The sequence below is a fragment of the Paraburkholderia hayleyella genome, from assembly GCF_009455685.1.
Taxonomy (GTDB): domain Bacteria; phylum Pseudomonadota; class Gammaproteobacteria; order Burkholderiales; family Burkholderiaceae; genus Paraburkholderia; species Paraburkholderia hayleyella.
This window is the reverse complement of sequence record NZ_QPES01000002.1, coordinates 634386-692056: the sequence shown is the minus strand read 5'-3', so window position 1 is coordinate 692056 and position 57671 is coordinate 634386. Positions and strand designations below refer to the sequence as shown.

The window sequence follows — 57671 nt, the reverse complement described above, 5'->3', positions numbered from 1 at the left end:
TGGAGTGAGCACGCTCCCACGCCTTGAAAAACCCGCCTGAGCCTTTGCGCCAAGCGGGTTTTTTCATGCTGAACTGACTGATCCGACTCACCCGCATCATCAAAACGGAACACGAACGGAACACGACCATGGACGATTCTCTTAATTTCGATACGCTCGCGGTTCGCTCGGGCACGCTGCGCAGTGAATTCAACGAACACTCCGAAGCTATTTTTCTGACCTCGAGTTTTTGCTTTGCCAGCGCCGCCGAAGCCGCTGAGCGTTTTAAAAACCCGGAAGATTTTTATACGTATTCACGCTTTACCAACCCGACGGTGGCCATGTTCCAGGACCGGCTGGCGGCGCTGGAGGGCGGTGAAGCCTGCATGGCGACAGCCTCGGGCATGAGCGCGATTTTGTCCGTGGTGATGTCGGCCTTGCAGGCGGGCGACCATCTGGTGAGCTCGCGCAGCCTGTTCGGCTCGACGCTGGGCATGTTCTCGCAGATCTTCACGCGTTTCGGCATCACGACGACCTTTGTCGATCCGACCGATCTGGCCGCATGGAAAACCGCCGTGCGGCCCGAAACCAAAATGTTCTTTCTCGAAACCCCATCCAACCCGCTGACTGAAATCGCCGATATCGAAGCTATCGGCAAGATTGCAAAAAGCGCGGATGTGCTGTTTGTCGTCGACAACTGTTTTTGCAGCCCGGCGCTACAGCAACCGCTCAAGCTTGGCGCGGATGTCGTGATGCACTCGGCGACCAAGTTTCTCGATGGCCAGGGCCGGGTGCTGGGCGGCGCGCTGGTGGGCTCGCGCCAGTTCATCATGGAAAAGGTGTTTCCGTTCGTGCGCAGCGCCGGGCCGACGCTGTCCGCATTTAACGCATGGGTGCTGCTCAAGGGCATGGAGACGCTGTCGCTGCGCGTCGAGCGCCAGTCAGCGAACGCACTCGAAATTGCCCGCTGGCTCGAAACCCATCCGGCAATCAAGCGGGTGTTTTATCCGGGGCTGGAATCGCACCCGCAGTATGCGATTGCGCAGCGCCAGCAAAAAGCGGGTGGCGCGATTGTCTCGTTCGAGTTGCAAGGCGCAAGCCCAGAGGCGCAGCGCGCTGCCGCCTGGCGCGTGATCGACGGCACGAAAATCTGTTCGATTACCGGCAATCTTGGTGATACGCGCACCACGATCACGCATCCGGCGACCACCACGCATGGCCGGATCGCGCCCGAAATCCGTGAGGCGGCGGGGATTACCGAAGGGCTGGTGCGTCTGGCGGTGGGTCTGGAAACTCCCGCTGATATTCGCGCTGACCTGCAGCGGGGGCTGGGCCTTGGTTAACCTGGGTGCCTGGGTGCCCGGGTGCCCGGCGCGCCTGCATTGCAGGAGTGGGCAGGGGCGATGTCAGGGCGCTTCGCGTCCGGCGCGCCACTGGCCCGGCGCGAGGCCAAAGCGCCGCGAGAAAGCGTGCGTAAAGGCGCTTTGATCGCTAAAACCGACACTCAAGGCGATCTCGCTCAAGGGCCGGGGCTGTCCCGGCTCGTTGAGCAACATCAACGCGGTATCGAGCCGCAGGCGTTGCAAATAACGATGCGGGGTTTCGCCGAAGGCTTCGATGAACATCTGATGAAAGCGGCGCAAGCCGATGCCGCAGTGCGTGGCGAGGTCAGCGATGCGCAGCGGTTCGGATAAATGCGCACGCAGCCAGCGGTCGATGCGAGGGAAGTCGAGACCCGCTTGCCATGTTGCGATGACGCAGGCCGTGCTGCCGTCGCCGATGAGGGCCGCGCCGAGGCGCGCGGCCGCCTCCCAGTTAAAGCGTTGCGGGCTCTGCGCCAGCGCGGTGGTGGCGGGTGTGCTGCCACCGCTGCGCGCGGCGATGTCGCGCACGAGTGCGCCGAGCGGCGCTTCGATGGCGATGACGCGAGAGCGCTCGAACAGCCGCTGCGGTATGGCGAGCGAGGTGGCGGGCAGATCCAGCACCAGTTGCCGGTTGTGACCGAGCCCCGCGTATTCGTGCCGCGCTCCCGCTGGGATAAGCCATGCCGAACGGCTGTCGAGCGGCTGAGCGACGCCTTCAACCGCCATATTCATCGCGCCGTCCAGCCCCAGCACGATCTGGTGGAAGTCGTGGACATCCGAGGCTTCGATGGCGCCATAACAGCGCAACGAAACCTGGGGAGCTGTGATGGCAGTGTGAATCATGGTGGAAGAATGGATGAGCCGCTCAGGACTGGCAGGGCTCAAGCGCGCAGGCGTTATGCCTCAAGCAGTTCGACTTCGAACACGAGCGTGGCATTCGGTGGAATCACCCCCCCTGCGCCGCGTACGCCGTAACCGAGTTGCGGCGGAATGGTCAGACGCCGCACGCCGCCGGTTTTCATGCCTTTTACCCCTTCGTCCCAGCCTTTGATGACCATGCCGCCGCCCAGTACGAAAGCAAAGGGGGCATTGCGATCCTTGCTCGAATCGAATTTCTGGCCATCGGTCAGCCAGCCGGTGTAGTGCACGCTGACGGTTTGGCCCGTGCTTGCCTCGGCCCCGCTGCCTTCGGTGAGATCTTCGTATTTCAGGCCGGATTCGGTCGTGACGATGGGCATGTGTCGCTCCTTGGGACAAGTGAGTTGAAAGCGGTATTGTAGGCGGGTTGGCGTCTGGCCGGGGCAGGAGAGGACGGGTGGGGAAAGATAGCCCGATAGCCCGGCCCTGGGTGTGTCCGTTCATTCATTCATTTATTCATGTTTTGATTTAGTGGCCTCGTGCAAAGGAAGGTTCGCGTGACTCTGTTTTCTGCTGCAGGCGATGCCGCAGCCTGTCTCACCGCGCATCGCTGTGCCGAAGCCGCATTATTCATGCGCGAGCACATGCTTTCCGTGGTGTCGCATGATCTTCGCGGGCCGCTCAATGCGATTCACAGCTGGGCTTATGTGCTGGAGCGCAAGATCGCCTCTGCTGATCCGGGCGTGCAGCGGGCACTCGATGGAATTCGTCATGGGGTTGAGCAGCAGCTCAAGTTGCTCGAAACCCGTGTTGATGGGCCTCGCGCGCAGATCGGCGCGCGGCTGTTGAGGCGTCAGCCGGTCGCGCTCCAGGCGCTGTTTGATGAGATCGTGACCGAGGTCCACGAGGCGCTGGCGCGCGAGCGCCAGGTGGTGCTGGAAGTGGCCGCGTTGCCGCCCGGGACGCTGGCGCAGGTCGATGGCGACCCTGGGCAGATAGCGAACGCGCTCTGGCTGATGCTGGTGTTTGCTGTCGAATCCAGCGTGAGCGCCACGCGAGTGTCATTGAGCGCCAGCGTTGATGCGCCGGCGCAGGCATGGTGCGTGACGGTGGAGTTTCAGGCGCTACCCGCTGCGCTTACCGATCCGGCCTTGCCCCATCTGCTCGAAGCCTATGCGCGCCAGCAAGCGCAAGAGCCACTGGATGCGGGTCAGGCGGCCTGGGTGCTGACGCTTTGCCGGCGCGTGGCGCAAGCGCACGACGGACGGTTCGAACAGCAAGCCGCCGTCGCGCCTGGTCAGGCCGCCACGTTGCGGTTATGGTTGCCGCTTGCCAGCGCGTGAGATCGACACGGAATCCGTAATAAATTTGCCATGGCGCAGCCCCTCCCAGCGCGTTCGCTGCGATCCTGCTTTCAGGGAGCTTGCTTCGCCCTCTATACTGGACGTTTTGTTTCGGGAGTGATTCGTCTTGGCCCAGGTCTTTGCCCTTATCGGTGCGCTACTGCTCGTTGCGCTTAATGGTTTTTTTGTCGCGGCCGAGTTCGGCCTCGTCAAGTTGCGGCAGACCCGCGTCAAGGCACTCGCGCGCAAACATGGCATTCGCGGCCGCGTGCTGGGCAAGGTGCACGGACATCTCGATGCTTACCTGTCAGCCTGCCAACTGGGCATTACGCTCGCTTCGCTGGGGCTGGGCTGGATCGGCGAGCCGGCTTTCGCCAATCTGCTGACACCACTTTTTTCGTTGTTCGGCATTGAGTCACCGCAATTGATCCACGGTATTTCGCTGTTCTTCGCGTTTTCGTGCATTTCGTTTTTGCATATCGTGGTGGGCGAGCTTGCCCCCAAATCGCTGGCTATCCGCGAAGCCGAAAAAATCTCGCTTTGGGTCGCGTTGCCGCTCTATGGGTTTTACTGGGCGATGTATCCCGCCATCTGGGTGCTGAATTCCAGCGCGAACGCCGTGCTGCGCATGGCCGGTCTGGGTGGCGGACATGCGGGCGACACGCATTATTCGACCGACGAATTAAAACTGATCCTGCGCGGCCGCCGCAGCGGCGTCGTGAGCGAAAAGGGCAGTAGCGGCAGTAACGGTAGTAGCGGCGGCAACGCCTACAGCCAGGACGAATGGAACACGATTGCGCATTCACTCGATTTTTCGAAGATGACCGTATCGGATCTGATGCGGCCCGCCCACGAGATGATCGGCTTGCGCAGCGATGTGCCGCTGCGCGAGAACATGCAGGTGATCGCGCGTCATCGTTTTAGCCGCTATCCCTTGTTCGAAGATGCTTCGGGCGAACGCGTGGCCGGGATGATTCACCTGAAAGACCTGCTGCTGGCGCGTGACGCGGGCGGCACACCTGACGATCTGAAAAAGCATGTGCGTCCCGTGCAATATGTGAAGCCGAGCATGCCCGCGCTTGAGTTGTTCCGGCGCTTTCGCAAGGGCGCGCCGCATTTCGCGCTGGTGGGACACAAGAATGCCAAGCCGATGGGTTTTCTCACGCTGGATAACCTGCTCGGGGCGCTGGTGGGACAGATTCACGATGAGTTCCGCCAGGGCGATGCCGACTGGAACCGGATGGACGACGGCACGCTGATGGGTAAGGGCAGCTTGCCGGTGGTGTCGCTGGAGCGGGCGCTGGGCATCGACATCGACGAAGGCCAGGCCGAATCGGTGGGGGGGCTGGTGATCCAGGCGTTGAGCGATTTGCCGGTGGAAGGCCAGCGGGTCGAGTTCGATCGCTTCGATATCGTGGTCAAGAAAATGCGCGGACCCCGGATTGTGCTGGTGCGGGTGTATCCGAAAGCGTTCGAGGACGAGGGCCGGTGAGGGGGAGAGGGGTGATCCGCTAGCCCGTGCTTAAGGGTGATGGTGCTTTGACATGGGGGAGATGGCCCCCATGTCATTTTCCGCATCAAGCCATGAGCGATAGCCCGGAGAGGCGGTTATGCCCCTCGTTGCTTGCCTGGTTCCGGCCGCTTCCCGTCCTCCTGCCACTGTTACTGGCGCTTAACCCTGTGTCAGCGCGATGCCCGATCGTGCGCCGGACTGTATAGCGATCGACTGTGTCCCGTCTCTATTGATGTTGTCAGACCCGATCATCAAGCTTCTGCCATTGTCGTCGGTGCCGACTTTCATTTCAGTGTGGTACATCCCGTTTCGATAAAAAACCGGATCGCCCGGCTTCGCCTGGTCGATCGACGTTTCGTGCCACCCATTGTTTTTCAGTGTGTTGAACAACCCTCTTGTGTCGTCGAACATGCCACGGACATTGGCCATCAGCGAGCCCGATTTTTTCATGACCGCCGAAACAAAATCGGCGCATGCCGATGCCGGGCCGAAACGGCCTGTCATTCCCAACTGACCACTTTGGATCAGATTGTCGGCTCGCATGCCCAGGAATTTTTTCGCCAATGAAGCGGCGCTGCTTCCGCCCTTGGAGATGAGCGAGCCGATGGCAGAAGAATCTTTTTCCGCACCGGACGTCGAGCCCTTCCCGGAATCCCGTTTTACTTCGGATGTCCGGCCAGCATTCGATGCCGAATTATTCTGTTGCGTATCCGGTGTTCGGTCATAATTTGATGTCGAATTCATATTGACTTGCATATCAACTCCTCGATCAAAGTTAATACCACAGTGGACCGTGGTGCGAACCATCGTACTTTTTTCGTGGCGTATAACGCCATACATAAAGATTGCGGTAGGCCTGAATGGAAACATGTGTTGAATAACCATGGCGATGCTGCCAATAACTATTGCAATGAGGCGCTGGCCGCTGTCGATCACGTTCTGTTCGACCCCGCGGCCATCGAGCGCGACGTGCAGACCGGATGTGGCGGCACGCACCAGATGAACTGATCAATACGGGTGATTTCCCAGTGGCTCGGGGTTATGACCTGCGTGGCGGGCTATTGCAATTCGACTACAGCGTATGTTCTGTGGTGAATAGTTAGCGAATGGGGCGGCAGTTTGAAATGGCTGATCGTTTGCATCTGAATTTAAATGAGTTGCTGGAGTATTCAATACAAAGCGTTTTATATAAAGCACAGCAAAATCACTTCCGTCCGCGTGTGGCCACCGCCAGGCGCGCCATCAATACCGGATCATCGAACAACGCGGCCACCGGCGTTGCCAGCCGTCTGCGCCAGTTCGGGTGTTCATCGATGGTACCGGGCAGGTTCGGCTGCTCGATGAGCCCCAATAAATCCTCCAGCGGATACATCGCCAGTTGCGATGGCGTAGCGGCGACAAAGGCCAGCGCCGCCTCCACGGGCGCTGCTCCGGGCGGCGGGGGGGTATCAGGTGCGGGCCTCCCGCTGCCGGCGCCTCCCGTTGCAATCACGCCAGCCTCGCGCAAGGCTGTCCATAACGCGCAACGCTCCATTGCCCGCTCAGCTTGTGCGCCTGCCACCGCATCCTGACCATCCTCGCGCGCAGGCAGTTGCCCGCTCTCGGCGCGCCATGCGATATCGCGGCCGCTCCACCAGCCTGCGATAGTGGGCAAATCGTGCGTCGTCGTGGTCGCCATGGCTTCGCGTGTCCAGCTTTGCGGGGGTAAAAAATCCCGTCCGTTGTCGCTGCGCTCAAGCCACAGCGTGCGAATCCCCGCGATGCCCAATGCGCTCAGCCGCTCCCGAAACCCTGCGGGCACGGTGCCCAGATCCTCGCCAATGACGATCGCGCGATGCCGCCATGATTCGAGCGCGATTAGCCGCAGCATGTCGTCGAGCGGATAGCGCAGGTAAGCGCCTTCTTTCGCGCTGGCCCCTTCAGGAATGAGCCATAAGCGGCGCAAACCGAGGATGTGGTCGATGCGCACGCCACCCGCATGGGCGAAGCTGGCGCGCAGCAGGTCGATAAACCCGGCGAAGCCTTGACGGCACATCGCGCGTGGCGAGAAGGTGGTGAGCCCCCAACTCTGACCGAGCTGGTTCATTGGGTCAGGTGGCGCGCCAATCGAGATGCCTGCGAGCATCGCTTCGCCGCAGGCCCAGGCGTGGCTGCCTGCGCCATCGCAGCCGACGGCGAGATCGGCGATCAGGCCTGGCGTCATGCCGGCTTCGCGTGCCTGGCGTTGTGCGGCGTCGAGCCCGCTAGCGGCGAGCCATTGCAGGAACCGATGGAATTCGACAGCAGGTTGATGCGCTGTGGCAAAAGCGGCGACAGCCGTGTTGCGGGGATCGCGTAGCGTGGCATCCCAGTCGCGCCAGTGACCGCTGGCGCCTTGCGCGAGATGAAACGCATGCAGGGCTTCGAAGCGTGCGTGATCGTCGAGCGCCTGGCTGCCACGTTGGCAAAACGTGGCAAAAGACGTCCGTTGCGCGGCTGTGGCGTGCTGCTCAAAACGTTCGAACAGCCTGTGCAGCACCTTGAGCCGAAGGGCTGCGGCATGTGGCCAGTCGATGAGCGCGAGCGTTTCGTACTGGGCCCAGGCTTCGCGGGCATGCAGCGTATCGAGCGCGCTGAGCACAGCATCGCGGCCGAACAGCGCGCTGGGGTCGATATGCGTGGCATTGAGCCAGAGCCGCGACGAAGGCGAATACGGGCTGAAGTGTTGCGGCAGCGCGCTGAACATGGCGTGCGTGGGGCTGACGGCGAGCGCCTGGGCGCCGTGCTGGGCGCTGCGCACGGCGAGCGCGGCGAGTGCCGAATAGTCGCCGATGCCGCCATCGCCGCTGCGGCGCAAGCTGTACAACTGCGCACTGAGGCCCCAGAGGAGGGGCCCGGCAGCCTCATGCGCATGAGGACGATTGCCTGGGCTCGCAGGGCGCTCGTCACCCGTGGCATGTGCCGCCTGCCACGCATCGGCCACGGTATAGGCGCGTGATGGCGCGATAGCGAGCGTGACGCGCTGCTCCTGCAACACCAGGGTGTGATAGCCCGGCTCGCTGATCGGCGCAAGCAGCGCCGTTGCCCCCTTGGGCGCGGTGAAGCGGCCGTCGATCAGCGCGCCGCTTTCCAGCTCGATTCGGTAGCGGCTGCCGGCGCGTAACGCACTGGACGGCAGCGCAATGGCGCGCTCGCATTCGGCGCTGAGCAAGGCGGGGAGGCGGCGGCCATGATGTTCTGCGGCGAGCGCGGCGCTGCTCTGGCGCATCTGCGTCAGGGTGCGGCAGGGCAGGCCGAGCCGTTCAAGCAGGCTCGAGATCGTGTCATCGCTGACGCGATGGCTGACACCCTGCGCGTCTTGCCATTCGCGTTGCAGCCCTGCGTGTTGCGCGAGGGCATCGAGGGCTGCGCGGGCTTGATCGGTGCGTGATGTGCCGCTCATTCGGACCATTCCGGCAAGCTGACCTGACGCGCATCGTGGTGGCTGGCGTAGTGGTTGACGTCGCCGCTTAGCCAGGCGATGCAGGCGTAGCCGGGCAAGATGTGGTCTGTGGCGGGGTCGCGGGCGCGGGCGGGGGTTTCGAAGATCACTTTGCCTGCTGGCCGCTGTGGCAAGGGCACTGCTTGCTGGCCGAGATTGAGCGCGAGCGACAGGATCGCGCCATCGCTGAGCTGCCAGCGCGCGATCAGGGCGCTATCTGAAGGTGCGCCTGATGCGGCGTCATCGAGCACTTCCGCGCCCAAGGCACGGACACCCGCCAGGCGCGGTGCGATGAGTTTGGCGCGCACGGCCAGCGCCGACTGATAAAAGTGATACCACTCAATGCGCGTGCGGGCCTCACCGGCGGGCAGTGCGGTGGCATCGCGCGGCGGCGATGAGGCGCTGAAGGTGCGGGGGTCGTTGGGATCGGGCAGTCGCGTTTGCGCATCGATGCGGGTCTCCGGTGAGAAGCGCGGAAATTCCTCGCGGCGTCCCGTGCGTACGGCTTCGGCCAGCGCCTCGGGGTAATCGGTGAAAAACAGGAAAGGCTGTTTTGAACCGTGTTCTTCGTCCATGAAGAGCAAAGGGATGGACGGCGCGAGCAGCAGGAGCGCGGTTGCGGCGCGCAAGGCGGCGGGCGGGCAGAGTGTGGTTGCGGCGCGCAAGGCGGCGGGCGGGCAGAGTGTGGTTAGGCGCTCGCCAAAGGCGCGGTTGCCGATCTGGTCGTGGTTTTGCAAATAGACCACGGAGGCGGTGGGCGGTATTTCCCCGGCGCTTGTGCGGTCTGTGCCGTGCCCGTTTTTGGCTTCGCTTTGCGCGAAGCCCGTGCTGAGCGCGCGGGCGAGCTGCTGCACCGGCTCGTGGGCGAAGGCACGATAGTTGCCGCCGCGCTCGCCGGTCAGCAGCACATGCAGCGCGTGATGGATGTCGTTATTCCAGTGCGCGTCGAAATGACCTTCCAGCAGGTCAGGCATGCGGCGTTCGTCTTCGGCGATCAGATGGATGTGCCGTCCCTGTTCGACGCTGGCACGAAGGTGATCGGTTAGCTCGCGTAGCCAGTCATCGTTGCCGATAGCCTGGACGGCATCGAAACGCAGCCCATCGAAACGGTATTCGTTGAGCCAGTACAGCGCGTTGTCGCAGAAGAAGTCGCGCACTTCCATGCGCCCGAAATCGATCGCGGCGCCCCAGGGGGTAGGCGCGTCCGCGCGGAAAAACGGCTGGGCATAGTGCGGCAGATAGTTGCCGTCGGGGCCGAAGTGGTTATAGACCACATCGAGAATCATCGTCAGGCCGAGGCCATGCGCGGTGTCGATCAGCGCCTTGAGTTCGTCCGGGCGGCCATAAGCGGAATCGGGCGCGTAGGGCAGCACGCCGTCGTAGCCCCAGTTGCGCTGGCCGGAAAAATCATTCAGCGGCATGAGTTCGAGCGCGGTGACGCCGAGCTGGACGAGCGCCGGCAGCCGTTGCTGCACGCCCGCGTAGCCACCGAGCGCACCCACGTGGACCTCATACAGCACGGTTTCTTCCCACGGGCGGCCATGCCAGCAAGCGTGCTGCCAGGTGTAGGCGCGCGGATCAATCACTTCGCTGGGGCCGTGCGTATCGTGCGGCTGAAAGCGCGAAGCCGGATCGGGCACCGCGAGTGCGCCATCGAGCCGGTAGCGATAAAGCGTTCCCGCGCCGCAGGCGGATTCGGTTTCGAACCAGCCGCCGCCGCTCGGGGTCATGTCGATGAGCGTGGTTGCGGGGGGCGGCTTGTCACTTGCATGAAGACCATGGCGCGGTGCGTTTTCGATTTCAAGCTGAACGGCCGTACATGATGGTGCCCAGAAGCGAAAACGGGTGCGCGGGGTCGGCCCTGTTGCGCCGAGCAGTTGCGCGCCGAACGGCAGGCAGTGAGCGTAATGCTGCGCGTAGCGATCAAGCGGACAGTCGGACATGGCGTCATCCTCCGGTGGGCGGCGTGTTAGTGCTCGTGGCATCGTCTTCGCCCAGCAACTGGCGGGCGAGCGCGGCGAGGCCCTGCACGGGCAGGCCGAGCCAGGCGGGGCGCAAGATCGCCTCGTCGCAGATTTCGCGGGCCGCGCGGCTGACGAGGAAGATATCGAGCAGCGCGGCTTCGGCATGCGGCGCGACGCTGGCATGCTGCGCGTGCGCGACGGCGGCGCGGTAGCGCGTCAGAAAGCACGCGGCGGCCGCCTGATTAAAGCGCTCGAACAGTGCGCGCTTGCGTTGCGCCGCGGCATTCGAGGTATGTTCCAGCGTCGAATGTGCCGCGGCGCTGGCGTAGGACAGCGAACGCAACAGCCCGGCGACGTCGCGCAGCGGACTGGTCTTTTGCCGTCGGACGTCAAACGGAGCATCGGCATCACCTTCGAAATCGATCAGGAAGGCATCGCCCTGGGCTACCAGCACTTGCCCCAGATGAAAGTCCCCATGGATGCGTTGGCACCAGGCCGCAGGGTGGGCGGGCACGTGTTGCGCCAGTGTCGCGGCCAGCGCATGGCGCTGCGCGAGCAAGCCGCGAGCGAGTTCGCGGGTGTCCTCAGCGAGCGTGTCCAGTTGTTGGGCTAGCACATCGAGGGCGCGGCTGAGCGTGGTTTGTGCCGTGTCGATCCAGCCTTGCACATCGCCGTCGCTGGCGCGCGTGGGGGTGAAGGCGTCCGCCGCGTCAGCCATGGCCGCCTGCCTGGCATGGCCTGTGCCGCCTTCCTGACTTCGCTCTTGACCTCGTTCTTGACCTTGCTCTTGACCCTGCTTTTTACCTTTGCCCCTCGCGCCTTCGCTTAACGCCACATGCAGCTCGCCCAGACGCTGGCCAATGACGCCCGTGAACGTGCCATAGCTGTCGATGGCTTCGGCTTCACGGAGCGGGTCCGGGACGGTATCGTCGCCCCCGGTGGAGAGCGCCAGTTCATCGACCGCGCGGCGCAAATACTCGAACGCCCAGGTCCACGCATCGCCCTGGTTGTCGATAAAACCTTGCAACAGGGCCAGCGTATGCGGTACGCCTTGCGGATCGACACGCACGACCTCGCCATACAATGGCGCGCTATGGGTATAACCCGCCTGCGTCAGGTAGCGGTTCATTTCGGCTTCCGGGTGCGTGCCGCCCTGCACGCGCCGCACCAGCTTGAGCACGGCCTTGTCCGCGATGACCAGCACGCTGTTGCGTTGCTCGGCGGCGAGCCAGCGGATCGCGGGCGGCGCGGCGGGGTCGGCCAGCTTGAGCGCGGCAAACCCAGGCTCGGAAAGAAAACGGATCTCGCTTTTTTGCACGGTCGTCATGACCGTGTGTTCGTGCAAATGGCGCAGCACGCCATGCGCGAACTGCGGTAGCGAGAACGCATCGGTCAGATGCCCAATGGTCCGGTTGCGCCGCACGCGCGCTAGCGTCAGTTGCAGAAAGAGCGGGGTGCTCGTGTCGCTGCCCCAGGTGATAGCCAGCGGTACGACGTAACGTTCGATGCGACCCGCGAAGGTCGCTTCGATTTCGGTGAAGGCGAAGTCCGCGTCCGGCAGGGTGGTTAACGCAGCCAGCCGCACCTGTTCGAGTTTTTGCCCGCGCGTCATGAACCAGGGCCTGCGTATCAGCCAGGAGGGCAACACCTCCGATTCGAGCAGCCGCACGTTGTCCGGCGTCGGGCTGGTCTGGCCAGCGCGGATCACGATGGTGGCGAACTCAGGCAGCGGCTCCGAAGGCGCGCGGCTCCAGGCCGGGCGTTCGTCACTTTGGCAGAGCGCGAACCACATGAAACCGTAAGGCGCGAACGTCATCAGGTACGCGTGCTGGCCGATCACGGGAAACACCGAATCGGCGGTGATCTCGATGGGCACGGCGCCCGCGAATTCGGCCAGGTCCAGCTCGACCGCTTGCGGCGCGCGCGACAGGTTGGCGATGCACAGAATGGGCGGCGCGCCTGGCATCTCGCGCAAATACGCGAGGATCTTGCGGTTACCTGGCCGCAAAAAGCGGCTGCGGCCCCGGCCGAACGCCTGATGCGCGCGGCGTGTGGCGAGCATGCGGCGGGTCCAGTTGAGCAGCGAGTGCGGATCGCGGCTTTGCGCTTCGACATTGACCGCATCGAAGCCATACAGCGCGCCCATGACCGGCGGCAGCACCAGTTGCTCGGGGTCCGCGCGCGAGAAGCCGCCGTTGCGATCCGCCGACCATTGCATCGGTGTGCGCACGCCATCGCGGTCGCCCAGATGAATGTTGTCGCCCATGCCGAGCTCATCGCCGTAATAAATCACCGGCGTGCCAGGCATCGACAGCAGCAGCGAATTGATCAGCTCGATGCGCCTGCGGTCACGTTCCATCAGCGGCGCGAGACGTCGCCGGATGCCGAGATTGAGCCGCGCGCGGCGGTCGCTGGCGTAGGTGTTCCAGAGATAGTCGCGCTCGGAATCGGTGACCATTTCGAGCGTCAGCTCGTCGTGATTGCGCAGAAAAATCGCCCATTGACACGATTCCGGCAGATCCGGCGTTTGCCGCATGATGTCGGTGATCGGAAAACGGTCTTCGCTGGCCAGCGCCATGTAAATCCGCGGCATCAGCGGAAAATGAAACGCCATGTGGCATTCGTCTTCGTCGCCGAAATATTCCTGGACGTCTTCTGGCCACTGGTTGGCTTCCGCCAGCAGCATGCAATTGGGGTAATCGGCGTCGATGGCCGTGCGGATCTGTTTGAGCACCGCGTGGGTTTCGGGCAAGTTCTCGTTGTTCGTGCCTTCGCGCTCGACCAGATACGGCACGGCATCCAGCCGCAGCCCGTCAATCCCCATATCCAGCCAGAAACGCATCACTTGCAGCACTTCGCGCAGTACCGCTGGGTTGTCGAAGTTCAGATCCGGCTGATGTGCGTAAAAACGGTGCCAGTAATAGGCGCCTGCCACGGGGTCATGGGTCCAGTTGGACGGCTCGGTGTCGATGAAGATGATGCGTGTGCCCGCGTATTTCGTATCGGTATCGGACCAGACGTAATAGTTGCGATGGCTCGATCCTGGCCGTGCGCGCCGGGCGCGCTGGAACCACGGATGCTGGTCGGAGGTGTGGTTGATGACCAGCTCGGTGATGATGCGAATGCCGCGTGCATGAGCGGCCTGAATCAGACGCCGGACATCCGCGAGCTGGCCGTAGTCGGGATGGACGCTACGGTAATCGGCGATGTCGTAGCCATCGTCGCGCCGGGGCGAGGGATAAAACGGCAGGAGCCAGATTGCGTTGACGCCGAGCTCCACGATGTAATCGAGCTTGGCCAAAAGCCCGGGAAAGTCGCCGATGCCATCGTTATTCGCATCGAAAAACGACTTCACATGAACCTGATAGATGATCGCGTCCTTGTACCAGAGCGGGTCGCCTTTGAGCAGCGTGGGTTTGCTGCGGGGAATGCTGCGCGCCTGGCGGCGCGCGCTGTCCTGAGTGGTGGAGGTGGGGTTCAGGTGAGGCGCATGAGGAGAGTCCATCGGCGGTTTCCTGGTTCGTCGGCGCTGCGAGGCGCAACGCCGGGGGGCGTGGGCGGCCGCTGCTTAAACAGAAGACGGGTATGACTCAATGTAGTGCAAAGCGGTGTGAATTGCCGCTTGGGCCAGCGAGGGCGGCTCGCCATGCGGCTGGTTGCGGTGCGGCTTGTTTCGAGGCAAAAGCGAAATAGCCAGCAAGTGCCGTGCCAGGCGTGGATGAAAGGAGGTCACCTAAGGCGCAACCCGGGCGCAACCCGGGCGCAACCCGGGCGCAACCCCGCGTGCAGGTGCGATCGGGCACGCAGGCCATGCCGCGCGTGGCGGGCGTTTGTGCCGCCGCTCGCGCGGGCAGCCGGTAAAAGTGGCCAGATGACGAGCGGCTTTTACACAGTGGCCGTGCGGCGGGCGTGAGCGGACGGTGAGCGGACTGTTGCGGCGCGTATGGGACGCGTATGGGGCGCGTATGGGACGTATAGGGCGTATGGGGGCGGGTTATGAGCCTAGCAGCCCGGCGGCGATGTTGACGCACAGGCCCAGCACAGCAACGTTGAAATAGAACGACAGGATGGATTGCGCCAGCGCCGCCCGGCGAATCTCGCGCGAGCGCAGCATGACATCCGAGGTTTGCGATGCGACGGCGATGGTGAACGAGACGTAGAGGAAATCCCAGTAATCGGGTTCGAGCGCGGGGTCCGGGAACAGCAGCGCGGTTTGGTAAGGGATCGGGCTGAAGTAGAGCCGGGCGTAATGCAGCGTGAAGAGCGTGGGAATCAGAAACCAGGCGCCGATCAGCGTGGCGCCGGTGAGCAGCGAATGCGTGACATTCGAGGTCGCCCCTGTGCCCTTGAGCGTGGCGAGTTCGAGCACGATGGCCGCGATGCTGGCCACGGTTGCGATACAGATGATGACGAGGGCGACACCGGCGTTTTCGTCCTCGCGCACGGCGAAGTCGCGCACCTCATTGTGATGCGCGCGTGCCATATGCACCCAGACGAGCGCCAGCCAGGACCACACCGCAATATCCCAGGTGAGCAGCACCCGCAGCAACCATGACATTGACTCCGACGCCAGAAAGAGCGAAGCCACGATACCAATGGCGAGCGCCATGAGCATGCGCGGACGGTTGCGTAGCATTTGGGGATAGAAACGATAGAGGTTCATCAGCGTTTGGCAAGGAAGCGGCAGGCCCAGCGCCAGGGTGGGCCGGGTGGGCCGAGTGGGTCGGGCGCAGATTCTACCGTGCCGTGGGGGGCGTGAGCTTGGCACCCAGCGGATGAACGGCAGACGATTTGTCTAATGCAGGCGTCGCGGTTATAGTCCTGCGCAGCACGCTGGCAGCGTTGGGCGGGCGGCATAACAACAAGCTTGCTGAGAGACCGGCCGCGGCACAACGGCTGCGCCTGCATCCATTGACCATGGCATGCGGCGTTCCTGCTGCCGGTTATGTTCGGTCCATTTTCTGGAGCCATCGTGACCCAGGTTCAGAAACCCCCACGACGCCTGCGTTCCCGCCTGACGTCTCTATCGTCTTTTTCCTCGTCTTTTTCCTTGTCTTTTTCCTTTTCCCGCACGAACGCTTCTCCTTCACGCCGCACCTGGCTGCTTGGCGCGTGTGCCTCGGCAGCGCTCCTGAGTTTCACCGTTGCGGCGGGCCGCTTCGGCCTGCCGGCTGCCTGGGCGGAGCCGGCTCCAACTGACGACACCTACCCGGCGCTCCTCGCGGTGTCGCAGCACTTGAGCGCGCGGCAAGACCTGAACCCGGTGCTGGCGCGACGTATCCATGATGCCCTGAGCCAGGCCGACAGCCTGTTTGCGCGTCATGTCAGCGCGCTCGATCAATGGCTCAAAAGCCATGAAGGCATGCCTGCCGATAGCGTGATTGCCACGCTGCAAACCCACGCGCCAGAACTGGCCGTGGTGGCTCGCGCGATTCTGCGGGCCTGGTATCTCGGCCTTATCGGCGAGATGCCGCAGGCCCGGGTCGTGGCGTTTGAGCAGGCGTTGATGTTCGAGCCGGTCAAGGACGTGCTGACCATTCCCTCGTATTGCCACGATGTGCCGTTTTACTGGACAAACAAGCCCGTCCACGCTTGAAACCCTGCACCATGCCGCGCGAACGGCTCAGCTATGCGCGCAGCATGTCCGTTTTCCGCAAAAACACAAACAGACAATAAACAGCATTGCGCCAGCCAAAGGGGGCAAACATGGCAAATTCCTATTCCGCCGACGTCGTTATTGTGGGTTCTGGAGTGGCAGGCAGTCTCGTCGCGCATCAGATGGCACAGGCCGGGGCCTCGGTGATCATGCTCGAAGCAGGACCGCGCCTCGCGCGCTGGCAGATCGTCGAGAACTTCCGCAACTCGTCGGTTAAAAGCGATTTCGCTACACCTTATCCGTCGATGCCTTACGCGCCGCATCCGCAATACGCGCCGCCTAACGGTTACCTGATCCAGAAAGGTGAGTGGCCTTACAACTCGCAATATCTGCGGCTCGTGGGCGGCACAACCTGGCACTGGGCCGCGGCGGCCTGGCGGCTGCTGCCTGCGGATTTTCAGCTGAAAACCCGCTATGGCGTGGGACGCGATTGGCCTTATCCCTACGAGACGCTCGAACCGTGGTATCAGGCCGCTGAAGTGCAACTCGGCGTGTCGGGGCCCGATAAGCGCGTGGATCTGGGTTCGCCTCGCGCGCAGGCTTATCCGATGAGCGCCTTGCCCCTGTCCTACATGGATCAGCGTTTTACCGACGTGCTGCAACCGCATGGCTTTCATGTCGTGCCTGAGCCGGTGGCGCGCAACAGCCGCCCCTACGACGCGCGCCCGATCTGTTGCGGCAACAACAACTGCATGCCGATCTGTCCGATTGGCGCGATGTACAACGGCGTGATGCATGCCGAAAAAGCCGAGCAGGCGGGGGCGAAGCTGCTCGCGCAAGCGGTGGTGTACCGTATCGAAGCCGATGACAAAGGACGGATTGCCGCTGTGTATTTCAGGGACCCCAACGGCCATGACACACGGGTGACGGGTAAGCTCTTCGTGCTCGCGGCCAATGGTATCGAGACGCCCAAGCTGATGCTGATGTCGACGTCCGACGCGTTTGCGCAAGGCATCGGCAATCGTTCGGATCAGGTGGGCCGCAACCTGATGGACCACCCCGGTACAGGCGTCACGTTCCTGGCGAATGAAGACCTCTGGCCAGGACGCGGGCCGATGGAGATGACGTCGATTGTCAATTTCCGCGATGGTGCATTCCGTGCCGATTACGCCGCGAAGAAGCTGCATTTGTCGAACGGCGTGGCCACCATGGCTGTCACGGCGGCATTGCTGAAAAAAGGCGTGGCCGGAAGCGAACTGGAGCACCAGATCCGTGAGCGCGCGGCGCGCACGCTGAATATCAACAGTTTCCACGAGCATCTGGCCGAGCCGCGCAACCGCATCGTGCCATCGACAACACACAAGGACACACTGGGCATTGCGCAGCCGGAAATTTATTACTCGATCAACGACTACGTGAAAAAAAGCGCGGTGCACACGCGCGCGCACTATGCGCGGATCGCTGCGTTATTGGGCGGCACGGAGATCACGTTCGACGACAACTTCGCGCCGAACAACCACATCATGGGCACAACGATCATGGGCCGCGATCCGGCAGATTCGGTGGTCGATGCGGATTGCCGCACGCACGATCACGCCAATCTCTTTGTCGCCAGCAGCGCGGTGATGCCGACGGCGGCATCCGTGAACTGCACGCTGACCATCGCCGCGCTGTCGCTGAAGCTGGCCGACATGCTCAAGCGTGAACGCTAAGCCCTACCCTGACGGAGATTCACCATGACGAAACCCACGTTTCGCGTGCAACCCGCCAGCGCGCTTGCCCGGCAGCGGCGCGCGCAGCGCGTGCTGCTGGCCACGATCTTTTTGCTCTTTGCGCTGTATCTGGTCGGGCATGCGTTTTTCGGGCCGAGGCAGGCGGCCAGCGTGCTACCGCTGAGTGCCGCCTGGGCTGACGAGGCTCCGGCGCCCGCTTCTGCTGCGAGGGCGGCGGCTTTTGCCACGGCGGCTGCCGTTCCGGCCAACGCTAGCGAGACGACACGCGCTGGCGCTGCCAGCCAGGCCTTGAGCGCGGCGGCGAGCCCTGACCTGGTGAAACGCGGCCAATACCTGACGCGCGTCGGGGATTGCATGGCATGCCATACCGCCGACAAAAGCCGTCCCTTTGCGGGTGGCGTGCCGATCAAGACGCCGTTTGGCACGATCTATACGTCCAATATCACGCCAGACAATGAAACCGGTATTGGCCGGTGGAGCGACACGGAGTTTCTGCGCGCGATGCACGAAGGTATTGGCCGGGACGGCAAACGTTTGTATCCGGCGTTTCCATACACGGAATACACGCGTGTGCTGCCCCAGGACGTGCTGGCCATTCGCGCATATCTGAATACCCTCGCCCCCGTGCATTTCACGCCGCCGACCACCGATCTGAAATTTCCATTTAACCAGCGCTGGCTGATGGTGTTCTGGAATCTGCTCAATTTCGATGAAGGCCGGTTTGTGCCGCAACCCAGCCAAAGCGCGGCATGGAACCGGGGCGCGTATCTGGTGCAGGGCCTCGCGCATTGCGAGGAATGCCATACGCCGCGCAATCTCACCGAGGGGTTGAAATCGGGTGCGCGTTTTGCCGGTGCGGCTCAGGAAGGCTGGCACGCGTTCAATCTCACCTCGGACAAAAACAGCGGCATTGGCGGCTGGAGCGAGGACGACATCGTCAGCTATCTGGCGAGCGGTGTCGCGCCAGGCCGCGCCAATGCCGCTGGGCCGATGGCGCAGGTGGTGGCGGACAGCACGCAGTATCTGGACAGCGTGGACCTGCGTTCGATCGCGGTTTATCTGCGCACGCTGCCGCCCGTGAGCAGCGGCGAGAGCCGTCCACGCGATGGCTGGGGGCAACCGGCTAACGACGTAACCGCGTTGCGGGGCCAGGCGCCGACGGGTGCCCATGGGGCCCAGTTGTTTGTCGCCAACTGCGCGAGCTGCCATCACTGGAGCGGGCAGGGCATTGGGGCGAGTGCGCCGCTGGCGTATCCCTCGCTGCTGCATAACAGCGTGGTGGGGGCAAGCTCGGCGGACAATCTGGTCCTGGTCATCCTGAAGGGCGTGCAACGCACGACACGGCATGCCGACGTGTTCATGCCGGGGTTCGGTGAGCAGTTGACGAACGATCAGATCGCGGCCCTCACGAACTACCTGACGCAGCAGTTTGGCAATCCGCAAACGTGGGTGAGTGCCGCCCAGGTCCAGGCTTTGCGTGCGCCTTGATGCCAGGCAGCGGAGGCTCGCGGCTAACGCGTTTCCTCGCGCAACTCGTACACGCTGTCGATGACGTGGCCGTTCCAGTTGTATTCCAGATAGGCGGCGTGATGGCAAGCACGCAACAACGTTGTTCTGAAGGCGGCGAGACATTCGCCGCCAGCCTCGCGCACGGAGGGATAAACGATGCCTGCCGCGCCCGCCTCGCGCCAGGCGTGACCGAGCGGCTGGCTGGTGGCATAGCTGTCAGGCGCGAACACGGCGGGATCGGGATCGCACCCAGCCGCGCGCCGCAGGTCAACCACCTGGCCGCGTACTTCCACCGTATAGAGCCGCATCTGCTGGCGCAGTGGTGGCTCTTCTGTGGCGCTGAGAAAACGACCTGTGTGATAGCGCGTTTCCGCGACGGCAGCCGCGCGTGAGCGGGCGCAATAAAACACCCCATATGAGCCATCCGAAAACCGGCTGCCATTGGGGTTCAGATGCGTGAAGGCTGCCATGATCGGGCCGCACCCGGGGCCAAAACAGCGTTCGTCGGGGGGCACCAGATCCAGTTCACCCACTTCGGTGCGCAGGCGGTCGTTGGTCATGGCTTCCAGCGCGTAGAGCGCGTCGAAATCGTCAGCGGAGGCCACGCGATCGAACAGGTTCACGGCGGGAAAGCGCGTCGGAATGACCCGGTAAGCGGGCTGCCAGGTGAGCAGCGTGGTGTGCCAGCGGCCTTGCCAGAGCGTCTGGGTCATGCCCAACCGCCGCGCATGGCATCGAGATACTGGCGCACGGCGACGAGATCGCTGATATTGCCCGCGAGCATGCGCGAGAGCGCCGGACGGCCGCCGAACGGCGGCGCGCTGTTGGGGCGCTTGATCCAGCTATCGGCGGCGGCGGGGGGCGGCAGCAAAATCTGCAGCGCCTTGTAGATGCCCAGCAAAAGCGACAGGCGCTCAAGCGTGTCGCGCCCCAGCCGGGCAGTGTGCGGGGCGGATTTCCATTTGAAGAAGGTGGAGCGGCCAGGGCCGCCTAGCAGAATGATTTGCTCGTCGATATTCAGGCCCCAGTCGCGCGCGATATTGAAGAAGGCGCGCAAACCGGCGGCTGACATATCAGCGTGGGAGGGCTCGGCGGCCAGGCGCCGGGGCGGGTGGGCTGTTTTGGCGGCAGTATCGGACATGAGCTTAATCCAAAAACGAACTAATTTGAATATTAGTCCATTTATGGATTAACGCAAGCGATCCCGCGATTCAACGATTCCGTGTTAGCGCCGGGAGCTGACGTAGCGGGCAGCTTGCGAACGGAGCGCTACTTTTTTCTCAGGCTTTTCAAGCGTCTCAAGCGTCTCAAGCGTCTCAAGCGGCTTGGAGTTGGCCGCGTCCAGCGCTTGCTTCAGCGCTTCCTTTTCGTCTTCTCTCCAGGACTTGTGGGCCAGCGCAAATTCCGTTCTTTTTTCGGCCGTGACGCCATGGGTGTTGAGCATGAAATCCGCCAGATCATCGAAGCCGCTGGCATATGCCGTGTTGTGTTTTCTGTGGCTCTGCACTACGACATTGGCGATGCCCGCAACGAGCTGGACGCCGAAGAGGATGAGGCCGAATGGCCCCAGTGGCGCAACGGCCAGCAGACTCAGCATGAGCGCTGTGCTACTTCCGGCCGCCAGCAGGAGTTGCAGCGCTTTCTCCGCAATCATGCTGCCGCTGATCCGGCCTGAGAAGACCCAGGAGAGCTTGGATTTTGACGGCATCGACTCCCGCGCTTTTTCCCGCAATTTCCTGACTACTGCAAAATACTTGTCATCGGGTGCCTGGCCTGCTGCAACCTGCGCCATGATTTCAAGCATTTCGTTGATCAGCGCCTGATCGCTTTGTCGTCTTTTTTCAAATAAAGGAATGCCGCGAATCGTGCGCGCCACGAACTTGCCAAAGCGGCTTGTTGGATTGGTCAGATTGCACTTGCGGAGGATCCGCTCCTCCAGGCCCTTATCCAGAATGTCATTACCGATAGCGCGCAGCATTTGATTCAATGCTTGAGGATTCGCCCCATTTTTGCTTTTTTCCTTGTATTCCCTGAATGATTCGAACGTTTTAATGGATCCGTTCTGCACTCTTTTGCGCAGGTATTTGTCGCCGCTATTAGCCGTAGGGATTTCCGCGCGGATGACTTGGCGCAACCCGAGGCTCAGCCTGGATACAGTTTCAGCTCTGTTGCGTACTTTTTTGCTGCTGGTATTGATACTGCCCGCGATGATCCCGGTGGCAAACAAGGAATTGCCCACATAATTGGTGACTTTTACTGCAATGCCTAGTCCTGCCAGGGGCGGTAATGCCCGGCTAATAAAAGTTAATACGTTCGTTACAATGTCATACAGAATGCTTGCAATTTCAGCCCCTCTCTGAAACTGACGTGTTCTATTTTCTTCCCGGTTAACCATCGTGGCTTCAATAATGGAGTCCAGCTCATTCTGTAAATCATCGAGTTGTTCGAGAAACTGGTTTTCTTTCGTGATGAATTCCGGCGACATCCGGTCGGCGCGCTCAGGATAGCTATCGCGGACATCCAGGTATTTCTGGAGAGCATCGTTGAAGTTTTGCATCGACTGATTAATTGCACTGCGCTCGGCTGGGGTAATGAGCGAGGTAAAAGCAAAAACCGTCTGATATAGCGTGGAGCCCTTGATCGTGCTGAGCAGTTTGCCGTTGCCGTTCGTTCCGCCTAACTGTTTATTGAATTTTGTTACCAGATGCATTAATTCGAGTTGTGCATCGTCGCTTATCCCAAGGCTGGCATCCCGGCACAGCCGTTGCATATTGAGCTCGAGTTGCTGCAGTCCATCAAACGTTTGCCTATGAGGGCGGGATGTCTGCGCGGGTGCGCTGGATGAGCTGCTCACCGGCACACCAGGGCGCTGTGGCACGGACGGCCTGGTCGGCGCAAAGAACTCGCCGGGACGGTCATTCAAGTCCAACGGCAGCCCCAGACGGCGGCTTAAACTCGATGGCAGTATGGCCTGGGCGAGGCGCCGCAACAGGGGTAAGAGCGTGCCGCGGTGGTAAAAGAAGCCCTGTTGCGCGTATATGTGCGGCTGCGTGGCAGGGTCGCTGACGTTCTCTTTTTCGTTCGTTGGTTGTTTGTTCGCTTGTTCGCTGACGGGCGACAAATTTGCCCGTCCGCTCTCCGGCGGGTTGTCCTGACCGGCAAAGGAGATGGTTTGACACGGGTTTTGCAGCGTGATGTGGTGGCGCGTTTCGTCCGGTTGTTCGCTGGCTGGCGCTGGCAGCGAATCTGAATCCGAACCCGAGCCCGCTACGTGTTGCGCTTCGTTTTGACGGGCCGTGACGGCTCTTGGCGTCGTGTTCTCAGGATGAGGATCGAGGCTGCTGGCCGGAGATTTTTCACTAAATTGCAGTGTGGCGTGCTTCGACAGACTGGATTCGCTGTTTGTTGGGGCGAGTTGCACCACCTGGCCATTAAACATTTTTTTGCCAGTAGCCTGCGTAGACTCGTCACCGAATACGTTTTGCCCGATGAACAGGTTCAACGTCGCTGTGGCCCGTGTCGCGGCAGCAGTGCCAGTTGCATTTAAAGCCGTCATGCCTAAACCTTTTTTATGCAGTTACGGCGTATGTAACAACCTCATGCCGGTTCGTTCCATCGAAGAGAAGATTTAGGCTAATTAAATTGAGGCCGGGCGCGCTTCTTGCCTGTGCGGCGGGTACATCGGAACACACGAGACGCTGCAAGACAGGGCATTGGCCTTGGGGCAGGGGGGCGTCTGGAAAGAACGCCATCGGTTTTTCTTGCCGGCATATCTTGCTGCTATAATCGCGGGCTGGCCCCCGTAGCTCAGTGGATAGAGCATCTTCCTCCTAAGAAGAGGGTCGCACGTTCGATTCGTGCCGGGGGCACCAGGTTCTGGCAAAAATCAGGGTTGGTAGCGAAGACGCATAAAAAACAGGTAGCCACGTGCTACCTGTTGTCGTTTCCGGGGTGCTGTTTCTCTGGTTTCAGCGCCAGATTTCAGTGTCGAACCGGAACGCCGCAGAGTAAGCAACGGGCGGCAACGGGGCGCAAAAGGTCCGCGCGCTGGCGGCTTGGGGGTTTCAGAATTCCGCTGCGGCGAATTCGGCCTTGCTCACGTCGCATAGTGGGCAGCGCCAGTTTTCGGGGATATCGGCAAAGCGCGTGCCAGCGGCAATGCCTTCGTCAGGAAGCCCTGTTTCTTCGTTATAAATCCAGCCGCAAATCAGGCAGATCCAGCTTTTGTATTCAATGATTTCGCTCACGACGCGGTGTATTCCATTTAATGCGATGTAGTCAGGCCTGCGTGCTGGCCCGTTTGGGTGAGGCATTGGGGTGGGCATCTTGCGCGATACGGACAGGTTTAATAACCGGCCTCACGAACAAGGTTGCGGTAGTTTACCGGAATTTGCCATCGCCTTCCGCGTGTCTTTGCCGCACCTGCGCGGCTTCCTGTTGCTGGCCTTGTTGTTGCCCACGTGTTGCCCACGATCGCGCGGCTCTATCACGGTTTGCACGAAAACGTGCGGTGTATCCTCTGCGGTGCGGTCATTCCCGCATGATTCCAGGGTATTGAGCTGCTGCCGTGTCTGCCATGGCTTTGCTGTGCCTTGACAGCCGTTTCAGGCGGCCCGATGCCAGGCCGTATTAATCCAGAAGAACAGGAGAACAGGATGTTCAATAAAAAATGGTTGGCTGGCGTTGCATGTGTTGGGTTGTTCGTGATGTCCGGTATGGCGCGAGCCGAAAGTGTGTCGTTTGTCCAGCCGCACGATGGTGCGACCGTGAGCAATCCGGTGCATGTGGTATTTGCCGTGGAGGGCATGAAGATCGCTCCTGCCGGAACCATGACCGAAGGCACGGGGCACCATCATTTGCTGATTGACGGCCATGCCTTGCCCAAGGGCGAGGTGATCCCGGCAAATGACAAATCGCTGCATTATGGCAAGGGCCAGACAGAAACCGACGTGACCTTGCCGCCTGGCGACCACACCCTGACCATGCAGTTTGGCGATGGCGCCCATCGCTCGTATGGCCCCGCAATGAGCCAGACGATCACTGTGCATGTGAAGTAACACCGCTTGTGCTGTACCGCGCGGCCCGCCCCGGTAACCCCATCAAGGGGTGCCCTGGCGGGCCGCGCCGCGCCGCGACATGTTTTTAGCGTATGACACGCGTTTCCGGCCCGTGGGCCAGACCACCTGCCATGTGCTGAAGCTGACATCCTGCTGCGTTTGCCCCGCGCTTTCCATTCCCCATTTGGCCTGGGACATCTGGCTAGCTCAGCGTTGCCGGACGCCACCGGTACAATGCGCGTTGTGCGATTCATCGCTGTTTTCCTGTCTCCCTGTCTCCCTGTCTTCTTCTGGCTCCCATGTCGCTCTATACCATCATCGGCGCGCAACTCGCGTTCGGTCACGTCGCGTTGCTCGATCACGCGGATTTTTCCCTTGAAGCTGGCGAGCGCGTTGGGCTGATCGGCCGCAATGGCGCAGGCAAGTCGTCGTTGCTCAAGATCGTCGCTGAACTGGCGCGTCCCGACGACGGCCTCGTGACGCGCCAGCAAAACCTCACCACGGTGTATGTGCCGCAAGAGCCGGAGTTCGATGCCGACCTGTCGGTCTTCGATACCGTGGCGGCGGGCTTGACCGAGGCCCGTGCATGGCTCGATGAATACGACACCGTGGTGCACCGGCTGGCCGAGGTCGAAGAAGGCGCGGAGCACGATGCGCTGCTGGCGCGCATGAATACGCTGCAATCGTCGCTGGATACCTCCGATGCCTGGAACTGGAGCACCCGCGTGGCGACGACGCTGGCGCAAATCGGCCTGGATGGCGAGGCCCGGATTGGCGCGCTGTCCGGCGGAATGCAAAAGCGTGTCGCGCTGGCACGGGCACTGGTGGTGCAGCCCGATGTGCTGCTGCTTGACGAGCCGACCAATCACCTGGATTTCGATGGCATCCGCTGGCTCGAAGATCTGCTGGTGTCGCAGCGCGCTGGCCTGTTATTTATTACTCACGATCGCGCGTTTCTTGATCGGGTGGCCACACGGATCGTCGAACTTGACCGGGGGCGGCTGCTGTCCTATCCCGGCAATTTTTCGGCGTATCAGACGCGCAAGGCGCAGCAGCTTGAAATCGAGCGGGTCGAAAACGACAAGTTCGACAAATTCCTGGCCCAGGAAGAAGTCTGGATTCGCAAGGGGGTCGAGGCGCGCCGCACGCGTAGCGTCGGGCGTATTGCGCGGCTGGAGCAGATGCGCGGCGAGCGCGCCGAGCGGCGCAATGTGCAGGGCAACGTGAAGCTCGATGTAGGGCAAGGTGAGAAGTCCGGCAAGATCGTCGCCGAACTGACGGACGTGTCCAAGCGCTATGACGGGCGCACGGTGGTGGACACGTTCACGGCCACGGTAATGCGCGGCGACAAGATTGGTTTTGTCGGCCCGAATGGTGCGGGCAAGACGACGCTGCTCAAGCTGATTCTGGGCGAACTGGCGCCCGACGACGGCACGGTACGAGTCGGCACCAACCTGCAGGTGGCGTATTTCGACCAGATGCGGGCGCAACTGGATCTGGAAAAAAGTCTCGCCGATACGATCAGCCCAGGTAGCGAATGGGTTGAAGTCAACGGCACCAAAAAACACGTCATGAGCTATCTGGGCGATTTCCTGTTCGCGCCTGAACGCGCGCGTTCCCCGGTCAAGTCGCTCTCGGGCGGTGAGCGCAACCGCTTGCTGCTGGCGCGCCTGTTTGCCCGGCCCGCCAACGTGCTGGTGCTGGACGAGCCCACCAATGACCTCGATATCCCGACGCTCGAACTGCTTGAAGAACTGCTGACGGAGTACGACGGAACGGTGTTGCTGGTCAGTCACGACAGGGCGTTTCTGGATAACGTCGTCACCTCGGTCATTGCCGCCGAAGGCGGGGGTAAATGGCGTGAATATGTCGGTGGTTTTACTGACTGGCAGGTACAGCGCGAGCGCTCACAACAGATGACGCAGCAAGCGCCGCGCGAGGTGGCCAAAGAAACGCCGGCCAAAGACAACCAGGCTGCGCGCAATATGCCGCGCGCGGCCAAGTTATCGTTCAAGGAGCAGCGTGAGCTGGAGGCGCTGCCCGCGCAGATCGAAGCCCTCGAAACGGAGCAGAAAACGATCGCCGCCCTTCTGGAAGACGGTCTGGTTTTTGCTCGTGACGCCGATGAAGGCGCGCGGCTGAGCCTGCGTTATGGCGAGATCGACGAAGCGTTGCTGGCGGCTATGCAACGCTGGGATGAACTGGAAAGCCGTCGTAAGTGAATCCATGCAGCCCGTGTCTATCTTGAAATAAGTAGAATACGGGCCGCCCGAGTGCGTTAAGGGCCGTGCGTGGGCCGGATGCGGCTTATCTCTTTCGCGTTTGCTCATCCTGCGGGCACGGCCAGGTATCCTGTTGTTTCATCTCAATTTTTTTGAATACTCAACGCGTTGTCCACGGATCTATCCACAGCGTCTGTGGACAACGTTGATGTTGACCCCGACCAGTCCAGGCAAGCCATGTCCACGAAAAAGCCTAACGCTGGCTACAGCGAAGCGTCGATCAAGGTGCTCAAGGGCCTTGAGCCGGTCAAGCAGCGGCCCGGCATGTACACGCGTACCGAGAATCCGCTGCACATCATCCAGGAAGTCATCGACAACGCATCGGACGAAGCACTCGGCGGCTACGGACGGCAGATCACCGTCACGCTGCACGCGGACCAGTCGGTGTCGGTCGAAGATGATGGCCGTGGCATTCCGTTTGGGTTGCATCCCGAAGAAGGCGTGCCGGTCGTCGAAATCGTGTTTACGCGTCTGCACGCAGGCGGCAAGTTCGACAAGGCCGCGGGCGGCGCCTATACGTTTTCGGGCGGATTGCATGGCGTCGGCGTTTCAGTGACCAATGCGCTGTCCACGCGTCTCGATGTGACTGTCTGGCGTGACGGCAAGGTGGCGGAACTGGGCTTTGCCCATGGCGATGTGGTGCGTCCGCTGGCCATGCGGGCGGCTGCCCGGGGCGAGAAAAAATCCGGCACCCGGGTGACGGCGTGGGCCAATCCGCAATATTTCGATTCGCCGAACTTGCCGCTGGGCGAGTTGCAACGCCTGCTGCGCTCGAAGGCCGTGTTGTTGCCTGGCGTTGAAGTCACACTGCTCAACGAGAAAACCGGCGAGCGGCAAACGTGGAAATACGAAGACGGCTTGCGCGGTTATCTGCTGGAAGGCATGTCGGGCAGCGAGCTACTCATTCCGTTATTCGAAGGCGAGCGCTATGCCGATAACACGCGCTCGAGCGACGAGACCTTCGCGGATGGCGAGGGCGCTGCATGGGTGGTTGCGTGGAGCGAGGAGGGGCCGCTGATGCGCGAATCCTATGTCAACCTGATTCCCACGCCTGCTGGCGGCACGCACGAATCCGGTTTGCGCGATGGCCTGTTTCAGGCGGTGAAAAGCTTTGTGGAGATGCACAATCTGCAACCCAAGGGCGTGAAATTGCTGGCTGAAGACGTGTTCTCACGGGTCTCGTTCGTGCTCTCGGCGAAAGTGCTGGACCCGCAGTTTCAGGGGCAAATCAAGGAGCGGCTCAATAGCCGCGATGCGGTCAAGCTGGTTTCGTCGTTTGCCCGGCCCGCGCTGGAACTGTGGTTGAACCAGCATGTCGAGCAGGGCAAAAAGCTCGCTGATCTGGTAATCAAACAGGCCCAGGCGCGCACCCGGGCGGGGCAAAAAGTCGAAAAGCGCAAAAGTTCCGGCGTGGCCGTGCTGCCAGGCAAGCTGACCGATTGCGAATCGACCGATATCAAACGCAATGAACTCTTTCTGGTCGAGGGCGATTCGGCGGGCGGTTCCGCCAAGATGTGCCGCGACAAGTCATTCCAGGCGATCTTGCCGCTGCGCGGCAAGGTGCTCAACACCTGGGAAACCGAGCGTGACCGGCTGTTTGCCAATAACGAAGTCCATGACATCTCGGTGGCGATTGGTGTCGATCCCCACAATCCGGACGATGCGGTCGATCTCTCTAACCTGCGCTACGGCAAGATTTGCATTTTGTCCGATGCGGATGTGGATGGTTCACACATCCAGGTGTTGCTGCTCACGCTTTTCTTCCGCCACTTTCCACGGTTGATCGAACTCGGTCATGTACACGTTGCGCGGCCACCGCTGTTTCGGGTGGATGCGCCAGCACGGGGCAAAAAGCCCGTGCAAAAACTCTACGCGCTCGATGAAGGTGAACTGGAAGCCATACTCGACAAGCTGCGCAAGGACGGTGTGCGGGAAACGCAATGGGCGATCAGCCGCTTCAAAGGGCTTGGTGAAATGAACGCCACCCAGCTTTGGGATACGACGATGAACCCCGACACGCGCCGGCTTTCGCCGGTCGCCTTGGGCGAGCTCGATTACGACACGACCGTGGCCCGCATGACGATGCTGATGGGTAAGGGTGAGGCCGCTTCCCGCCGAAGCTGGCTCGAGGAAAAAGGCAACGACGTCGAAGCGGATATCTGAGTGCCCTCCGCCAGGGGGACTTTATGCGCGTAAACCAGCCCGCCTCGGGTACCTTGAGTACCTCGAGCAATGGGCTCACAGGATCAATACGGAATCCAGATGGATACAACAACGCCTGATTTTTTCAGCGAGCCTGAGACGCCCGAGAGTGAGGTGCTGACGCTTGGCAATTATGCTGAGCGGGCGTATCTCGATTACGCCGTGAGCGTTGTCAAGGGCCGCGCGCTGCCGGACGTGTGCGATGGCCAGAAACCGGTCCAGCGCCGCCTGCTTTTCGCAATGAACGAGATGGGCTTGAGCGATAACGCCAAACCGGTCAAATCAGCGCGCGTGGTGGGTGACGTGCTGGGTAAATATCATCCGCATGGCGATCAGTCGGCCTATGACGCGCTGGTGCGTTTGGCGCAGGATTTTTCGCTGCGCTATCCACTGATCGACGGCCAGGGCAATTTCGGCTCGCGCGATGGCGATGGCGCGGCGGCCATGCGCTACACCGAAGCGCGGCTGACACCGATTGCCAAGCTGCTGCTCGATGAGATCGGCCAGGGTACGGTCGATCTCATGCCAAATTACGATGGCTCGTTTCAGGAGCCCCGGCTGTTGCCGGGCCGGTTGCCGTTTGTGTTGCTCAATGGCGCGTCCGGGATCGCGGTCGGGCTTGCCACGGAGATTCCATCGCACAACTTGCGCGAAGTGGCTGCTGCCGCCGTGGCGCTGATCCGCAATCCGAAGCTGACGCACGCGGAATTGATGCAGTTCATGCCTGGCCCGGATTTCCCGGGTGGCGGGCAGATTATTTCAAGCGAAGCGGAAATCTCCGCGGCCTATGAAACGGGCCGTGGCAGCTTCAAGGTCCGGGCACGCTGGAAAATCGAAGAACTGGCGCGCGGTCAATGGCAACTGGTGATCACGGAGTTGCCACCGAACACTTCAGGCCAGCGAGTGCTTGAAGAAATCGAAGAGCAGACCAATCCAAAGATCAAGGCGGGCAAGAAAACCCTGACGCCCGAGCAGACGGAAGGCAAGCAGGCGATGCTCGCGCTGCTGGATGCGGTGCGCGACGAGTCTGGCAAGGATGCGCCCGTGCGCCTTGTCTTTGAACCCAAGTCGAGCCGGATCGACCAGACCGAGTTCATCAATTCGTTGCTGGTGCATACCGGGCTTGAATCGAATGCCTCGCTTAATCTGGTCGTGGTGGGGGCGGATGGCCGGCCGTGCCAGAAGGGGCTGCTTGAGATTCTGCAGGAGTGGATCGGCTTTCGCGTGATGACGGTGACGCGCCGCACGCGGCACCGGCTGGGGAAGGTCAACGACCGGATCCATATTCTGCAGGGACGGATGATCGTCTTTCTGAATATTGACGAAGTGATCCGCATCATTCGTGAATCGGATGAACCGAAGTCCGCCTTGATGAGCCGTTTTGAGCTGTCGGAGCGGCAGGCTGACGATATTCTGGAAATCCGGCTGCGCCAGTTGGCTCGCCTCGAAAAAATCCGGCTTGAAAAAGAACTGGCTGAACTCAACGAAGAAAAAGGCCGTCTCGAAGAACTGCTCGGCAGCGATAGCGCGCTAAAACGCTTGCTCATCAAGGAGATCGAAGGCGATGCCAAACAGTATGGCGATGCACGCCGCACCTTGATCCAGCCAGAAAAACGCGCGGTGTTCGAAGCCCGGGTCGTTGATGAACCGGTGACCGTCGTGGTCTCGCAAAAAGGCTGGGTGCGTGCGCTCAAGGGCCACGGGTTAGACCCGGCGGGTTTTACGTTCAAGGCGGGCGATGGGCTGTATGCGGCGTTTCAGTGCCGCACGCCCGATACGCTGATCGCGTGGGGCAGCAAGGGACGGGTTTATTCGGTGGCGGTGACGCTGCTGCCTGGCGGGCGCGGCGATGGCGTGCCGCTGACCTCGCTGATCGAGCTGGAGAGCGGCACGCATTTGCTGCATTACTACGCGGCGGCGGCGGAGCAGCCGCTCTTGCTGGCGTCGAGCAATGGCTTTGGCTTTGTGGCGAAAGTGGCCGATATGGTGAGCCGGGTCAAGGCAGGTAAGGCTTTTATGACGATTGACGCCGACGCCACGCCACTCACGCCGATGCCGATGCTGCCCGGTGCCAGCGCGGTGGCTTGTCTGTCGGGTAGCGGACGCTTGCTGGTATTTGGTCTCGATGAAATCAAAATGCTGTCGGGTGGCGGGCGAGGTGTGACGTTGATGGCGCTCGACGAGGGTGAGCCGTTGCAACAGGCGCTGACGATTAGTCAGGCGGGGGTGGTGCTGATGGGGACGGGACGCGGTGGCAAGGCGGCCGAGGAAACCTTGAGCGGCGTGACGTTAGCGCCGCACCTCGGCAAGCGGGCACGGCGTGGCCGGATACCCGAGACGAAGCTGAAGGTGACGGGTTTGCGACCGGTGCTGGGTTGAGGTAGGGCCGCCGTTGGCGGTCTCTGGTGCTGGCGGGCAGGGGCCCGCATGAGTGCGGGTGCTGGGGAAATTTCCAGGAACTGCCCTGCTGGTTGAGTAGTCGAACGCGCTCGTCAGCCAGCTCCGATGACGTTGCCATAAGTTTTAAGCCTTCCGTTTTAAGTCTTCCGCATGCCACGGGCCGCAAATCTCGCGCGCTCTCCCCGTCACCTGCTGCACCTCACCGATTACCAGGATCCTTCACATGATTTACGCCATCGAAGCCGCGCTTTTTCTGCATTTGCTTGGCGTTGCCGTCTGGGTGGGCGGCATGGTGTTCGCGCACTTTTGCCTGCGCCCCGCGCTGGCTGACCTGTCGCCGCAATTGCGTTTGCCACTTTGGGAGGCGGTATTCGGGCGCTTTTTCAGCTGGGCCGCCGCTGCTGTGCTGCTGATCCTGTTCTCGGGCGGTTTTTTACTGAGCCGGTTTGGCGGCGCGCATGCCTTGTGGCCGCTGCATACGATGGCAGGCCTTGGCGTCGTGATGATGTTGCTCTTCGGTCACATTCGCTTCGCGCTGTTTCCGCGCGTGCGCCGCGCGGTGCAGACACAAAACTGGCCTGATGGCGCACGTGCGGTTGGCGTTGTGCGCCAGATTGTGCTGGTCAATATCGTGCTGGGCGTCGTGACCATTGGCGTCGCGGTGCTGGCGCGCTAAATCAAATCATGCGGCGATAATGCCGTCTCGCGTTTCCAGCGGCTCCAGCCCGAGCCGCTGCGCCATCGAATAGCGCTGCATGACGCGCTCGAAACTCTCCAGAAAGGTTTGCTCCGCCGTGCTCATCTTGCGTTCGCGGTGCCACAGCAAATTGACATCGACATCAACGAGCCCGTCTTCCGGCGGCAGCCGCCACAGGCGCTGCTGGGCCAGATCGTCGCAGACGATGTGTTCTGGCAGGCAACCAATGCCATATCCCGCGTAGATGAGCCGCCGGACTTCATCGAGGCTCGGCGAGGCCGCCACGATGCGCCCAGTGAACCCTTTCTGGTCACGGAACACGGTCAGCGGCGAGAGGCTATCGCCAATCTGGTCGCTGGTGAATGAAACGAAGTTTTCCGTGAGCAGATCGCTCATCGTCAGTTGCGTCTGACCAAATAGCCGATGGTGCGGACCACAAAAAATCGCATAACGCTGGCGTAAGAAAATACGCGTTTCCAGTTTTTCAACGGGATTGCGGCACAGGCCAAGACCTGCGGTCGCGGTTTTTTGCAGCAGCGACGAAATAATGTCCGAGGAACGCATGACCTCGATATGCAAATCGATGCGCGCATGGGCGCGGTGAAACCCGGCGAGAAACGCATCGTAGGCGGGGGACTCGATCCGGCTCACGCTCAGCAGACGAATTGAACCGGTGATGTCCTGGGCGCGGGCATCCAGTTCGGTTTCGAGGCGCGAAATATTGCTGTAGATATCGCTGGCGATGCGATACACCTCCGTGCCTGCCTGGGTCGGATCGAACTGCGCGCCGCGCCGTTCGATCAGCTTGCGGCCGAGGGTGTCTTCGAGACGTTTGAGTGCCTGGCTGACAGCCGGCTGGGTGACATGCAGCCGTGCTGCGGCACGGCTGATGCTGCGTTCCTGAACGATGACGAGGTAGGTGCGTAACAGGTTCCAGTCGAGCCGGTTATTCAGAAAATGGGCAATTTCTGCGCGCATGATGATAGGTCCCCAAGGTATGCATATTAATTAAATTTATATTCGAAATAATAACTTGAAATTTGACTAATGCTTTATGGATGGCGATAAACCGCTTTGACGCGCATTAATGTCCTCACGTCAAAGCGCGTCAAACGTGTGGCGCGGTTGCTGTTGTTGAGCGATGCGATTTAATTTCACCGGCAGGCTGCGCCACATGGGCGCATGACGTGTCACAGGAGCCCCACAGCATGATCCAGCCCAATCCTTCCGCCCGCCGTCAGCCGGTGCGTGCCGCTGCGGCGGCATTCATCGGCACGATGATCGAGTGGTACGACTTCTACATTTACGCCACGGCTGCGGCCCTTGTGTTTGGCGAGCTGTATTTTCCTTCGCACGATCCTTTTCTTAGCACGATGGCGGCGTTCGGGACGTTTGCGGTGGGCTTTTTCGCCCGCCCCCTGGGAGGCCTGATTTTTGGCCATCTCGGTGACCGGATCGGGCGCAAGAAAGCCTTGATGACCACCTTGATGATGATGGGCGTGGCCACTGTCTGCATTGGCTTGTTGCCGGATTTCACGACAGTCGGCGTGCTGGCTCCGGTGTTGCTGGTGCTGCTGCGCGTGGTGCAAGGCATCGCGGTGGGCGGTGAGTGGGGCGGCGCGGTGCTGATGGCCGGGGAGCATGCGCCTGCAGGACGGCGCACGTTTTTTGCCTCGTTTGCGCAGCTGGGCAGTCCTGCTGGCCTGATCCTGTCGTTGCTGGCATTCCGCGCGGTGACTTCGCTCGACAAGGCGGATTTTCTGGCCTGGGGCTGGCGCTTGCCGTTTCTGGCCAGCGCGGTGTTGCTGATTGTCGGCTTGCTGATTCGTCTCGGTGTCAATGAATCGCCTGAATTCGAGCGCGTGAAAGAGTCCAACCGCACGGTCAAACTACCCATCGCGGAAGTGTTGCGTTCCGCGTGGGCGCTGGTGCTGCTGTGCATTGGCGCGAACACGATCGGAATCGCCGGGGTGTATTTCACCAACACTTTCATGATTGCCTACACGACGCAATACGTCGGGATCTCGCGCTCGCTGATTCTCGATTGCCTGTTTCTGGTCGCCATCATTCAGTTTCTGGTGCAGCCACTCGCGGCCTGGGTGGCTGAGCGCATCGGCGGCGCGCGTTTTCTCAAGCTGGCGGCGCTGGCCGCGATGATTTCGCCTTATCCGATGTTCCTGCTTGTGCAAAGCGGCAGCCGTCTGTCAATCGTGATTGGCATTGCGCTGGCGGTGGTGTGCATGGCGAGTTATTACTCGGTGATCGCGGGTTTCGTTAGCGGGATTTTTGCTACACGCGTGCGCTATTCGGCGATTTCGCTTTCCTATCAGGTTTGCGGTGCGGTTGCTGGTGGCCTGACACCGCTGATCGGCACCTGGCTGGCGCATCGTTTCATCGGGCAATGGTGGCCGCTGGCGGTGTTTTATACGTGTCTCGCCGGGATCTCGCTGCTCAGCGTCATCGCGCTCGATGCGCGTCGTGGCACGCGCGCCGATGTGACCGAAGCGGCCATTGTGCGTTGATTGTCGAGCGTTGAACGTTGAGCGTTGAATTCACGCTGATTGCAAGGAGCGAACATGACGAAACTGTTACGGATCAAAGGCACTCGCCTGTGGGCGAGCCTGATGGAAATGGCACAAGTGGGGGCGACACCGCGCGGTGGGGTCAGGCGTCTGGCGTTGACGGACGAGGATCGGCGCGGGCGCGATCTTTTTGCCCAGTGGTGCCGCGAGGCGGGCATGACGGTGAGCGTCGATGAGGTGGGCAACCTGTTTGCGCGGCGTGAGGGCACCGATCCTGACGCAGCACCTGTCCTGGTGGGCAGCCATCTCGACACGCAGCCCGAAGGGGGGCGCTTCGATGGTGTTTATGGCGTGCTGGCCGCGCTTGAACTGGTACGCACGCTGAACGATGCGGGTGTGGCGACACGCAAGCCGGTTGAGATCGTGTCATGGACCAACGAAGAAGGCGCCCGCTTTACTCCGGCGATGCTGGGCTCTGCTGTTTTCACGGGGAGCACGCCGCTCGGCGAGGCGCTCGGCAAGTGCGATGCCGATGGCGTCACGCTGGCGCAGGCCTTGGAACAAAGCGGTTATCGCGGCGCGCGCGCGGTGACGGGCAGGGTGCTGGATGCTTATTTCGAAGCCCATATCGAACAGGGGCCGATCCTCGAGGCGCATGGCACGACGATTGGCGTGGTCAGCGGAGGGCAGGCGATTCGCTGGCTCGATGTGCGGGTGAGCGGCATGGCGGCTCATGCAGGCACCACACCGATGCCCTATCGCAAGGACGCGCTGTTTGCCAGCGCGCAGATGGCCGGCGAACTTGAGCAGATCGTGGCGCGTTACGCGCCGGCTGCGCTCGTGACGATTGGCCAGATCAACATCGCCAATGCCTCGCGTAACACGATTGCGGCTAACGTGACCTTTAGCGTGGACCTGCGCCATCCCGAGGATGCCCAGCTCGATGCGCTTGAACGCGAATTGCGCACGGCGTTTGCCAGAATCGCGGCGGAGCGTGGCGTGAGCGTCGAGATCGACACGGACTGGAACAGCCCCGCGACACCGTTCGACGCGGGTTGCGTGGCGCTCGTCGCACAGGCCGCGGCACAACTGGGCTATTCCCATGAATCGATCATCAGTGGCGCGGGCCATGACGCGATTCATCTGGCGCGGTATTGCCCGACTGCGATGGTGTTTATTCCGTGCGTCGATGGCCTGTCGCATAACGAAGCCGAAGAGGCCTTGCCGGAAGACGTGACCTGCGGCGCGGAGGTTCTGCTCAATGCGGTGCTGGCGCGAGCCGGAGTGGCCGTGGCGGGGCAAGCCGCTGCCGCGTGAGGGTAACGCGGTAAGGCGGTAACACGGTAAGGCGCCGATATCACATTCCATTCATAAGGATCGTTCATGTTGACCTTCTTTCATCCGGAACAGTTGCTGCATCATCCGCGCAGTTATCTTTCGCGCGGCCAGATGCGCACGCCACAGGAAGTCCCTGAGCGCGCGGCACGGCTGGTCGCGGCAACGCGGGCGCTGGGCTTCGAGGTGCGAGAGCCGGCTGATTCCGGCATGGCCGCGCTCGCTGCGGTTCATGACATGAATTACCTGCGCTTTCTTGAAGAGGCGCACCGCAGTTGGAAGCAGATGCCCGATGACTGGGGCGACGAAGTGATGTCGAATATTTTCGTGCGCGAGCCGAACCCGCTACGCGGTGTGCTGGCGCAGGCGGCACGGTATCTGGCTGACGGCAGTTGCCCGGTGGGGGCGAACACCTGGCGCTCGGCGTACTGGTCGGCGCAAAGCGCGCTGGCTGTGGCCGCGGCGCTCAATGACGGCACGCGTGAAGCGTATGCGCTCTGCCGCCCGCCGGGCCATCACGCGCGCCGGGATGCCGCCGGGGGGTTCTGCTATCTGAACAACGCCGCGCTTGCCGCGCAGTCGCTGCGCAGCCGCTACAAACGCGTGGCGATTCTCGATACCGATATGCATCACGGCCAGGGCGTGCAGGAAATTTTCTATGGCCGCGATGACGTGATGTATCTGTCGGTTCATGGTGACCCGACGAATTTTTATCCGGTCGTGGCGGGCTATGAGGACGAGCGCGGCATAGGGGCGGGAGCGGGTTTTAACGTTAATTTCCCCATGCCTCATGGTTCGACGGAAGCGGTGTTTTTCGAGCGTGTCGAGGATGCGTTGCGGGCGCTCAGACGTTTTCAGCCGGATGCCCTGGTGCTGGCGTTGGGCTTCGATATTTACCGGGAAGATCCGCAATCGCAGGTGGCGGTGACGACCGCAGGGTTCGGCCGCCTGGGCGCTGCGATCGGGGCCTTGAACTTGCCTTCGGCGATTGTCCAGGAAGGCGGTTATCACCTGGCAAGCCTTGAGGCGAATGCGCACGCGTTCTTCAATGGCTTTATGGGTGCGCGAGGCTGATTTTGTCGCTATGAGGCCGTCTCGCTCGCTTGCTGCTCAAGTTCATGGCATGAGGATGACGGCGCCTCACACACGCCGAAACGTTCAAGCAGCGCAGGCACGTCGCTTACGGGAACCGGCCGTGAAAACAAGGTCCCTTGCGCCTCGATCTGTCCCAATGCGCTTAACCATGCAATCTGCTCTTCGGTTTCCGTGCCTTCGACGACCACCGTCAAGCCGAGCGAACGCGCCAGATTGACGATCGCCGTCACCATCAGGCACACGCCATGGTCCACCGGAACCGCCTGCACAAAAGAGCGGTCCACCTTCAGCGTATCGACCGAAAAGCGATTCAGGTACGACAGCGACGAATAACCCGTGCCAAAGTCGTCTAGTGCAATACGCACCCCCAGGCGCTTGAGCGCGACGATTTTCTCCGCGACCAGATCGGGATACTCCATCATCGTGGTCTCGGTGATTTCGAGTTCGAGCCGGTTGGCGGCAATGCCCGCTTCGCGGATGGCTTGCGCCACGCTGGCCAATAAATCACCACGCCAAAATTGCACGGCTGAAATATTCACGGCCAACGTCAGCGCCTCGACGCCTTCGTGCTGCCACTGCGCGAGCTGACGGCAGGCGCTTTGGATGACGAAATCTCCCATCGGTACGATCAACCCGGTTGATTCGGCTACTGGAATAAATTCGCTGGCCGGAATCAACCCATGTTCGGGATGGTTCCAGTGCACGAGCGCTTCGAAACCGGTAATGCAACGGCGCGTCAGATCGATCTTGGGCTGGTACACCAGAAACAGCTGCTTGTGCACGAGCGCGGCACGCAGTTGCTGTTCCCACTGCAGCAGATGATCGGCACGATGCGACAGGGACGGTGCGTAAAACTGGTAACCGTTTTTGCCCTCGGTTTTCGCGCTATACAACGCCAGATCCGCTTTTTTCAGCAGGTCGATTTCGTTTTCGTTGGCGACGCTATACAGCGCAATGCCGATGCTGGCATGTAGCGTAAAGCGATTGCCGCCGTGCACCGCAAACGGTTGCGCGAAAGCTTGCACTATCGCCTCGGCGAGCTTGAGCGAGTGGACTTGCACCGCATCGCTTTTCACGATGACAGCGAACTCATCGCCGCCCATCCGGCTTAGCGTACCTTCGCCTTCCACCGCGCTGGCCAGACGTGATGCGGTCATTTGCAACACGATGTCGCCCGCGTTGTGGCCGAGCGCATCGTTGAGCGCCTTGAAGTTGTCGAGATCAATCAACAGGAGCGCCAGCCGCCCGACGTTGGCCGTGGGTTCTGTCACCTCGCGTCGCAGGTTTTGCAGGGTCGCGTAGCGGTTGGGCAGGCCAGTGAGCAGGTCGTACTGAATCAGATGGGTGATCTCCCGTTCGCGGCCCAGCAATTTGCTAGTCAGGCCGGTTGCCACAATAAAGAATGAAATTATCGCAAACGAGATAAAACTAGACATTAAAAGATAAATATTGCGTGTGTGGTTGTAATCGGCGAACTCTTCTGTTTCGGCGAGGCCAACCATCACACCAAGCGGATAACCGTCGATATGACGGTATGACGTGATGCGTTTGATCTTGTCGAGCGGATCGACGCCGGAGCCGGACAGCGGTGACATGGGCGAGTAGCGGCCGGCGGCCGCCAATGCGTTGCCCGGGCTCGGGTTGTTGCCGCTCATGCGTGCGAGCACATCGCCGTTGTCGGCAATCACCGCGATCATGCCGTCGCGGCCGATGGCGGGATTGTTGTAGAAATCGCTCGTGAAATAGGCCGGGTCTTCCGAGACCACGACGACGCCTGCGAACGAACCATCGGGATGATTCAGGCGGCGCGTCATTTGCAGTGTCCAGTGCCCGGAAACGCGTCCTAACACAGGTTTGCTGATGTACAGCTCGTCGTTTTTCCGCCGCTGATGAACTTTAAAATGCTCGCGGTCGGACAGATCGATGGGTTTGACGCGGGTGTTTGCCGTGCTGGCGACCAGCATGCCGTGTTCGTCGATCAATGACACCTGGATGAGCGTTTCGTCCTGCACGACGCTTTTTGCCACGGTGTTCGTCAGTTCGAATGTTCCAGGTGATTTTTCAAACTCGTATTTGACGAAGCGCGTGATCTGGTCAATCTGATGAATGGCCTTGATCGTGTGCTGTTCGAGTGCCGCCGACAAAATTGCCGCCGAAGCAATGGATTCACGGTAAGTCGCTTCTTTTTCGAGCGCGAGCCGGGTTGAGACCACGGTCCATAGCAAAACCAGCACCAGTACGCCTAACAGGGGAATCGCCAGTAGGGCGCGACGGCGCGGCACAGCCGGATCGCGGCTGTGCCGCGGCATGCGGGCGTGAGAAAAGCGAAAGGGATGCGACGGGCGAGCCATGCTTTCTATACCTTGCCGCGGAAGCTTCGGTCTGGCACCGGGGTCTTGCTTGAAGGGGCGCGCATGGTGTGCCGCGAGCTTCAAAGGCGGCCGTCCTATTTTTGAGATAGGTTTTGATGGTACTGAATGCCTTGGAATTAAGAAAGCGCTGAGACTCGGGGTATACGTGCTCTTGTTTGCCAGGCAAGCATCGTTTGCTCAAGGCCTACTGCGGCTGACGGGGTGAAGCGAGGGGGCGAACGGGGTTCATGACACAGGCTGATTTACCACAGTGGATGGCCATGATGAATGCGTCGCGCATCAAGCAAAATGTCAGGACAGAAAGCGCGCGGAATGGGGCGCATGGTCCCGCGTGCGCGGCATCGTCCGGGGGGGGGGTGATGCGATGCGGGCTGTGGCGGTTGAGGAAATCGAAATGGCGACAGCGCCGCCATTTCGATTTCCTTATTTCCTTTAAATCCAATGCCGTCGGTACGGTTTTAGACGGGTTGTGCGTAACGTTCCCAGGTTCGACGGTTGTAACCGGGACCTTATATTTTTGTTTTAACTTTGCGTTTGATTCATCGCGCAACGGCGCTTAAGCAAGCGGCGCTTGGGGGCGCCGGAAGGTCCCGTCAATAATCGTGATGACCGGGCCGCCGATCCAGATTTTCGGGCTGTTTTTTTCATAACGGACCGACACATTGCCGTTGCGGCCCAGCAGGGTTCCCTGGCGCACGGTGTAGTGCGTGCCCGGGGCCTTGCCCATGGCGGCGAGCAGCCCAGCGACGGCAGCGTTGGCGCTGCCCGTGACAGGGTCTTCCAGCAGGCCGCCCTGGCCTCCGTGCTCGCCGGTCAGCAGGCAGCGCATTTCAAAGGTGGCCGGGCCATCGGCCTCATGGGGCCCATACAGCGCGATGCCATGGGCGTGGACCCGCCGGGTCAGGCGGGCAATTTCGAGGCGTTCGGGTTGAACCTCAAGGCAGGCCTGGGCCGAATTCATGCGGATAACCAGCCATGACGCGCCATTATTGACGGCGCATGGCATGGCGCTGAAATCGACCTGATCGCTATTCAGCGCGAGGGCCAGCGCGTCGTATTCGGTGGGAGACAGCGGTGTGACATCGGCCTCGGACACGCTAAAGGCCCAATCGCCGTTGCTTTGCGACTCCAGTTCGATCAGCCCGGCGCCGCATTGCTGCACGAGCCTGCCTGGGCGCTTGGGCTGATAGCCGCTTTCGAGCAGCGCGTGCGCCGCGCCTAGTGTGGGATGGCCCGCGAACGGCAGTTCAGTGACGGGGGTGAAAATACGCGCACGGTAGTCGGCTTCGGGATCCGTCGCCCTGGAAAGAAAGACGGTTTCGGACAGATTGGTCCAACTGGCGATTGCCTGCATTTGGACGGATGTCATGCCGTCGGCTTCGAACACGACCGCGAGCGGGTTGCCTTTGAATGGCGTCGAGGTGAATACATCGACCTGTTTAAAACGGACGTTTTTAAATTCTGGCATCGTTGATTGAAGAGTCTGGGACACATCGGTTGGAAACGGTGGCCAGACAGCGGGCCACCGGGACAAATCAGCGCTGCTTAGTAGCACTCGGCAATCTGCGGGTGCCAGACGTAACGTTATTTGACTTCCGCGATCATTTCAATCTCCACGCACGCGCCGAGCGGAATTTGCGCCACGCCGAACGCCGAGCGCGCGTGCTGGCCGCGTTCACCGAAAACTTCCGCGATGAGTTCGGACGCGCCGTTGGTGACCAGATGCTGCTCGGTGAACTCGGGCGTGGAATTGACGAGGCTCATCAGCTTGACGATACGTGTGACGTGGTTCAGGTCGCCGACATGGTTGTGCAGCGTGGCGAGCAAATCGATGGCGACGGCGCGGGCGGCGGCCTTGCCTTCTTCCGTGCCCAGCGTCGCGCCGAGCTTGCCTGTCCAGACTGCCCCGCTGCGTTTGGCGATGTGCCCTGACAGATAAACCGTCTTGCCGCTTTGGGCGCTCATCACGTAGGCAGCAGCGGGCGCGCCGGCGCTGGGCAGTTCGATGCCGAGCTGTTCCAGGCGGTCGTAGATGTTCAGTGTGGTTTCAGACATGAGAGAGTCCTTATCGGTGGGTAAATGAGGATGACAGATCAATAGAGGGTTGCACAGTTGTTCCAGCTCATGGCCGGCATCACAGACGCGCGCGAATCAGCGCGGCCAGGCGGGCTATGCCTTCGTCTATTTTGGCGGGCGGCACCGTGACGAAGGACAGCCGCAACGTGCTGGCTTGCGCTTCGCTGGCGTAAAACGGCCCGCCTGGCACGAAGGCGACATTGTGCGCGATGGCTTCTTCCAGCAAGGCCATGCTATCCATCCCGGCAGGCAGCGAGGCCCAGATGAACATGCCGCCTTGCGGCCGGTTCCAGCTCACGCCCTCCGGCATGTGGCGCTCAAGCGCGGCCAGCATGGCTGCGCATTGATCGCGGTAGAGCGCGCGAATGGTCGGCACATGGGTTTCGAGAAAGCCATCCTTGATGACTTCATGCACGATGCGCTGGGTGAAGCTGGGCGTATGCAGATCGGTGGCCTGTTTGGCCTGCACCAGTTTGAACTGCAAAGCCTCGGGCGCAATGATGTAGCCGATGCGCAAGCCCGGCGCGAGCACCTTGGAGAATGAGCCCAGATGCACGATGTGCTCCGGTGCCAGCGACAGCATCGTAGGCAGCGGCTCGCCTGCGTAATCGAGGGCGCCGTAAGGATCGTCTTCGACAATGGGGAAGGCTGCGTGTTGCGCCAGTTCGGCCAGCGCTTCGCGGCGCGCGAGCGGCAGGCGGCGGCCCGTTGGATTCTGAAAGTTAGGCTGGGTGTAGAGCAGGCGCGCAGCAGCGGTGAGTTCCGGTGTGAGCGCCGAAGCGATCAGGCCGTCGTCATCGGTGGGGACCTGGACATAACGCGGTTCGAACATCGAAAACGATTGCAGCGCGCCGAGATACGTCGGGGTTTCGACCAGCACAGGGCTGCCCGGACAAATCAGCACCTTGCCTAGCAAGTCGAGTGCCTGTTGCGAGCCGGTCGTAATCAGCACCTGGCTGGGGCGAATCCGCGCGCCGTTCGTCGAATAGCGCTGGGCAATCCATTCACGCAGCGGCAGATAGCCTTCGGTGGCGCTGTATTGCAAGGCGGCAGCGGCGTCCTCGCGCAAGATGCGCTCGGCGGCGGCGCGCATTGGCTCCACCGGAAACGTAGCGGGCGCAGGCAGCCCGCCCGCAAACGAGATGACCTCAGGCCGCTCGGTAATTTTCAGGATTTCGCGGATCGCCGAACTGGTGAGCTTGCGTGCGCGTTCGGACAACTGCCACGGCAGCGTTGAGGGCGTTTCAGATTGAGTCATGGTCGTTTCAGCTTTTGCGGGAATAGAAATCGGGATCGGGATCGGAATCAGGATCGGAGTTGGGATCGGCTCATGGGGCCATGCCGCAATCGCAGAAGGGTGGCGCGGTGTGTCGCCGCGCCTGCCGTGCAGGCCGAAAGAGCCGCATTATCGCGCGACTTGGGCATTGCGCTGTGGCAGGCTCCGATGCCGCATCACGGGGTACGAACCGGTTTGGCTGCAGCCCGGGATGCCGCCGCGGAAGGGGCTGTGGGCGCCGTGCGCACGCTGGCCTTGCGGCCCAGCACGACGGTGACGATGACCGCCGCGGCGAAAAGCCAGGTGATGGGGGCCACGGTTTCGCCGAAAAAGAGCGCGGAAAACGCCATCGTGAAGAAAATCTGCAACAGTTGCACCTGACCCACGCGAGCAATGCCACCCATCGCCAGCCCCGCATACCAGGCGAAAAAACCGAGGAACTGCGAAAACAGCGTGACATAGCCGAACGCCAGCCAGGTTTTCAGCGCCACGGGTTGCGTCTGCTGCAGATATTGCTGCCAGCCGAGCCAGGCCACCGGTAGCAGCAGGAAGGGCGCCGACACCACCAGGGCCCAGCAGATCACCTGCCAGCCACCCATCTGCCGTGCCAGCCGCGCGCCTTCGGCGTAACCGAGCGCGCCGATACCCACCGCGACCAGCATCAGCAGATCGCCCGCCTGGAGCGCGCCGCCGCCTGCCTGCAAGGCGAAGCCCACGACGATGGCGCTACCCGCGATCGCGCTGAGCCAGAAAGCTTTCGAGGGCCGCTCATGGGCCAGCCAGGCGGCATACAGCGCGACGCACAAGGGCTGCAAGCCGTTGACCACGGCCCCGTGCGATGCCGGCACGGTTTTCATGGCCCAGGCGGAAAACACCGGAAATGCGACGATCACGCCCAGCGAGACCACCGCGAGGCTCTTCATTTGCACCCAGGTGGGCCAGCGCTCGCGGCGCCAGGCGAGCAGCGCCGCCGCCGGGAGCGCGGCGGCAAGTGCCCGGCCCAGGCCGTTGAGCAAGGGATGGAATTCCATCACGACGATACGGGTCATGGGCAGCGTCAGGCTAAAAATCACGACGCCTAGCAGGCCAAGCAGCATGCCTTGAGATTCACGCGAATTGATCGGATTCATCGGATTCATTGAAAAAATCTCCCGTTTGCGAGGGGGGAATAAAGGCGGAGGGAGACGGAGCGCAGTTGCCCAGTGCCGCCGATGTCAACCTGATATCAACCTGACATCGGCCGGTCTCAATGTAGCGTCTGGCACCAGCACAGTAACGGTACAATCCACCCGATAATTCTCGGTACAGTTGGAGCACCCATGCCGCCTGATCCGCTTGACCTGATCCCCGCGCCTCACGGCGCTTCGCCGCTGACGCTGGTCGAACAGTTGGTGCAATGGGCTTGCCGCCGGATCGAAGAACGCGTTTTTCGCCCTGGCATGCGCATGCCGTCGATCCGTACGCTGGCGCGGGATAAAGGCGTGTCGCGCTTCACCGTGGTGGAAGCGTATGAGCGGCTGGTGGCCCAGGGTTATCTGGATTCGCGGCGGGGCTCCGGTTTTTACGTGCGCGAGCGGCTGGCCGCACCGGTGCCCGGTGAGCGCCATGCGGTAGCGCCCGGCATTGCCGCACCGCCCCCGATCGATGTCGTCTGGCTGCTGCGCAATATGTTGCAAACCTCGACGCGGCCTGAAAAAGGCCCAGGGTTGGGTTATCTCCCCAGCCGCTGGCTGGACGGCGAGCTAATGACTCGCGCGCTGCGCACGCTAGGGCGGCAAAGCAGCGCGCAACTGTTGGGCTTTGGCACGCCACAAGGTTTTCTGCCCCTGCGCCAGCAATTGCAGACCCGGCTTGAGGAGCGCGAGATCGGCGCTGCCCCGGAGCAGATCGTGCTGGTCTCCGGCATCACTCAGGCCATCGATCTGATTGCCCGTCTTTATGTCCAGCCGGGCGATGCCGTGATCGTGGGCGATCCGGCGTGGTTCCAGATGTTCGGGCGCTTCGCGGCACAAGGCGCGCGCCTGATTGGCATGCCCTATACGCCCGAGGGGCCCGATCTGGATGCGCTGGAGCCCCTGTTGCAGGCCTGGCGGCCACGCATGCTCGTGATCAACTCGGTGCTGCACAATCCCACGGGCACCTCGCTGAGCGCCGCCCAGGCGTTCCGCCTCCTGCAACTGGCCGAGACTTACGATTTCATCGTCGTCGAAGACGATATCTATGGCGATCTCTGCCCGCCCGGTTATCCCGCTACCCGTTTAGCGAGTCTCGACCAGTTACGGCGGGTGATTTACCTTGGCAGTTTCTCCAAGACCCTCGCGGCTAATTTGCGCGTGGGTTTTCTCGCCGGTTCGCTACCCGTGGCCCGGGCCATGACTGACCAGAAGATGCTGGTTGGCATGACCAGCCCCGAGCTGAACGAACGCGTGCTGTACCAGATCCTCACCGAAGGCCACTACCGGCGTCATGTCGAACGCTTGCGGGCACGGCTCGACGGCGTGCGTGACAAGGCCGCGCGGATGCTGGAGAAAACCGGTTTCAAGCTGTTTCTGACACCCGGCGCAGGCATGTTCGTCTGGGTCGATACCGGGGTGGACTCCGACGCGCTGGCCGCGAGCGCACACGAAGCGGGCTTTTTGCTCACGCCAGGCAGCCTTTTCTCGCCGCAGCAGTCGCCCACCACGCGCATGCGCTTTAACGTCGCCAATTGCGGGGATCCAGGGCTGCCGGTCTTTCTCAACCAGTACCTCGAGCGCGCGCTCCGGCGTGCCTCCTGAGGCTCGGCCGGGTTACGGCCGGGTTACGGCCGGGTCACGGCCTGGTTACGGCCTGAATAGGCCTCTTGAAAAAGCACGGTTTGCTCCCATGTCGGAGTGCACGTTTTGGCGCGGGTTTGCCGTTTTGCGACAAAAACCGCGCCCGCATTGATCCATCAGCGTCAGTCTGCAATCCAACCGTACTAGAGAGGAAGTTTGGGCATGGCACAAGAAACCATGAATTTTCAGGCAGAAGTGAAACAGCTTTTGAACCTGATGATCCATTCGCTATACAGCAACAAGGAAATTTTCCTGCGTGAGCTGATTTCCAACGCGTCGGATGCCGCCGACAAGCTGCGTTTCGAAGCCATCGAAAACAACGCGCTTTACGAAAACGATCCGAACTTGCGGATTCGCGTGTCCTACGACAAGGCGGCCCGCACCATCACGCTCGACGACAACGGCATCGGCATGAGCCGCGACGAGGCCATTGCCAACCTGGGCACGATTGCCCGTTCCGGCACGAAAGAGTTCTTCGGCAAGCTCTCGGGCGACCAGCAAAAAGACGCCGCGTTGATCGGCCAGTTTGGCGTGGGTTTTTATTCAGGCTTTATCGTGGCCGACCGCATCACGGTGGAAACCCGCCGCGCCGGGCTGCCCGCGAGCGAAGGCGTGCGCTGGGAAAGCACGGGCGAGGGCGATTTCGCCGTGGAGACCATCGAGCGCGCGGCACGCGGCACCACGATCACGCTGCATCTGCGTGCCGACGAAGACGAACTGCTGTCGTCGCATCGTCTGCGCGCGATCATTCAGAAGTATTCGGATCACGTCGCGCTGCCGATCCTCATGAAAAAGGAAGAATGGGACGCTGAAAAAGGCGAGATGGTGACGCGTGACGAAGACGAAACCGTCAACCAGGCCAGCGCGCTGTGGACCCGCTCAAAGAACGAGATCACGGATGAGCAGTATCAGCAGTTTTACCAGCACCTCGCGCATGACCATCAAAATCCGCTGACGTGGACGCATAACCGCGTCGAAGGCCGCAGCGAATACACCCAGTTGCTCTACGTTCCCGCTCATGCGCCCTTCGATCTATGGAACCGCGATCACCGCGGCGGCCTGAAACTGTATGTGAAGCGCGTGTTCATCATGGACGAAGCCGAGCAGTTGCTGCCGGGCTATTTGCGTTTCGTGAAGGGCGTGGTCGATTCAAGCGATCTGCCGCTCAACGTCTCGCGCGAAATCCTGCAGGAAAGCCGCGATGTCCGGGCCATCCGCGAAGGCGTGACGAAACGCGTGCTGTCGATGCTCGAAGAGCTGGCCGGCAAGGCCCCGGTCGCGGCTACGGCGGCGGACGGGGATACGGCGCAGGCCGACGGTAAGGCGGACGCGCCGTACCCGTTATTCTGGAACGAGTTCGGCCAGGTGCTGAAAGAAGGCATCGGTGAAGATACGGCCAACCGCGAGCGCATTGCCAAACTGCTGCGCTTTGCCTCGACCCACCAGGATTCGCCGGAACAGAACGTGGCGCTAGCCGATTACGTCGCGCGCATGAAGCCTGAGCAAAGCAAGATTTATTACGTCACCGCTGACACCTGGCAGGCCGCGACACATAGCCCGCACCTCGAAGTGTTCCGCAAGAAAGGCGTGGAAGTGCTGTTGCTGACGGATCGTGTCGATGAATGGATGCTGTCGTTTTTCACCGAGTTCGACGGCAAACCGCTACAGAGCGTAGCGCGTGGCGATCTGGATCTGGGCGCGCTCAACGACGAAGAAAAAGCCGAGCAGGAAAAGGTCGGTGAGACCCTCAAGCCCCTGGTCGAGAAGATGAAAGAAGCGCTCAAGGGCAAGGCCAAGGACGTGCGTCTGACGTTTCGCCTGACTGACTCGCCTTCGTGCCTGATCGCGGACGACGGCGACATGAGCGGCTACCTGCAGCGCATGCTGAAGGCGGCGGGCCAGCAGGCGCCCGCGATGCAGCCGATCCTCGAGATCAACCCCGAACATGCGCTGGTGAAGGGTTTGCAAATCGATGGGGCGCAGTTTGATGACTGGTGTCATCTGCTGTTCGATCAGGCGATGCTGGCGGAGGGCGGCGCGCTGGAAGATCCGGCGAGTTTCGTGCGGCGCACGAATGCGCTCTTGCTGACGCGCGGCGTGTAAATCCGCGCGGCATGCCCGATTCGGTGTGCAAAAACGGTGACAACCTGAGTGAAGTGCGGTTCAGGTGTCACCGTTTTTTATTGGCGGTGCAAGGTAGGGTGAGACGTAACGGGAGCTGTCTGCCAGCTGTCTGCCGTGAGGCGGCCATTTATAGGATGGCATTCGCACACATGCCCGTATTCTGTGCGCGTTCAAATTTTTTTGAAAATTTACCGCTCCGCCACCCGCGCGACCTCTCATTTTATTGATCCCGCTATGTCACAGTCCGTGTTAGAAGAAGCCCAGCCAGAAATCCCATCAGACCAAGCCGTTACAGTTCCGCTGGCCGATCCGGTTTTCCACCTCTGGTTACTCCTCAAAACGCAAGGATTCAAGGCCGCCCGGGCCTATGCCGTGTCGCTCCCGATTACCGAAGAAGCGCTCCAGCTCCTGGCGGACCTGAACGCGAGCGCGACTTACTTCGAGGAGGCTTATCAACTGGCATCGCTGACGCAAAGTGACATGCAGCCCGGCGCGCGTTACGCCCGTCTCGCGCTGTTTGCCGATGGGCTAGGCGATACCGCCCACGCGAGCGAGTACAGCAGCAAAGCGGTACAGGGACAAACATTTGAAGAAGTCATCGCGTGGATTGTGCGTCTTGGTGATGAATGCGAGGCGCATGGTGCGGCAGCTCATTTGCTGCGAGCACTCGAGGCGGCGGCCCCGGATGATGCACGCAGGCCATGGTGGCTCTCACAGACGCTCGCCAGGATGTCGCCGCAAGACGAGCTGATCGAGGCCGAGCACGATGCGGCACTGGTGCGCGCCTATGCGCTTGATCCGGCGGTGCATCCCGCGCTGCCGTTGCAACTGGCGCTGGTCTATCGCCGTCAGCATGACTGGGAGGCGATGGCGCACCTGTGCCGCGACGTGCTGTCCCGAGAGCCCGGCAATACCGAAATCTCATGGCAGCTCAGCTATGCGCAATGGCAAAGCGGTGACGCCAAGGCCGCCGAGGAGACCATGTGCGATGCCTGGCTGCTCGCACCGGAGAACGGCGCGGCGCTGGCGGCAATGGGTGGCTATGAGATCGAGCAAGGGCTGTATAAAGAAGCCGAAGTCAAGCTGGAGATGGCACTCACACGGCGCCCGGGTGACACTCAAATTGCAGTCGACCTGGCCGAACTCTCCTTGCGGCGCGGCGACTGGCCCATAGGCTGGATGCTTTACGAAGAGCGCCTGTCTAGCAAGGGCCGCGAAGACACCAACGCGGTCATGCTGATGTCAAGCCGCTATCCGCGCTGGACGAATGAACCGCTCGCGGGCCGGATCCTTGTGGTCTACAGCGAGCAAGGCAGCGGCGACGATATCCAGATGGTGCGGTTTGTCCCGCGGCTTGCAGACAGGGTTCGGGCTGAAGGTGGGCGGCTGGTGCTGGCGTGCCGCCGTCCGCTGAAGGAATTGTTCCAGCGTTTTTACGCAGATTGCGTGGCGCTGGAAGAGGGCTTGCCAGGCCGTCCTGATTACAGCTTGCCCATGATGAGTTTGCCCTTCGTGCTGAAGCTGGAGCCAGACGATGTCCAGGGTCAGCCCTATCTGGAGGCGGATGCGGGCCGTTCGATCGTTTGGCGCAATCTGATCCAGGCGCAAGAGGTGGATCCGAAGGCATTGCGTATTGGCCTCGTCTGGTCTGGTAACGCGACGCATCGGCGCAATTTGCAGCGTTCGATTCCGCTGGATCAGCTTGAGCAACTGCTCCAGATGCCAGGCGTGGTGTTTTATGCCCTGGTGCCGGGGCAGGAAAAGGACGTCGCGGCGCTACAGCAAAAGGGCTATCCGGTCCGCGATCTGACCTCGTATTACCGCAACGGTTTTGACGACGTGGCCGCTCATCTGAATGCGCTTGATCTTCTGGTGACGATAGATAGCGCGCCATTGCACTTGGGGGGGGCGCTCGGTTACCCGGTGTTCGCGTTGCTCGATTATGTCTCGCACTGGTGCTGGGAGGGGGAGGCGAATTGGTACGACTCGGTTGAGCTGTTGCGGCAGCCCGCGCCGGGCATCTGGGAGCCGCTTGTTCACGATGTCAAAACCCAGGTGGAGGGCATCGTCGCTCGGCGTTATGCGGGAGGGGTGCAGGAATAGGGCCAGCGATAGGGCCAGCGATAGGGCCAGCGATAGGGCCAGCGATAGGGCCAGCGATAGGGCTCGCGGCGTTGTGCATGACGCCGGTTGTGGTTCGAGCGAATGGAATGGATTGAATCAATGATTGAAGCGGCGGGGTTTTTTGCGTCATGACGAGGCAAAAACCCCGCCGTTTTGTTATGGCTTGCCGTGATGAGTCGCCTCGGTCAGGCCGCTCCGGTTGGCTTATCCGTTGCCCCCTGGATTGCGCATTGGGGTGGGCCCTATAATGCCGCCCATGCCGATCCGCTTCGATGCCGCCGACGCCCACTGGCGCGTTGCGCTTTTACCTGGTTTCACGCCCGCACAGAAAGACTGGCTGACGCGCGAGGGGTCGCTGACCGCTCATCTGCGCACGCTGGGTGCGGTCAGCGTGCGGGTGACTCATGAGGCCGTCGCCCAAGCCTGGGCTGACGAATCCGCCTCGCTCGCCGTGGCTGAACGCGCGCCGGTCTGGTCGCGCGAAGTGGTGCTGGCGGTGGCGGGGGTGCCCTATGTCGCGGCGCACAGCGTGGTGCCGCTGGCCGCGAGCCGGGGCATCTGGCAAGCCATCCGGCGCTTGCGCACGCGTCCCCTGGCGGAACTGCTGTATAGCGATAGCAGCGTGCTGCGTTCGCCGCTGGTCAGCCGCCGCATCTCCGCGCGGCATCCGCTTTATGACCTCGCGGCGCATGCGCTCGACGGTGCCTGCCCGCATGCGCTGGTGGCGCGGCGTTCGGTTTTCGAGCGCCATGGCGCACCGCTGATGGTGACCGAGTGTTTTTTGCCCGCACTCTGGGCGCATCTGGCGCAGTGGGGAAATCGGCCATATCGGCCACATCAGCTGCATCAGCCACAGCCCTCTTCAGACATGCCAGCCATGGAGCAAGACAGGACGTCATGACATTCAAGCGTTGCTTCTCTCCGGTTGTTGACTCGAACACGAAGGTGCTTGTGCTGGGCAGCCTGCCCGGAGAGGTCTCGCTGGCGCACAACCAGTACTACGCCCACCGGCAAAACCGGTTCTGGCACCTGGTCGGCGAGGTGATTGGCGAGAACCTGAGCGGCATGGAATACACCGAACGCTTGCGCACGTTGCTGCAATATCGCATCGGCTTATGGGATGTCGTGGCCGAGGCGCGGCGCGCGGGCAGTCTCGATAGCAATCTGCGCGATCTGGCGAGCAATGACCTCAGCGCGCTAGTGGCAACGCTGCCCCATCTCGTGGCGATTGCGTTCAACGGCAACACGGCGGCGAAGATTGGCGAACGCGCGCTCGGCGCGCGGATCAGCCAGTATCGAATTCTCAAACTGCCATCGAGCAGCCCCGCATATGCGGCGCTGCCGTATGCGGCCAAGCTGGCGGCGTGGCGCGCCTTGCACGATTGTCTCGCGTGAATCAGCCATGAATCAGTCATGAATCAGCCGTCAATTTGCGGCACGGTAAAGGCCCCTTTGAGCGATTTGAGCTCGGCACGGTGTATCCCGGCGAGACGGGCGAGCAGCTGCTCGCCTGCGGGTTGCAGATGAACCTCGATCTGGCGGCGATCCAGCTCACTGATCTTTCTGCGCACGAGGCCGAGCGCCTCGCTGCGAGACACTAGTGCGACAACGCTGTGATGCCGCGCCTGGAGCCGTTGCGCCAGTTCACCAACCGTGGCCCAGTCGCGCCCGGGATAACCCCTGATATGCAAAAGCAGCAGATATTGCAGCGGCGTAATGCCTTCGCCCTGGGCGGCCTGTTCAGAGAAGCGCTCGAAACGCCGCATCTGATAGCGAAACTCGGAGAGCTGCTCGAAGTCCGCCTTGTTCAAGCTGCGCGAACGCGTTTTCATGGGAACTCCATCGAATCCGGGTGGCCATGCGCCATGGCGCTAGGCTATGCGTTGTTGCTGGGCCGCGCGCTGGCGATACAGGCCCGCGATGAGATCGGCTTGCGTGATCATTCCGGCTAGCCGCTTGTCCGCGTCCAGAACCGGAATATGGTGGTGCCCGTAGTTGGCGAACACCGGGACTAATTCGACGATCGGGGTGGTGCTGTCGACTGTCTGAACGACGACGGTCATCAGCGTGCCGATCTGGGGGGCGGTGGCGGCGCGGCGCTTGAACCAGCGCTGGAACCCGCGCCGCATGGACGGCGGCTGCTCTGACGCGGCGCCTGGAATATGCGCATTGATGAGATCGGCGCGCGTCACGATGCCGATGACATGCTGCTTCTCGTCGGTGACGGGGAGCGCCTTGATATGGCGCTGTTGCAGCAGCTCCCATGCCGTTGTCGCGCGGGTTGTCGCCGAAACCGAGACCAGCGTGCGCGACATGATGTCCGCGCAAGTCAGCTCGCTGAACGTGCGGGCATAGGCCTGCAATTGGACATCGCGCAGAAGGGCTTCCAGATCGCCAGGATCGATATCGAGCAGTTCGCCGCGCTGCTTGAGCACCGCTTCGAGGTCCGCGCGCGTGAAGCCGTCATGGGGCCTCACCGTTCCAGCCGTGGTTGCCGTGGTCGCGGGGCCTGGGCTCGAGGCTTGAGGAGCCGCGTGCGGATAGCGATGCCCAGTCACGGCGTGATAGACGAGCGCTGCGCACAGCAGCAACGCTGACTGGAGTGCGATCGGCGTAGCGACAAAGTGATAGCCGAGCGCGTGAATCTCGGGCCCTCCCAGAACTGCGGTCAGGGCGACCGCGCCCGATGGCGGATGAACACAGCGCAGGGCAAACATCGCGCCGACCGCCAGGGCGACGGCCAGCGCTGCTGCGAGGATGGGGGTAGCGATCCAGCTCGCACAGGCGACGCCCGCCGTGGCCGCGATGAGATTGCCGCCGATGATGGACCACGGCTGCGCCAGTGGGCTGGCGGGAACGGCGAATAGCAGCACGGCCGAAGCGCCCATGGGCGCGACGAGAAGTGGAATATGGGCGGCAGGCCCGAGCAACAGATGCATCATCGTACCGGTGAAGGCGATGCCAAATAAAGCGCCGAGGCAGGATCTCAGGCGCTCGGGCCAGCCCACGGTGAGGGGGCTGGGCACAAAGCGGGAGAGCCAGCGGACAAGAGCGGAACGGAACACGGTCGGAATAAAAAAGCAGGGGGCAAGAGACAGGGAGGGAGAAAGGCGCAACGAAACAGCAAGCAGGACGCTATCAGGTGAACCAGGCGAGCCTGGTGCTGGCTGTAACTGTAACTGTAACGAAGCGTCAAGGACTCAACGGCAAAACCGCGCGAAATTATATCGCATCGTGATATAAACCTGCGCTGTGCCAACGGCATGGCCGTGACATAGCCCAGCGAATGCTATCCTCTCGTTCGATTAAAAAATGGCGTCTTTGACGCGACCTCTTCACATGACGAAACTGATCCGGCGCGCCAGCGCCGAGGCACGCGCTCTTGGCGGCCGTACGGCCAAGGCCCAGGATGCGCAACGACGCTCCTCCCGCAGCAAAACCCGCGCGCAGCATGACGATGATTTTGCCGATGCGCCTCCTCCTGTGACCCCTTCGGCAAAATCGCGTTTTGCTCCCGTGACGTTTTCTGAAACGGCGGGCGTGCGCTATCTGCATTTCGGCACGGAATGGGTGCAAGGCGCGATGCGGCTGAAAAAGCCCGACCACATCGAACTCGAATACGTGCAGCAGATGATGGCCTGGCTGCTGTTTCTTGAAACGCCTGCGCGCATCGTGCAACTGGGGCTGGGCGCGGCGGCGTTGACCAAATTCACGCACCGCTATTTAAAACGGGCGAGCGTCGATGCGATTGAGCTGAATCCGGCGGTGGTCGTGGCCGCGCGCACGATGTTCGGGCTGCCCGCCGACGATGCCCGTCTGACGGTGCACGAAACCGATGCATGGAATTTTGTGACTGATCGCGCGAATCACGGTACGACGGGTGCATTGCAAGTCGATGTCTACGACGCCAAAGCGCGCGGCCCGGTGTTAAATAGCGTGGCGTTTTATCGCGCCGCACGGGCTTGCCTCGGCAGCGCGGGTGTGATGACGGTGAACCTGTTTGGCGACCATCCCGATTTCGTGCGCAACATGAAGCGCCTGAAAGAAGCCTTCGACGGCCGTGTCATCGCTTTGCCTGAAGTGCACGACGGCAACCGCGTGGCGCTGGCGTTTTCCGGCCCGGCGCTGGAGGTGCCCTTTGCCGCGCTGCAAGCGCGGGCAAAACTGATCGAAGACACCCTGGGCTTACCGGCACGCAAATGGCTCAAAGGCCTGCGTGAAGCGTCGGGACAAAGCGGGCCCACGTTTTCGATTTAAACGAAGGAACGAAGGGCGTTGCAGATGCCAGACGCCTGGGGGCTAGACACCGCCTCGTGCCCATTCGCGTCCTGCTTTTTTCGGATCTCTCCGTATGGCTTCGCCCGATTCTGGCCCTGAACGTGATCGTGCCTCTGCCTCTGCTGCCGATGCCGCGGCACAGCCTGCGCCTCGTGCTGCAGAGGAGGCGGTAAGCAGCCGTCTGGCTCCACGTCTCAAGCGTTTCATGCGCCTGAGCGGGCGGCCCGGTCAGTTCGTGCCACTCAGGCGGCTCTGGCGCAGCCTCGCTTCGCCGTTTTACCGTTACCGCTACGCCCGGCTGATCCACAGTACGCGTGTGGGTCTCGCCATGCTCGTGTCGATTCTGGCGACGACGGGCATTGATGTGCCGCATGGCATCTGGGCTTCGGTGACCTTGCTGGTGGTGATCGGTGGCCTGCAGCACCACGGCAATATCCGCAAGAAAGCCGCGGAACGGGCCGTGGGCACGCTGCTGGGCGCGGGGTTTGGGCTCGTGCTGATCGTGCAGCAAAACCTGCTGGGCTCGCTGCCGCTGACCTATGTCTTGATGTCGATCGTGGCTGCCATCTGTTCCTGGTATGCGATAGGCAAAGCGGGCTATATCGCGCTCCTGACCGCGATTACGATGTGCATCGTCGCGGGCCATGGCGATAACCTGATCGGTACGGGCCTGTGGCGCACGCTGAATGTGCTGATCGGAATCGTGATTGCGCTGGCGTTTTCGTTTGCCCTGCCGCTTCATGCCACGTATTCGTGGCGTTATCTGCTAGCCGACAACCTGCGCGACTGCGCCAGGCTCTACGCGTATTTGCTGGATGACACGCCGCTGTCCAGCGAGGCGAAGCTCAAGATTTTTTTGCGTTTGAATACCCGCCTGGTGCAACTGCGCTCGTTGCTGCCTTCGGTGGCCAAGGAGATTCATGTAGCGCAAGCGCAGCTTGAAGAGATTCAGCGCCTGCACCGGTCGGCGCTCAGCGCGCTCGAAATGATTGCGATGGGCACGTTTTTACAGCAAGACGCGGTGCGCCTGGCGTTTGCCAGCCAGTGCGGCGACGAGGTGCGTGCCGTGCGTGGCACGCTGCTGGCAATGGCCCGCGCCTTGCGCTTTACGGCGGCCAAGCCGCTCGAGATGCCGCCGGCACGTCTTGCTGCGAGCATCGCGCCGGGGCTGGCCGTGCACCTGGCGCCTGAGTTGCAAGGCCCGTATTGGCTGGGACAGCGTCTGGCGGAACAGGTCGAGCGGCTGCGTGCGCTGCTGCTCGAGACGGGGCCCAACTGGCATATCGAGCAACGTGTGAGGCGCCTGCCGGCGCAGTCCGGCCTGGGCCGCTAAATATCAGCCGCGCCAGACGTATCCGGTGGCCGCTTACTGTGTCGACGTGGTGGGCACGAACACCATCCAGTGAATCCCGAACTGGTCGACCACCATGCCGAAACCTTCGGTAGCGGGCGTGGTGGTCCAGGGGGTGACGACGCGGCCTTTTTTGCTTAAGGCGTTGAAGTAACGCTTGCCTGTCGCCACGTCATCGGCAATCAGGTTCAGGCTGAAATTGATTTCGGCGTTGATGGGCTGGTCGGAATCCGCTTGCGTCGAATCAGATGCAATCAGCACCGAATCGCCAATCTTCATGCAGGCGTAAACAATCTTGTTTTCGCAGCCGGGGGGCGGCATGGGAAAGCCTGCGGGCGGCTCCGGCATGTCCTTGAAATAAACCTTGACCTGAATTTCAGCGTCCAGTTGTTTCGCATAAAACTCGAGTGCTTCCTCGCAACGGCCACGAAAATAGGCGCATGGCTGGACTTGCATGGTGAATCTCCCAAAAGATCACGACGTGGGTCACGGTGCGTGCCTGATGGGCAACCAACACCAAAAGCCTGAATTGTAAATAGGTGTTTTGGGAGCCTGTCAAAAAAAAGAAGGGCATGCTTTGACGAAGAAGCCAGGGCCGGGGTGTTGCCGCGGTCCTGGTTTGCCACTCGCCTGGTTGGCAGCCTTATTGGAGTGCGGTGATGAGCTGCTCGAGTTTGCCCGTGTCGGCAGCGAACGCACGAATCCCCTCAGCGAGTTTTTCGCAAGCCATGGCTTCGTCGTTGACGAGGAAGCGAAATGACGCTTCATCGGTTGCCATGCGTTTGAGGCCTGGCTGCTTGCTGGTTTCGGGCGACAGCTTGCGTTCGATTTTGTCCGTGCTGTCTTGCAGCTTTTGCAATAAATCCGGGCTGATCGTCAGCAGGTCGCAGCCCGCCAGTTCGAGAATCTGGCTCGTGGTACGAAAGCTCGCGCCCATGACTTCGGTGGGATAGCCAAAGGTTTTGTAGTACGCATAGATCCGGCGCACGGACTGCACACCAGGATCATTGGCACCGCCATCCCGGGCTTCATCCCAGGCACTGCCCGCATTTTTCTTGTACCAGTCGTAAATCCGTCCGACGAACGGCGAGATCAGTTGCGCGCCCGCCTCGGCACATGCGGCAGCCTGCGCCAACGAGAAGAGCAAGGTCATGTTGCATTTGATGCCTTCTTTTTGCAGCGCTTCGGCTGCGCGAATGCCTTCCCAGGTCGACGCGAGTTTGATCAGCACGCGTTCGCGGCTGATCCCGGCGGCTTCGTAGAGGGTGATGAGTTCATGCGCCTTGCGGATCGACGCCTGGGTGTCGAACGACAGCCGCGCATCCACTTCGGTGGAGACGCGCCCCGGGATGATCTTCAGGATTTCGCTGCCAAATGCGACGAGCAGCCGGTCGATGATCGCGCCGAGTGGTTTGGAAGCGTGCTCGCGGACAGTTTGTTCGAGGAGCGGACGATAGTCGTCTTTTTGCACAGCCTTGAGGATCAGCGAGGGATTGGTGGTCGCATCTTGTGGCTTGTACTGGGCGAGCTGCTGAAAATCACCGGTGTCGGCGACGACGGTGGTGTACTGCTTGAGCTGGTCGAGTGCGGTGGTCATATCAGGCCTTCGGCGCGCAGGCGCGGTTGTCAGACGTCAAAAAAGGAAAGGTGCGGGCGGTGAGGCCGCCCACACCGGCGAGATTCGTATCGACTGGGCGCGGCAGATGCCTTGGCCAGCGGGTGCAGGGGGTTCATTCTATGGCGAAAAGCCTGACCCGCCGCCACCCGCCACACAGAAACCAGCCCTGAGCGCGGGGCCGTGATGGGCAGGTAAATCAAAGGCAAAGGAAACCAAAGGAAAAACCATGGGCGGACGTTACCGGTTACTGGCTGAGCATGCGCATCGCGCTTTCGAGCCCAGCCAGCGTAAGCGGATACATGCGCTGGCTGAGTACGTCACGGATCAGCGCCACCGATTGCCGGTACTCCCACAGCCGCTCGGGTTCAGGATTGAGCCACACGTAATGCGGAAACTGGCTGGTCAGACGCCGCAGCCACACCGCACCGGCTTCCGCGTTGTTGTATTCGACCGAACCGCCAGGCTGCAGCACTTCATAGGGGCTCATGGTGGCGTCGCCGACGAAAATCAGCCGGTAATCGGCGCTGTAGCGATGCAGCACGTCCCAGGTGGGCGTGCGCTCGGCATGGCGCCGCCGGTTGTGTTTCCAGAGAAAATCGTAGACGCAATTGTGAAAGTAATAAAACTCCAGATGCTTGAACTCGGCCCTGGCGGCAGAAAAGAGCTCTTCGGTGCGTTTGATGTGATCGTCCATCGAGCCGCCGACATCGAGCAGCATCAGTACTTT

45 protein-coding genes and 1 tRNA gene (2 of these 46 cut by a window edge) are annotated in these 57671 nt (G+C 61.4%); 24 read left to right on the top strand and 22 right to left on the bottom strand.

Annotated elements, in window-relative coordinates; all coding sequences use genetic code 11:
* Both purF and GH657_RS17360 read left to right on the top strand, forming a co-directional pair.
* Positions 1-8 carry the 3' portion of an amidophosphoribosyltransferase gene (gene purF / locus GH657_RS17365; RefSeq protein ID WP_153102257.1) on the top strand. Its footprint begins 1540 nt before the window's first position, so only the last 8 of its 1548 coding nucleotides appear in the window; its start codon lies off the left edge, out of view; it ends in the stop codon at positions 6-8.
* A gap of 120 nt (positions 9-128) precedes the next feature.
* Complete coding sequence (locus GH657_RS17360) at positions 129-1322, top strand: O-succinylhomoserine sulfhydrylase (RefSeq protein ID WP_153102256.1); 1194 nt, start codon at positions 129-131, stop codon at positions 1320-1322.
* A 63-nt stretch (positions 1323-1385) separates the two neighbouring features.
* Here the strand turns inward: GH657_RS17360 and GH657_RS17355 are convergent, their stop codons facing one another.
* Together GH657_RS17355 and GH657_RS17350 are read right to left on the bottom strand one after the other, a co-directional pair.
* Positions 1386-2186 (bottom strand): AraC family transcriptional regulator, encoded by an 801-nt coding sequence (locus GH657_RS17355; RefSeq protein WP_153102255.1) that lies wholly within the window; start codon positions 2184-2186, stop codon positions 1386-1388.
* A 53-nt stretch (positions 2187-2239) separates the two neighbouring features.
* On the bottom strand, positions 2240-2581 hold the full coding sequence (locus GH657_RS17350; RefSeq protein ID WP_153102254.1) for an FKBP-type peptidyl-prolyl cis-trans isomerase: 342 nt from the start codon (positions 2579-2581) through the stop codon (positions 2240-2242).
* 177 nt (positions 2582-2758) lie between these two features.
* Here GH657_RS17350 and GH657_RS17345 point away from each other — a divergent pair, with 177 nt between their 5' ends.
* Together GH657_RS17345 and GH657_RS17340 are read left to right on the top strand one after the other, a co-directional pair.
* Complete coding sequence (locus GH657_RS17345; protein ID WP_246174213.1) at positions 2759-3544, top strand: sensor histidine kinase; 786 nt, start codon at positions 2759-2761, stop codon at positions 3542-3544.
* Between the two features lie 127 nt (positions 3545-3671).
* The gene (locus GH657_RS17340) at positions 3672-5036 is read left to right on the top strand and encodes a hemolysin family protein (protein ID WP_153102253.1); all 1365 of its coding nucleotides are present in this window, start codon (positions 3672-3674) and stop codon (positions 5034-5036) included.
* Between the two features lie 180 nt (positions 5037-5216).
* Here GH657_RS17340 and GH657_RS17335 read toward each other — a convergent pair whose 3' ends face one another.
* Positions 5217-5813 (bottom strand): hypothetical protein, encoded by a 597-nt coding sequence (locus GH657_RS17335; protein WP_153102252.1) that lies wholly within the window; start codon positions 5811-5813, stop codon positions 5217-5219.
* 117 nt (positions 5814-5930) lie between these two features.
* On the opposite strand from GH657_RS17335, the gene GH657_RS18445 reads away from it, so the two are divergent.
* Entirely contained in the window at positions 5931-6065 is a 135-nt protein-coding gene (locus GH657_RS18445) for a hypothetical protein (protein ID WP_281349420.1), read from the top strand.
* A gap of 196 nt (positions 6066-6261) precedes the next feature.
* Here GH657_RS18445 and malQ read toward each other — a convergent pair whose 3' ends face one another.
* The 4 genes from malQ to GH657_RS17310 all read right to left on the bottom strand — a co-directional run bounded on the left by malQ (position 6262) and on the right by GH657_RS17310 (position 15144).
* Positions 6262-8478 (bottom strand): 4-alpha-glucanotransferase, encoded by a 2217-nt coding sequence (gene malQ / locus GH657_RS17325; RefSeq protein ID WP_153102250.1) that lies wholly within the window; start codon positions 8476-8478, stop codon positions 6262-6264.
* Positions 8475-10460: a malto-oligosyltrehalose trehalohydrolase gene (gene treZ / locus GH657_RS17320; protein ID WP_153102249.1), complete on the bottom strand. Its 1986-nt coding sequence runs from the start codon at positions 10458-10460 to the stop codon at positions 8475-8477. The genes malQ and treZ overlap by 4 nt, the downstream gene beginning before the upstream one ends.
* Positions 10461-10464: 4 nt before the next feature.
* Complete coding sequence (treS, locus tag GH657_RS17315) at positions 10465-13986, bottom strand: maltose alpha-D-glucosyltransferase (protein ID WP_153102248.1); 3522 nt, start codon at positions 13984-13986, stop codon at positions 10465-10467.
* A 489-nt stretch (positions 13987-14475) separates the two neighbouring features.
* Entirely contained in the window at positions 14476-15144 is a 669-nt protein-coding gene (locus tag GH657_RS17310; RefSeq protein ID WP_153102247.1) for a DUF1345 domain-containing protein, read from the bottom strand.
* 387 nt (positions 15145-15531) lie between these two features.
* Between GH657_RS17310 and GH657_RS17305 the strand changes: the two genes are divergently transcribed.
* The 3 genes from GH657_RS17305 to GH657_RS17295 all read left to right on the top strand — a co-directional run bounded on the left by GH657_RS17305 (position 15532) and on the right by GH657_RS17295 (position 19298).
* Positions 15532-16077, top strand: a complete 546-nt coding sequence (locus GH657_RS17305) for a sorbitol dehydrogenase family protein (RefSeq protein ID WP_246174212.1) — start codon at positions 15532-15534, stop codon at positions 16075-16077.
* Between the two features lie 110 nt (positions 16078-16187).
* The gene (locus GH657_RS17300) at positions 16188-17789 is read left to right on the top strand and encodes a GMC family oxidoreductase (protein ID WP_153102245.1); all 1602 of its coding nucleotides are present in this window, start codon (positions 16188-16190) and stop codon (positions 17787-17789) included.
* A 24-nt stretch (positions 17790-17813) separates the two neighbouring features.
* Positions 17814-19298, top strand: a complete 1485-nt coding sequence (locus tag GH657_RS17295; protein WP_153102244.1) for a cytochrome c — start codon at positions 17814-17816, stop codon at positions 19296-19298.
* 23 nt (positions 19299-19321) lie between these two features.
* Here the strand turns inward: GH657_RS17295 and GH657_RS17290 are convergent, their stop codons facing one another.
* The 3 genes from GH657_RS17290 to GH657_RS17280 form a co-directional block, all read right to left on the bottom strand.
* The gene (locus tag GH657_RS17290; RefSeq protein WP_153102243.1) at positions 19322-20032 is read right to left on the bottom strand and encodes an RES family NAD+ phosphorylase; all 711 of its coding nucleotides are present in this window, start codon (positions 20030-20032) and stop codon (positions 19322-19324) included.
* The gene (locus GH657_RS17285; RefSeq protein ID WP_174770016.1) at positions 20029-20460 is read right to left on the bottom strand and encodes an MbcA/ParS/Xre antitoxin family protein; all 432 of its coding nucleotides are present in this window, start codon (positions 20458-20460) and stop codon (positions 20029-20031) included. Before GH657_RS17285 ends, GH657_RS17290 begins: the two co-directional genes overlap by 4 nt.
* 84 nt (positions 20461-20544) lie before the next feature.
* On the bottom strand, positions 20545-22875 hold the full coding sequence (locus GH657_RS17280; RefSeq protein WP_153102242.1) for a hypothetical protein: 2331 nt from the start codon (positions 22873-22875) through the stop codon (positions 20545-20547).
* Between the two features lie 240 nt (positions 22876-23115).
* Between GH657_RS17280 and GH657_RS17275 the strand changes: the two genes are divergently transcribed.
* Positions 23116-23191: transfer RNA gene (locus GH657_RS17275), tRNA-Arg, on the top strand.
* Positions 23192-23383: 192 nt separating this feature from the next.
* Here GH657_RS17275 and GH657_RS17270 read toward each other — a convergent pair.
* Positions 23384-23566, bottom strand: coding sequence for a rubredoxin (locus GH657_RS17270; protein ID WP_153102241.1), 183 nt, complete (start codon positions 23564-23566; stop codon positions 23384-23386).
* A 408-nt stretch (positions 23567-23974) separates the two neighbouring features.
* Here GH657_RS17270 and GH657_RS17265 point away from each other — a divergent pair, with 408 nt between their 5' ends.
* The 5 genes from GH657_RS17265 to GH657_RS17245 all read left to right on the top strand — a co-directional run bounded on the left by GH657_RS17265 (position 23975) and on the right by GH657_RS17245 (position 31936).
* Positions 23975-24376 (top strand): DUF4399 domain-containing protein, encoded by a 402-nt coding sequence (locus tag GH657_RS17265; RefSeq protein WP_153102240.1) that lies wholly within the window; start codon positions 23975-23977, stop codon positions 24374-24376.
* A gap of 299 nt (positions 24377-24675) precedes the next feature.
* Positions 24676-26598, top strand: coding sequence for an ATP-binding cassette domain-containing protein (locus GH657_RS17260; RefSeq protein WP_153102239.1), 1923 nt, complete (start codon positions 24676-24678; stop codon positions 26596-26598).
* Between the two features lie 237 nt (positions 26599-26835).
* Positions 26836-28821 (top strand): DNA topoisomerase IV subunit B, encoded by a 1986-nt coding sequence (locus tag GH657_RS17255; protein ID WP_153102238.1) that lies wholly within the window; start codon positions 26836-26838, stop codon positions 28819-28821.
* 99 nt (positions 28822-28920) lie between these two features.
* Positions 28921-31239 carry a DNA topoisomerase IV subunit A gene (gene parC / locus GH657_RS17250; protein ID WP_153102237.1) on the top strand — a complete coding sequence of 773 codons (2319 nt, stop codon included), beginning with the start codon at positions 28921-28923 and terminating at the stop codon, positions 31237-31239.
* Between the two features lie 244 nt (positions 31240-31483).
* A complete protein-coding gene (locus GH657_RS17245) occupies positions 31484-31936 on the top strand; it encodes a CopD family protein (RefSeq protein ID WP_153102236.1) in 453 nt (150 codons plus the stop codon).
* Between the two features lie 6 nt (positions 31937-31942).
* Here the strand turns inward: GH657_RS17245 and GH657_RS17240 are convergent, their stop codons facing one another.
* Positions 31943-32935: a LysR family transcriptional regulator gene (locus tag GH657_RS17240; protein WP_153102235.1), complete on the bottom strand. Its 993-nt coding sequence runs from the start codon at positions 32933-32935 to the stop codon at positions 31943-31945.
* Between the two features lie 230 nt (positions 32936-33165).
* Between GH657_RS17240 and GH657_RS17235 the strand changes: the two genes are divergently transcribed.
* The 3 genes from GH657_RS17235 (at position 33166) to GH657_RS17225 (ending at position 36888) form a co-directional block, all read left to right on the top strand.
* The gene (locus GH657_RS17235; RefSeq protein WP_153102234.1) at positions 33166-34479 is read left to right on the top strand and encodes an MFS transporter; all 1314 of its coding nucleotides are present in this window, start codon (positions 33166-33168) and stop codon (positions 34477-34479) included.
* A gap of 54 nt (positions 34480-34533) precedes the next feature.
* Complete coding sequence (locus GH657_RS17230; RefSeq protein WP_153102233.1) at positions 34534-35796, top strand: Zn-dependent hydrolase; 1263 nt, start codon at positions 34534-34536, stop codon at positions 35794-35796.
* Positions 35797-35862: 66 nt separating this feature from the next.
* The gene (locus tag GH657_RS17225; protein WP_153102232.1) at positions 35863-36888 is read left to right on the top strand and encodes a histone deacetylase family protein; all 1026 of its coding nucleotides are present in this window, start codon (positions 35863-35865) and stop codon (positions 36886-36888) included.
* Between the two features lie 8 nt (positions 36889-36896).
* Here GH657_RS17225 and GH657_RS17220 read toward each other — a convergent pair whose 3' ends face one another.
* The 5 genes from GH657_RS17220 to GH657_RS17200 all read right to left on the bottom strand — a co-directional run bounded on the left by GH657_RS17220 (position 36897) and on the right by GH657_RS17200 (position 43754).
* Complete coding sequence (locus GH657_RS17220) at positions 36897-39260, bottom strand: bifunctional diguanylate cyclase/phosphodiesterase (protein ID WP_153102231.1); 2364 nt, start codon at positions 39258-39260, stop codon at positions 36897-36899.
* A 577-nt stretch (positions 39261-39837) separates the two neighbouring features.
* Positions 39838-40749, bottom strand: a complete 912-nt coding sequence (locus GH657_RS17215) for a PhzF family phenazine biosynthesis protein (RefSeq protein ID WP_153102230.1) — start codon at positions 40747-40749, stop codon at positions 39838-39840.
* 116 nt (positions 40750-40865) lie between these two features.
* Positions 40866-41336 (bottom strand): RidA family protein, encoded by a 471-nt coding sequence (locus GH657_RS17210; protein WP_153102229.1) that lies wholly within the window; start codon positions 41334-41336, stop codon positions 40866-40868.
* A 79-nt stretch (positions 41337-41415) separates the two neighbouring features.
* Entirely contained in the window at positions 41416-42615 is a 1200-nt protein-coding gene (locus GH657_RS17205) for an aminotransferase-like domain-containing protein (RefSeq protein ID WP_153102228.1), read from the bottom strand.
* Between the two features lie 194 nt (positions 42616-42809).
* Complete coding sequence (locus tag GH657_RS17200; protein ID WP_153102441.1) at positions 42810-43754, bottom strand: DMT family transporter; 945 nt, start codon at positions 43752-43754, stop codon at positions 42810-42812.
* 198 nt (positions 43755-43952) lie between these two features.
* Here GH657_RS17200 and GH657_RS17195 point away from each other — a divergent pair, with 198 nt between their 5' ends.
* From GH657_RS17195 to GH657_RS17175, 5 genes are all read left to right on the top strand, one after another.
* Positions 43953-45410: an aminotransferase-like domain-containing protein gene (locus GH657_RS17195; protein WP_153102227.1), complete on the top strand. Its 1458-nt coding sequence runs from the start codon at positions 43953-43955 to the stop codon at positions 45408-45410.
* A gap of 201 nt (positions 45411-45611) precedes the next feature.
* Complete coding sequence (gene htpG, locus GH657_RS17190) at positions 45612-47552, top strand: molecular chaperone HtpG (RefSeq protein ID WP_153102226.1); 1941 nt, start codon at positions 45612-45614, stop codon at positions 47550-47552.
* Positions 47553-47807: 255 nt separating this feature from the next.
* Entirely contained in the window at positions 47808-49676 is a 1869-nt protein-coding gene (locus tag GH657_RS17185) for a tetratricopeptide repeat-containing glycosyltransferase family protein (protein ID WP_153102225.1), read from the top strand.
* 277 nt (positions 49677-49953) lie between these two features.
* The gene (locus tag GH657_RS17180; RefSeq protein ID WP_153102439.1) at positions 49954-50598 is read left to right on the top strand and encodes a chorismate--pyruvate lyase family protein; all 645 of its coding nucleotides are present in this window, start codon (positions 49954-49956) and stop codon (positions 50596-50598) included.
* Positions 50595-51092 carry a DNA-deoxyinosine glycosylase gene (locus tag GH657_RS17175; protein ID WP_153102224.1) on the top strand — a complete coding sequence of 166 codons (498 nt, stop codon included), beginning with the start codon at positions 50595-50597 and terminating at the stop codon, positions 51090-51092. Before GH657_RS17180 ends, GH657_RS17175 begins: the two co-directional genes overlap by 4 nt.
* Positions 51093-51115: 23 nt before the next feature.
* Here the strand turns inward: GH657_RS17175 and GH657_RS17170 are convergent, their stop codons facing one another.
* Together GH657_RS17170 and GH657_RS17165 are read right to left on the bottom strand one after the other, a co-directional pair.
* Positions 51116-51529: a MarR family winged helix-turn-helix transcriptional regulator gene (locus tag GH657_RS17170; protein ID WP_153102223.1), complete on the bottom strand. Its 414-nt coding sequence runs from the start codon at positions 51527-51529 to the stop codon at positions 51116-51118.
* A 39-nt stretch (positions 51530-51568) separates the two neighbouring features.
* Positions 51569-52762 (bottom strand): HPP family protein, encoded by a 1194-nt coding sequence (locus GH657_RS17165; RefSeq protein ID WP_153102222.1) that lies wholly within the window; start codon positions 52760-52762, stop codon positions 51569-51571.
* Between the two features lie 274 nt (positions 52763-53036).
* On the opposite strand from GH657_RS17165, the gene GH657_RS17160 reads away from it, so the two are divergent.
* Entirely contained in the window at positions 53037-53954 is a 918-nt protein-coding gene (locus GH657_RS17160; RefSeq protein ID WP_153102221.1) for a class I SAM-dependent methyltransferase, read from the top strand.
* A 226-nt stretch (positions 53955-54180) separates the two neighbouring features.
* The gene (locus tag GH657_RS17155) at positions 54181-55308 is read left to right on the top strand and encodes an FUSC family protein (protein WP_153102437.1); all 1128 of its coding nucleotides are present in this window, start codon (positions 54181-54183) and stop codon (positions 55306-55308) included.
* Between the two features lie 33 nt (positions 55309-55341).
* On the opposite strand, the gene GH657_RS17150 is transcribed toward GH657_RS17155, so the two are convergent.
* The 3 genes from GH657_RS17150 to GH657_RS17140 all read right to left on the bottom strand — a co-directional run.
* On the bottom strand, positions 55342-55782 hold the full coding sequence (locus tag GH657_RS17150; RefSeq protein WP_153102220.1) for a VOC family protein: 441 nt from the start codon (positions 55780-55782) through the stop codon (positions 55342-55344).
* 187 nt (positions 55783-55969) lie between these two features.
* The gene (gene tal, locus GH657_RS17145; RefSeq protein WP_153102219.1) at positions 55970-56923 is read right to left on the bottom strand and encodes a transaldolase; all 954 of its coding nucleotides are present in this window, start codon (positions 56921-56923) and stop codon (positions 55970-55972) included.
* A 265-nt stretch (positions 56924-57188) separates the two neighbouring features.
* Positions 57189-57671, bottom strand: the 3' end of a protein-coding gene (locus GH657_RS17140; protein ID WP_153102218.1) for a vWA domain-containing protein. Its footprint extends 693 nt past the window's final position; the window shows 483 of its 1176 coding nt (coding positions 694-1176); its start codon lies off the right edge, out of view; it ends in the stop codon at positions 57189-57191.

Excerpts from the sequence above, each read along its gene's own strand:
- GH657_RS17210 (WP_153102229.1), bottom strand. The coding sequence starts at position 41,336 with ATGTCTGAAACCACACTGAACATCTACGACCGCCTGGAACAGCTCGGC.
- parC (WP_153102237.1), top strand. The coding sequence starts at position 28,921 with ATGGATACAACAACGCCTGATTTTTTCAGCGAGCCTGAGACGCCCGAG.
- GH657_RS17225 (WP_153102232.1), top strand. The coding sequence starts at position 35,863 with ATGTTGACCTTCTTTCATCCGGAACAGTTGCTGCATCATCCGCGCAGT.
- GH657_RS17265 (WP_153102240.1), top strand. The coding sequence starts at position 23,975 with ATGTTCAATAAAAAATGGTTGGCTGGCGTTGCATGTGTTGGGTTGTTC.
- treS (WP_153102248.1), bottom strand. The coding sequence starts at position 13,986 with ATGGACTCTCCTCATGCGCCTCACCTGAACCCCACCTCCACCACTCAG.
- htpG (WP_153102226.1), top strand. The coding sequence starts at position 45,612 with ATGGCACAAGAAACCATGAATTTTCAGGCAGAAGTGAAACAGCTTTTG.
- GH657_RS17220 (WP_153102231.1), bottom strand. The coding sequence starts at position 39,260 with ATGGCTCGCCCGTCGCATCCCTTTCGCTTTTCTCACGCCCGCATGCCG.
- GH657_RS17240 (WP_153102235.1), bottom strand. The coding sequence starts at position 32,935 with ATGCGCGCAGAAATTGCCCATTTTCTGAATAACCGGCTCGACTGGAAC.
- GH657_RS17155 (WP_153102437.1), top strand. The coding sequence starts at position 54,181 with ATGCGCCTGAGCGGGCGGCCCGGTCAGTTCGTGCCACTCAGGCGGCTC.
- GH657_RS17335 (WP_153102252.1), bottom strand. The coding sequence starts at position 5,813 with ATGCAAGTCAATATGAATTCGACATCAAATTATGACCGAACACCGGAT.
- GH657_RS17295 (WP_153102244.1), top strand. The coding sequence starts at position 17,814 with ATGACGAAACCCACGTTTCGCGTGCAACCCGCCAGCGCGCTTGCCCGG.
- GH657_RS17180 (WP_153102439.1), top strand. The coding sequence starts at position 49,954 with ATGCCGATCCGCTTCGATGCCGCCGACGCCCACTGGCGCGTTGCGCTT.
- GH657_RS17350 (WP_153102254.1), bottom strand. The coding sequence starts at position 2,581 with ATGCCCATCGTCACGACCGAATCCGGCCTGAAATACGAAGATCTCACC.
- GH657_RS17260 (WP_153102239.1), top strand. The coding sequence starts at position 24,676 with ATGTCGCTCTATACCATCATCGGCGCGCAACTCGCGTTCGGTCACGTC.
- GH657_RS17290 (WP_153102243.1), bottom strand. The coding sequence starts at position 20,032 with ATGACCCAGACGCTCTGGCAAGGCCGCTGGCACACCACGCTGCTCACC.
- GH657_RS17205 (WP_153102228.1), bottom strand. The coding sequence starts at position 42,615 with ATGACTCAATCTGAAACGCCCTCAACGCTGCCGTGGCAGTTGTCCGAA.
- GH657_RS17255 (WP_153102238.1), top strand. The coding sequence starts at position 26,836 with ATGTCCACGAAAAAGCCTAACGCTGGCTACAGCGAAGCGTCGATCAAG.
- GH657_RS17150 (WP_153102220.1), bottom strand. The coding sequence starts at position 55,782 with ATGCAAGTCCAGCCATGCGCCTATTTTCGTGGCCGTTGCGAGGAAGCA.
- GH657_RS17355 (WP_153102255.1), bottom strand. The coding sequence starts at position 2,186 with ATGATTCACACTGCCATCACAGCTCCCCAGGTTTCGTTGCGCTGTTAT.
- GH657_RS17185 (WP_153102225.1), top strand. The coding sequence starts at position 47,808 with ATGTCACAGTCCGTGTTAGAAGAAGCCCAGCCAGAAATCCCATCAGAC.
- treZ (WP_153102249.1), bottom strand. The coding sequence starts at position 10,460 with ATGTCCGACTGTCCGCTTGATCGCTACGCGCAGCATTACGCTCACTGC.
- tal (WP_153102219.1), bottom strand. The coding sequence starts at position 56,923 with ATGACCACCGCACTCGACCAGCTCAAGCAGTACACCACCGTCGTCGCC.
- GH657_RS17285 (WP_174770016.1), bottom strand. The coding sequence starts at position 20,460 with ATGTCCGATACTGCCGCCAAAACAGCCCACCCGCCCCGGCGCCTGGCC.
- GH657_RS17195 (WP_153102227.1), top strand. The coding sequence starts at position 43,953 with ATGCCGCCTGATCCGCTTGACCTGATCCCCGCGCCTCACGGCGCTTCG.
- GH657_RS17230 (WP_153102233.1), top strand. The coding sequence starts at position 34,534 with ATGACGAAACTGTTACGGATCAAAGGCACTCGCCTGTGGGCGAGCCTG.
- GH657_RS17245 (WP_153102236.1), top strand. The coding sequence starts at position 31,484 with ATGATTTACGCCATCGAAGCCGCGCTTTTTCTGCATTTGCTTGGCGTT.
- GH657_RS17170 (WP_153102223.1), bottom strand. The coding sequence starts at position 51,529 with ATGAAAACGCGTTCGCGCAGCTTGAACAAGGCGGACTTCGAGCAGCTC.
- malQ (WP_153102250.1), bottom strand. The coding sequence starts at position 8,478 with ATGAGCGGCACATCACGCACCGATCAAGCCCGCGCAGCCCTCGATGCC.
- GH657_RS17300 (WP_153102245.1), top strand. The coding sequence starts at position 16,188 with ATGGCAAATTCCTATTCCGCCGACGTCGTTATTGTGGGTTCTGGAGTG.
- GH657_RS17360 (WP_153102256.1), top strand. The coding sequence starts at position 129 with ATGGACGATTCTCTTAATTTCGATACGCTCGCGGTTCGCTCGGGCACG.
- GH657_RS17160 (WP_153102221.1), top strand. The coding sequence starts at position 53,037 with ATGACGAAACTGATCCGGCGCGCCAGCGCCGAGGCACGCGCTCTTGGC.
- GH657_RS17215 (WP_153102230.1), bottom strand. The coding sequence starts at position 40,749 with ATGCCAGAATTTAAAAACGTCCGTTTTAAACAGGTCGATGTATTCACC.
- GH657_RS17280 (WP_153102242.1), bottom strand. The coding sequence starts at position 22,875 with ATGACGGCTTTAAATGCAACTGGCACTGCTGCCGCGACACGGGCCACA.
- GH657_RS17310 (WP_153102247.1), bottom strand. The coding sequence starts at position 15,144 with ATGAACCTCTATCGTTTCTATCCCCAAATGCTACGCAACCGTCCGCGC.
- GH657_RS17175 (WP_153102224.1), top strand. The coding sequence starts at position 50,595 with ATGACATTCAAGCGTTGCTTCTCTCCGGTTGTTGACTCGAACACGAAG.
- GH657_RS17235 (WP_153102234.1), top strand. The coding sequence starts at position 33,166 with ATGATCCAGCCCAATCCTTCCGCCCGCCGTCAGCCGGTGCGTGCCGCT.